The organism is Emticicia aquatica (genome assembly GCF_923079645.1).
Lineage (GTDB): Bacteria > Bacteroidota > Bacteroidia > Cytophagales > Spirosomataceae > Emticicia > Emticicia aquatica.
This window is the reverse complement of sequence record NZ_CAKLPY010000005.1, coordinates 57,672-115,342: the sequence shown is the minus strand read 5'-3', so window position 1 is coordinate 115,342 and position 57,671 is coordinate 57,672. Positions and strand designations below refer to the sequence as shown.

The 57,671-nt window shown below is 35.6% G+C and carries 36 protein-coding genes (1 of these 36 only partly in view); 33 read left to right on the top strand and 3 right to left on the bottom strand.

The window, feature by feature from the left end; genetic code table 11:
- The first annotated feature begins 20 nt into the window (after positions 1-20).
- From MJQ71_RS19230 to MJQ71_RS19205, 6 genes are all read left to right on the top strand, one after another.
- Positions 21-581: a hypothetical protein gene (locus MJQ71_RS19230; protein ID WP_238808565.1), complete on the top strand. Its 561-nt coding sequence runs from the start codon at positions 21-23 to the stop codon at positions 579-581.
- A gap of 43 nt (positions 582-624) precedes the next feature.
- Positions 625-1,479: a hypothetical protein gene (locus MJQ71_RS19225; RefSeq protein ID WP_238808564.1), complete on the top strand. Its 855-nt coding sequence runs from the start codon at positions 625-627 to the stop codon at positions 1,477-1,479.
- A gap of 4 nt (positions 1,480-1,483) precedes the next feature.
- Positions 1,484-2,329, top strand: a complete 846-nt coding sequence (locus MJQ71_RS19220) for a hypothetical protein (RefSeq protein ID WP_238808563.1) — start codon at positions 1,484-1,486, stop codon at positions 2,327-2,329.
- Between the two features lie 258 nt (positions 2,330-2,587).
- Complete coding sequence (locus MJQ71_RS19215; RefSeq protein WP_238808562.1) at positions 2,588-7,192, top strand: T9SS type B sorting domain-containing protein; 4,605 nt, start codon at positions 2,588-2,590, stop codon at positions 7,190-7,192.
- Positions 7,193-7,221: 29 nt separating this feature from the next.
- Positions 7,222-9,321: a T9SS type B sorting domain-containing protein gene (locus MJQ71_RS19210; protein ID WP_238808561.1), complete on the top strand. Its 2,100-nt coding sequence runs from the start codon at positions 7,222-7,224 to the stop codon at positions 9,319-9,321.
- Positions 9,322-9,611: 290 nt separating this feature from the next.
- Positions 9,612-11,009 carry a c-type cytochrome gene (locus MJQ71_RS19205; RefSeq protein WP_238808560.1) on the top strand — a complete coding sequence of 466 codons (1,398 nt, stop codon included), beginning with the start codon at positions 9,612-9,614 and terminating at the stop codon, positions 11,007-11,009.
- Between the two features lie 25 nt (positions 11,010-11,034).
- On the opposite strand, the gene MJQ71_RS19200 is transcribed toward MJQ71_RS19205, so the two are convergent.
- Positions 11,035-12,066 (bottom strand): LacI family DNA-binding transcriptional regulator, encoded by a 1,032-nt coding sequence (locus MJQ71_RS19200; protein ID WP_238808559.1) that lies wholly within the window; start codon positions 12,064-12,066, stop codon positions 11,035-11,037.
- A 167-nt stretch (positions 12,067-12,233) separates the two neighbouring features.
- Between MJQ71_RS19200 and MJQ71_RS19195 the strand changes: the two genes are divergently transcribed.
- The 10 genes from MJQ71_RS19195 to MJQ71_RS19150 all read left to right on the top strand — a co-directional run bounded on the left by MJQ71_RS19195 (position 12,234) and on the right by MJQ71_RS19150 (position 28,132).
- Entirely contained in the window at positions 12,234-14,939 is a 2,706-nt protein-coding gene (locus MJQ71_RS19195) for a TonB-dependent receptor (protein ID WP_238808558.1), read from the top strand.
- Positions 14,940-15,014: 75 nt separating this feature from the next.
- Positions 15,015-16,358 (top strand): MGH1-like glycoside hydrolase domain-containing protein, encoded by a 1,344-nt coding sequence (locus MJQ71_RS19190; RefSeq protein ID WP_238808557.1) that lies wholly within the window; start codon positions 15,015-15,017, stop codon positions 16,356-16,358.
- A gap of 17 nt (positions 16,359-16,375) precedes the next feature.
- Positions 16,376-17,938, top strand: coding sequence for a sodium:solute symporter family protein (locus tag MJQ71_RS19185; protein WP_238808556.1), 1,563 nt, complete (start codon positions 16,376-16,378; stop codon positions 17,936-17,938).
- A complete protein-coding gene (locus MJQ71_RS19180; protein WP_238808555.1) occupies positions 17,935-19,071 on the top strand; it encodes a glycerate kinase in 1,137 nt (378 codons plus the stop codon). Before MJQ71_RS19185 ends, MJQ71_RS19180 begins: the two co-directional genes overlap by 4 nt.
- Positions 19,068-19,979, top strand: coding sequence for an ROK family protein (locus MJQ71_RS19175; protein WP_238808554.1), 912 nt, complete (start codon positions 19,068-19,070; stop codon positions 19,977-19,979). The genes MJQ71_RS19180 and MJQ71_RS19175 overlap by 4 nt, the downstream gene beginning before the upstream one ends.
- 699 nt (positions 19,980-20,678) lie before the next feature.
- Positions 20,679-22,496 carry a hypothetical protein gene (locus tag MJQ71_RS19170; RefSeq protein WP_238808553.1) on the top strand — a complete coding sequence of 606 codons (1,818 nt, stop codon included), beginning with the start codon at positions 20,679-20,681 and terminating at the stop codon, positions 22,494-22,496.
- A 24-nt stretch (positions 22,497-22,520) separates the two neighbouring features.
- Entirely contained in the window at positions 22,521-24,002 is a 1,482-nt protein-coding gene (locus MJQ71_RS19165; RefSeq protein WP_238808552.1) for a hypothetical protein, read from the top strand.
- Between the two features lie 54 nt (positions 24,003-24,056).
- Positions 24,057-26,351 carry an RICIN domain-containing protein gene (locus MJQ71_RS19160; protein ID WP_238808551.1) on the top strand — a complete coding sequence of 765 codons (2,295 nt, stop codon included), beginning with the start codon at positions 24,057-24,059 and terminating at the stop codon, positions 26,349-26,351.
- A gap of 76 nt (positions 26,352-26,427) precedes the next feature.
- Complete coding sequence (locus MJQ71_RS19155) at positions 26,428-27,150, top strand: hypothetical protein (RefSeq protein ID WP_238808550.1); 723 nt, start codon at positions 26,428-26,430, stop codon at positions 27,148-27,150.
- A 7-nt stretch (positions 27,151-27,157) separates the two neighbouring features.
- Entirely contained in the window at positions 27,158-28,132 is a 975-nt protein-coding gene (locus MJQ71_RS19150) for a DUF6089 family protein (protein ID WP_238808549.1), read from the top strand.
- Positions 28,133-28,225: 93 nt separating this feature from the next.
- On the opposite strand, the gene MJQ71_RS19145 is transcribed toward MJQ71_RS19150, so the two are convergent.
- Both MJQ71_RS19145 and MJQ71_RS19140 read right to left on the bottom strand, forming a co-directional pair.
- On the bottom strand, positions 28,226-30,487 hold the full coding sequence (locus tag MJQ71_RS19145) for an ATP-binding protein (protein WP_238808548.1): 2,262 nt from the start codon (positions 30,485-30,487) through the stop codon (positions 28,226-28,228).
- A gap of 344 nt (positions 30,488-30,831) precedes the next feature.
- On the bottom strand, positions 30,832-33,006 hold the full coding sequence (locus tag MJQ71_RS19140; protein WP_238808547.1) for a 3-coathanger stack domain-containing protein: 2,175 nt from the start codon (positions 33,004-33,006) through the stop codon (positions 30,832-30,834).
- Positions 33,007-33,550: 544 nt separating this feature from the next.
- Here MJQ71_RS19140 and MJQ71_RS19135 point away from each other — a divergent pair.
- From MJQ71_RS19135 to MJQ71_RS19055, 17 genes are all read left to right on the top strand, one after another.
- Positions 33,551-34,357, top strand: coding sequence for a sugar phosphate isomerase/epimerase family protein (locus MJQ71_RS19135; protein WP_238808546.1), 807 nt, complete (start codon positions 33,551-33,553; stop codon positions 34,355-34,357).
- 350 nt (positions 34,358-34,707) lie between these two features.
- Positions 34,708-37,164: a glycoside hydrolase family 95 protein gene (locus MJQ71_RS19130; protein ID WP_238808545.1), complete on the top strand. Its 2,457-nt coding sequence runs from the start codon at positions 34,708-34,710 to the stop codon at positions 37,162-37,164.
- 27 nt (positions 37,165-37,191) lie between these two features.
- The gene (locus tag MJQ71_RS19125; protein ID WP_238808544.1) at positions 37,192-38,865 is read left to right on the top strand and encodes a glycoside hydrolase family 43 protein; all 1,674 of its coding nucleotides are present in this window, start codon (positions 37,192-37,194) and stop codon (positions 38,863-38,865) included.
- A gap of 68 nt (positions 38,866-38,933) precedes the next feature.
- Positions 38,934-40,505: a glycoside hydrolase family 43 protein gene (locus MJQ71_RS19120; protein ID WP_238808543.1), complete on the top strand. Its 1,572-nt coding sequence runs from the start codon at positions 38,934-38,936 to the stop codon at positions 40,503-40,505.
- A gap of 15 nt (positions 40,506-40,520) precedes the next feature.
- A complete protein-coding gene (locus MJQ71_RS19115; RefSeq protein WP_238808542.1) occupies positions 40,521-41,357 on the top strand; it encodes a sialate O-acetylesterase in 837 nt (278 codons plus the stop codon).
- Positions 41,358-41,370: 13 nt separating this feature from the next.
- The gene (locus tag MJQ71_RS19110) at positions 41,371-42,255 is read left to right on the top strand and encodes an alpha/beta hydrolase (protein WP_238808541.1); all 885 of its coding nucleotides are present in this window, start codon (positions 41,371-41,373) and stop codon (positions 42,253-42,255) included.
- Positions 42,256-42,307: 52 nt separating this feature from the next.
- Entirely contained in the window at positions 42,308-44,395 is a 2,088-nt protein-coding gene (locus MJQ71_RS19105) for an alpha-L-fucosidase (RefSeq protein ID WP_238808540.1), read from the top strand.
- A gap of 101 nt (positions 44,396-44,496) precedes the next feature.
- On the top strand, positions 44,497-45,660 hold the full coding sequence (locus MJQ71_RS19100; protein WP_238808539.1) for an esterase: 1,164 nt from the start codon (positions 44,497-44,499) through the stop codon (positions 45,658-45,660).
- Between the two features lie 33 nt (positions 45,661-45,693).
- Complete coding sequence (locus MJQ71_RS19095) at positions 45,694-46,809, top strand: alpha/beta hydrolase-fold protein (protein WP_238808538.1); 1,116 nt, start codon at positions 45,694-45,696, stop codon at positions 46,807-46,809.
- A 23-nt stretch (positions 46,810-46,832) separates the two neighbouring features.
- Positions 46,833-48,755 (top strand): alpha/beta hydrolase-fold protein, encoded by a 1,923-nt coding sequence (locus tag MJQ71_RS19090; protein WP_238808537.1) that lies wholly within the window; start codon positions 46,833-46,835, stop codon positions 48,753-48,755.
- Positions 48,756-48,773: 18 nt separating this feature from the next.
- On the top strand, positions 48,774-50,315 hold the full coding sequence (locus MJQ71_RS19085; RefSeq protein ID WP_238808536.1) for an alpha-N-arabinofuranosidase: 1,542 nt from the start codon (positions 48,774-48,776) through the stop codon (positions 50,313-50,315).
- 203 nt (positions 50,316-50,518) lie between these two features.
- Positions 50,519-51,217, top strand: a complete 699-nt coding sequence (locus MJQ71_RS19080) for an NUDIX hydrolase (RefSeq protein WP_238808535.1) — start codon at positions 50,519-50,521, stop codon at positions 51,215-51,217.
- A gap of 85 nt (positions 51,218-51,302) precedes the next feature.
- Complete coding sequence (locus MJQ71_RS19075; protein ID WP_238808534.1) at positions 51,303-52,940, top strand: ribulokinase; 1,638 nt, start codon at positions 51,303-51,305, stop codon at positions 52,938-52,940.
- On the top strand, positions 52,933-54,423 hold the full coding sequence (gene araA / locus MJQ71_RS19070; protein ID WP_238808533.1) for an L-arabinose isomerase: 1,491 nt from the start codon (positions 52,933-52,935) through the stop codon (positions 54,421-54,423). Before MJQ71_RS19075 ends, araA begins: the two co-directional genes overlap by 8 nt.
- On the top strand, positions 54,420-55,124 hold the full coding sequence (locus MJQ71_RS19065; RefSeq protein ID WP_238808532.1) for an L-ribulose-5-phosphate 4-epimerase: 705 nt from the start codon (positions 54,420-54,422) through the stop codon (positions 55,122-55,124). Before araA ends, MJQ71_RS19065 begins: the two co-directional genes overlap by 4 nt.
- Before the next feature lie 96 nt (positions 55,125-55,220).
- The gene (locus MJQ71_RS19060; RefSeq protein ID WP_238808531.1) at positions 55,221-56,876 is read left to right on the top strand and encodes a sodium/sugar symporter; all 1,656 of its coding nucleotides are present in this window, start codon (positions 55,221-55,223) and stop codon (positions 56,874-56,876) included.
- 165 nt (positions 56,877-57,041) lie between these two features.
- Positions 57,042-57,671, top strand: the 5' portion of a protein-coding gene (locus tag MJQ71_RS19055) for an endo-1,4-beta-xylanase (protein WP_238808530.1). 486 nt of this gene lie beyond the right edge of the window; the window shows 630 of its 1,116 coding nt (coding positions 1-630); it begins with the start codon at positions 57,042-57,044; its stop codon lies beyond the right edge, outside the window.

The following is a 57,671-nucleotide window of genomic DNA, read 5'->3' as shown; positions in this document are numbered from 1 at the left end:
ATATTAAAAACAAACAGTCAATGAAAAAGGTACTTTTAATCGTCTCACTATTTTTACCAATATCTCTTTGTTTTGCTCAACAAAATGGTGTTCAGTTTACTGTAAGATGGAATATTACAAACAACAGATATGAAGTATTTGCGAAACCAAATTTTACATCAAGTACGTTCACTTGGGGGCCATCGCAAGTTGGCTTGGTTTTGCCAGCATTAACACCAAACCAAGCGGTTAATGTAACAAGTGTCAACGCAGGAACTTGGGTGGATAAATCAAGGGTTTACGCACCTTTGGCTGATGTTGCTCATGATTTTCATGGAGTTGTTTCGGATGGAGATATGACAAACCTCACGAGTGGCGTAGAAACACTATTATTTACTTTCACTCTTTCTGATGGACAATGTAGAGCAGGGGTAAGGATTTTTGTAAATGGTTCAGACCCAGCTTCTTCAGCCGCAGGAATGGCTGGCGGTGATTTTAAAAATACCATTTTTTCAGGGGTAGAAGCCTATGGCAGTAATTACAACAATACTGGTACACAATGTAATAATTGTAATATAACGGCTCCAGAACTAATAAAATAACTTCATTGCTCATTGATTGTGCTTGTATAAAGCAAAATTTATTATGAAAATAAAAGGATTTTTCAACACAATTTGTCTTTCGTTATTACTTGTTTTAAATGTGTTTGGTGAAGCAAATGCTAGAAATATTATCGAGGAAAAACAACAAACTTTAGCAACAGATAGTGATGCTGATGGAGTAGATGATATGATAGATTTATGTCCAAATACTCCATCAGGAACTACTGTCAATGCTCATGGTTGCCCTGTTGAAATAGCTAATTGTGATTATACCAGTAATAATGTATCGTTTGGAACATTAAGTACAGAGCCAGTAGGAAAAGAAACGCGATACCTTTTGGTTGATTCGAAAAGCACCAAAATAGTGCAAATATCAACAACTAAAACTTTTACAGGACTCGTCGGCTCAAATACCTATATGATTGTGGCGTTTAGCTACGAAAATGATGGTACCGTAACGGGACTTTTAGTTGGCTCGCTATTAAGCGAAGTCACGGCTTCTTGCAGTGATTTTTCAAGAGCATTATCGGTAAAAATATGCTCACCTTTTGTTGAGAGGAGTCAATGCGATTACTCAACAACCAACATAACATTGAATAAAGCAACGGCTTCGCCAGTTGGATACATTACCAAATATTTACTTGTAAACAAGTTTGGAACAATGGTTCAAGTAAACGACACCCCAAGTTTTACAAATTTATCAGGCATTCAGACTTATAATGCTTATTCGATTAGCTATTCAAACGATGGGAGTATTTCTAATCTCGCTGTTGGAAATAACCTAAGCAATGTAACAGCAAACTGCTATGATTGGTCAAATCCATTTCCAGTGAAGGTTTGTATTTGCAACCCTAATATTTGTTTACCAATAACAATAGTAAAAACTAAATCAAGATAATACTATGAAAACGTCAAATCTTAAAATAAATACTATCAGGTTATGCATCCTTTTATTTACGCTATTGTTGAATTTTGTTGCAGATGCACAACAAAAAATAACACTCAAAATCAAATATAATAGCGAGGAAAATAATTTTGGTGTGTATGCGAAAGCAAATTTCACAAGAAGAAATTTTCTTTGGGGACCGTCACAAATAACGATAACGTTACCCGCATCCTTGCCTAATGAAAAGTTAAGAATCAAGAATCTAGATGGAGGAACATGGGAAGATAATTCATTAATTTTTGCTCCAGAAGTTAATAATACTAGAGATTTTCATGGACTTTCTTCTTCTGGAAATAAAACGGATTTAGTTGAAAATAATGAAATTTTATTGTTTTATTTTTCAATATCTGAAAAAGTTGTAGCCAATGAGGTTCGATTATTTGATAATAATAAAGACCCAAAATCATCGGATAAAGGTATGAATGGCGGCGATTTTCAGAACTCAATAACTGATGACAAAGGGAAAGAACTTTATCAACCTGATGTGATTATTAGTAGTAATGTAGAGAAAAAAGAAGAGCCAGAGAACAAAAAAGAATCAGAAATTGCACTTACACTTTTTCCGAATGTAACGAAGGAAAAATTCAATATTGCTCTAGAAGGTGTTGAAGACAAAACCAATGTAACATTATTGGTTTCGACAGAAAAAGGAATTGTAATTATGCAAGATAGCGGTACAAAAAAGGCATTGGTAGAGAAGACTTTTAAAATTCCTTCTCAAATATCAAGTCAAAGCCTAGTTGTGAGAGTGAAAATAAACGCTACCGTTATTGGAAAGAGATTAATTCTTGAAAGAGAATAAAAAGTATCAAATAGGCGAATTCAAGGATAAACACATTATTTATCCTTGAATTCGCATAAAAATCAAAATACAGAATACTTATCTAGCTTCAATATTTAGGTTTATTCTTCAATGTAATTGAGTGAAAAATATATAACCTTAATGATTTACTTTCGTTTAATTTCCTTTTATTTTACTTTATTCTGTGTTTTTTTTCTTAAAAATACGGCTTATTGTGCTACGCCTCTTATTGAAAATAGCCAGTTAGTTTCTGAGAAAATGTTGACAATAAGTAGCACAAATGATGTCTCTCTTCAACAAAAAGTATCAAGTACTAAAAGTAAAATTGGAGAGATAGTCACGTTTGAAGTTACAGTTTTAAACGATGGCAAATCTGAAGTTAATGGCATTATAGTCAAGAATATACTTCCTCAAGGCTTTTTAGTTAAAGACATTTCAGCAAGTATTGGCACAACTCAAACAACTAATAGCATATTACATTGGAATTTAGGTACACTTACCGCTTCAAAAGAAAAAGAAACGTTGCTTATCAAAGGTGTGGTTCTTGATGCAGGAATTCTTTATAATCTGGCCGAAATAGAATCAATAGTTGGCAGCGATATTGATAGTAATCCCAATAATGAACTGTTTTCGGAAGATGATATTGCAGGTGCAAGTGTAAGTGTTCCTTATATTTATTGTTTTGATGAAACAATCGAGCTAAAAATTTCCGCTCCAACTGGTTTTTCGAGTTATCAATGGTTCAAAGATGGAAAATTAATTCCAAACGCAACCACGAAAGATTATACAATCAATGAGATCGGGATATTTACCTTCTCTGCAACGACAACCGAAGTTGGATTTAATTGTACTACTCAATCATGTTCACCTGTAATTGTAGAAAAAAAACCTCAAATTCAAGTTTCAATAACAGATATAGTAAAACCAAAATGTGGAGAAACAAGCGGTAAAATTAGCTTGAAGGTTGTAAATACTATCGGAAGTTTTACATATAGTAAAGATGGTACAAATTTCGGTGCAGATAATGTTTTCACAAATCTTGCAGCAGGGAGTTATCTATTTTATGCCAAAGATGAAAATGGTTGCGTTGGTTCAATTGCTTTTACGCTGCTTAAAGAGGATTCTCTGCCAACGACTCCGATAATTACAAGCGATAGATTGATTTGTTGTGATAAAGCAAATGCCAATCTTCAGGCATCGGGTTGTAATGGAAAATTAACTTGGAATACAGGTGCAACAACGAGTGCAATTACTGTCAATACCTCTGGAACTTATGTGGCAACTTGCACAAATATCTGCGGTGTTAGTATGCAATCAAAGTCAATAGAAATCAAAACGGCTACTACCTATACACCGATTATCATAACAGATAAAACAACTATTTGTGGCTTAGAAAAAGCAACATTAACGGCGAGTAATTGTAATGGTACTGTAAAATGGAATAATTCAACAACAGGTAATCAGTTGATAGTCAGTGATTCTGGAACGTATTCGGCCGTTTGTGAGAATATTTGTGGCGAAAGTGTAAAATCCAATTTAATCATAATTAATAAAAAAATAGGCTCAAATACCATTGTTATTTCAGGGCCAACGCAACCTGTTTGTGTAGGTTCAGAAATAAGCCTTATTGCAAGTGGATGCAATAGTGAAATAACTTGGTCTAACGGATTGATAGGCACTTCAATCAAAACAATTGTAACCAAAGAAACCATTTATACGGCTATTTGTGGTCGCTCTTGTGATTTTTTTGAAGGCACAGTAACTTTCAATTCTGTTGGTGGGAGCATTGGTAGTGGAATATCAACGAAATATGTATTAACTGATTTAGCAGGAAAAATTTTACAAATTAATTCGTCGCCAACTTTTACTAACCTTTTAGAAGGCAGTTATAATGCCATTGCGGTGGTTTATGAATCTAGCATTTCAGGATTGACAGTTGGAGCTAAAATTGAGAATTTAAAAGCATCGTGTATAGCTTCCAGAGAAAATCTGTTTACGGTATGCAAAAACTCCTTGAATTGTGATGCCGTCGGGTCAATTAAAATAGGAGTAATAGCCTTACCACAAATTGTAATTACAGCCAATCAACAAACAATTTGTGCCAACCAGCCTGCTACATTAACGGCTTCATCGTGTAATGGAACTGTTAGCTGGAATAATAATCAGTCAGGAACAAGTATTACGGTAAGCTCCGTTGGAACATATTCGGCAATTTGTGCAAATTCTTGCAAAAGTTTAACGTCAAATATCATTAATATAGGACTAAAAACGGATTGTGAACCAAGCTGTAATGCGAACGTTCCGATAATTTCGGCGTCTAAGCTAAGTATTTGTAAATCTGAAGAAATTAAACTTTCCGCATCAAATTGTTCGGCAACAGTCAGTTGGTCAACAGGACAAACAGGTTCAAGCATTAGTGTAAAACCAGTCGTCAATTCGATTTATTATGCCGTTTGTAAAACATCGGCAATATGTGTAAGTGCTATTTCCAACAAAATAACTATCAAATTAAACAGCGTTGTAAAACCAACCATTATTTGTCAAGATTCATTGGCTTGTTTGGGACAAAAAGTTGTTTTGAAAGCAGAAGGATGTGAAGGTTTAGTTATTTGGTCAAACGGAAATACAGGAACGTCAATCAATATTGTTGCTGATGGAAAAACAACATATTCGGCTAAATGTAAAAATGATGAATGTGAAAGTTTATTCTCTGATTCAGTATTGATTGCCGTCGGAAAACCCAATAAACCATTTATTTCATGCAAAAACAAAAATGTATGTTATGGACAGAAAAACACTCTGGTGGCTCAAAGTTGTGCGGGAGTTGTGATTTGGTCAAACGGTCAAACAGGAGAAATATTGATTACTGAGCCAAATTCTACAACGCAAACATACTCGGCCATTTGTCAATCAATTTATGGTAGTTGTGCGAGTGAAAAATCCAACGAAATCACATTAGTTACTGCAACCCAAATAGCAAAACCACTTACAATTTCAACCATTACAAACATTTGTCCTTTCAATACTTCAGATTTGAATTCGGCAATTTTGAGTGAACTAACTTCGGTTGATGGACAGTTTGAGTTTCATACTTTACCTTCGCCTAATTCTTTGCTTGTAACAAACCCAAGCCTCGTTTCTGCGGGCAATTATTATGTTTTTGAAAGAAACGGACAAGGCTGTTTTTCAGATTATGCAACAATAAAAGTAAATAAAACGACCTGCGAAGGCGGCGGAATTGAGCCAAGTGTTAAAAATGTTGACATTTCTGTAAATATTTCGGCATCTACGAAGATTGCCCAAATAAATGATTCGGTTCGTTATACAATTAAGATTAAAAACCTAAGTAAAAATAAAGCAACAGGAATAGTTATTAGAAATAGTTTGCCCAACGAATTAGAATTTATCTCAAAATCAACCAATGTTTTTGTTGAAAAAGGCATTATTTCAATCAAAATAGATTCTTTAAATAGGGGAGACAGTACTGTTTTTAGTTATTGGACAAAAGTATTATTTGCTGGCCGAATTACTAATCAAATTGAGTTATTCAAATTAAACGAAATAGATACGTTAAGCAGCAATAATAGCAGTCAAATTATCTTGAATGAACAATCATTATTTGCGGGAATTAGTAAGGTTGCTGGTGAACCAGTTTTAATAAAAGACAAAATATTTGATGTACCGTTTGTTATTTATTTGAATAATTTAACAAATAATACGCTTAATAAAATTCAAGTTGTTGATGACCTCGAACGAACTTTTGGTAAAGGTGCAAAAATTTTAAATGATACAATTAAGATTTTTGCAAGTACTGGTTTGGTTGTAAATAAAAATTATACAGGAAAAGGAAAACAAACCACAATGCTTATTGATTCGCTTAGTTCGATGACAAAAGGACAAGTTTCTCGTTTGACTTTTACTGTGAGAGTCGATTTAAGTGCTGCAACTGATAATCAATTTTATAACCTTGCAGAATTAACGACCAACGGGCAAAAAGATATTTCAACCAATGGAACAAATGTTGATCCCGATGCTGATGGCGACCCAACCAATAATCAAGACCCAACTCCAATAAAATTTAAAATTGAAATAACTCCTAACCAACCAGCCATTGGCTTATCATTGACCTTAGTTGATACCGAAAAACAAGATGAAAAATGTTATAAACTTTCATATTTGGTTTTGGTCAAAAACTTTGGAAACACAAAATTGACGAATGTTTCAATTACTGATTCATTGTCTAAAACTTTTGCCGATAGTGTTTCTTTCGAGCTTGTTGGAAAAGTGATTGCAGGCAAAAATAGTACTTTAGTAATTAATCCAAGTTTTGATGGAAAAACCGATTTTAGACTTACTCGCTCAGATTCTTTGAGTTTTTTGAATATCAATCAGCAGGATTCTCTGTTTTTTACCGTAAAACTATGCACTACAGGAAAACTTGGACCTTTCAAAAATAATGCCTTTGCAAATGCAATTGGGAATAAATCAGAAGTAAAAGACACGTCTAACGATGGATTAGTGATAAAAATTGCGGAATCTACCCCGACCATTTTATTGCTAAATAAACCAGCCAATATTATTATCCCACAAGGGTTTTCGCCCAATAATGATGGAAGTAACGATAATTTTATTATCACACTTACAAACGATATTAAGCTTGAATCTTTTGATGTCTATAATCGCTGGGGAAGTTTGGTTTATACTGATTTAACTGGCTTGGTAACCAAACAAGGTTGGAATGGAGAGGCAAATTCTGGGCTAAGAAATAACAAAGAAAAGCTTCCTTCGGGGACTTATTTTTATGCAATAAAATTAAAAAGTGAACAAGAATTTAAGGTGGGCTTTATAGAATTAGTTCGATAAATTTATCCTTAAAGATTTATAAAAATCAAATGGAACGGAACAATAGAAAATTCTCGAAATGGTTAATTAATACGCTTCTATTCTTAATCAATACTTGTTTTGTGGCTTTTGGCCAGCAAGTTGCGGAGCCGCAAATATGTAGAAATCCATCTTTATTAGGAACAAATTATATTACAGGTGGAGCTTTTGATATAAATAAGTATTCTTGTCTGAGTGAAAACACCGTGAATACCACCCATATAGTTACTTCACCAAGTGGAATAGCGTCAGGGTCTGAATTATATTATTTTAATTTTACCGATGGCTCAAATGTATCAGATGCAATTCCTAATAATTCAAGTTTATTTGGAGGAGCAGGCGTATTTTGGGTATTACAAGAAGGAAAAATCGGAATAAAAAATGCTATTTCTTGTAATTCGATAGAAGTAATACAGACTCATATTCCTGAAATTGAGGTGGTAAGATGCGGAAATTTATCCATAAAAATCACCATTAAAAATACTACTACTAACACTTTTCACAATCAATATTTGGTTGATTGGGGCGATGGCCAACAAGAAAAATTTATTCTAAATGCAGCGTCGTTGCCTTTTAATATTCCTACACACCAATATACTCAAATTCCAACTTCACCGCCTTCTATTATTGGCAAATACGTCCGAGATAATGCCGTTGTTTGTAGTAGTTTAGCTAAGAATATTTCCCTAGAAGATTTTGTATATATCAGCGAATTAAACGGTTTAAATAGCGGAAAAGAAGCCCAAATAGTGATTTTAAAAGGTGAAACCAATAAAGAATATGCTATTCAATATAAAAAAGTAGTAAATAGCACTTGGACGGATTATGGCGAAATCATTAAATATGGCGTCGATAAAGGTGAAATAACTGTAAAAGGATTAGACCCGACCAACGAATATTGCTTTAGGGTTAAAGAAGTGCTAAATACTTGTGGCTTAATTTCTTATACAAATGAGGTTTGTACAATTGTGCCGAGACTCAATTTACTAGCTTCAAATTCTCTAATTGTTGATTGGAATGTGCCTAATGGCGTATCAAATATTCAAGATTATAAAATCAACCTAAAAGATTCGGATAATACAAGTTATGCAACTTTTACTTCAATAAACAACAGTTTTACGCATAGTCCACTTAAATGTAAATTAAAATATACATTTAAAGTGTCAACGGCATATAATTTTAACAAATATGTGGTTTCTATTAAATCGCCTGATTTTTTGGTTGATACCGAAACAGCTAAAAAACTGCCGCCAATTTTAGTTGGTGCTATTAGTATCGAAAAACCTAAGATTTTTGTCAATTTAGCTGTTCCAGATTCTTTTGAACCCGTTTCATATACATTTTATAGAGCTGAAAATAATTCTGAAAATTTTAAAGAAATAGCCAATACCTCAAATAGTTATTTGGTTGAATCGGGTTTAGATTTTACCAAAAATCAATATTGTTATAAAGTTGACTATACAAATACTTGTGGTGTTAAGTCTGAGCTTTCGCCAAGTTTTTGTAGTGTATTTTCTTCTTTGGAAAACACTTCTACCTTACAATGGACACCTATCGAAATAGTACAGATTGACGAATATATCTCTTCTGAAAAAGAATATATTGTACAGATGATTGATAACAGTGGCGGAACTCATGAGATAAGTCGGGTAAAGAAAACCAACTTTAAATTTTCTGATAACGCCTTAATTGAAGAAGAATTGCTGAAATTTGGAAAGGCAAAATTACTCATTGAAGCATCTCAAGATTTGGTGATTGATTATTATGGAACAGTTCAAAATATATATTTTTCAGTACATTCTAATGAAATTGAGGTTTTTAAGCCTATAGCATTTTATCTGCCCAATGCCTTTACTCCCGATAATACTGGTCCTTCAGAAAATGAAGTTTTTATGGCAAAAGGAGAGTTTCTAAACGGAATACAAATGCTAATCTATGATAAATGGGGGAGTGTTATTTTTGAAAGTAATGATTTAAACATCGGTTGGACAGGAAAACAATCGGATGGATTAACGCCATGCCCAATAGGAGAATATAGTTATAAAATAACCTGTGAAGATATTTTTGGGCAGAAATCAACAAAAATTGGTTCAATTGCTCTTTTAAAATAAAAAGGTTACTCCTTTAAACAAACTAATATTGGTAATGAAAAAAGCCGAAAAGCCAATAACTCTTATTGGGTATGTCCAATTTTAACAAATCATCAAGCATTTATTTTGTATTCGAGAGAAAGCTTTTTAGCTTACTCAGTATTAGATAAAATTGAAAGAGAATTCGATATTGATAACCCATTTGCTTATAATTTATATTGATTATAGAAGCACAACAAAATTTCTTTTAATGCAAAGGTATAAAGTTGAAAATAACGAATATATTGCTTTTAAAATCAAAAAAAGCACTAATGAAAATCAGACATTTTATACCTTTTGTTGTTTTAATAAGTGCATGCCAATCTTACAAAGAGTTACCAACTTCAATTGATAATCCGACTTGGAAAACGCAAGATATTGCCGCAACTGTTCAGTCAAAAACAGGAAACCCTGAAATCGGATACAAATACCTGATTGAAGGCGATTATATAGGAAGTGGCATTCCTTATGGGATTATGAAAAATAAAATGCTAAAAACACCAGACACAGTTTTAGCAAGAAACGCAGATAATAGATATACATTTTTTTGGGGAAATGTCTTTAAAACCAACAACGGCACAAAAGTATTTGCAGGAAATTGTTTTACTTGTCATTCATCTGTCTTAAATGGAAAAATGATTTTAGGCTTAGGTAATAGCTTTGCCGATTTCAAGAAAAGTCAAGGACCTACAACAAAGTTTTTGCGATTAGCTGTTAATTTCAAATATAGAAAAGGTTCGCCTGAGCGGCAAGCATTTCAACCCTACGCCAATTCCATTAAAGTATTACCGTCTTATATTATTACCAATAATTTGGGAGTAAATCCAGCTTTTCGACTAGAAGAAGCATGTACTATCTATCGAAATCGGATTGATTTATTGCATGAAAAAAAAGCAAACTTTAAACCCATAAAATATACTTTGGCTTCGGATACTCCACCACTATGGAATATTGCCAAAAAAAATGCTCTGTATTACAATGGTATGGGGCGTGGAAGTATGACCAAATTATTAATGCAAGCGTCGTTACTCGGAATTCCAGACACTACATCTGCCCGAAAAGTACATGACAATTTTGATGATGTGTTAGCGTGGTTAAAAACACTTACTCCTCCAAAATACCCAAAAGAAATTGATAAAACCAAACTGCTGGCTGGAGAAGCCATTTTTGAAAAACATTGTGCTAATTGCCATGGGACTTACGGCCCGAAAAGTAAGTATCCGAACAAACTTGTGGCTCTACATATTGTAAAAACCGACCCACTTTATGCTCAATACTTCAGTCAAAATTCGCATTTAGTTGAATGGTACAATAAGAGTTGGTTTGCAAACTCATTTCCTAAATCATCACTTCAAGCCGAAAATGGCTATATCGCACCACCGCTAGATGGCATTTGGGCATCTGCTCCATACTTACATAATGGTTCAGTACCAACGCTTGAAGATTTGCTCAATAGCTCGCAACGCCCCGTTCGATGGAAAAGAGGTCAATCAAGTTTTGCCTATGATTACCAAAAAGTGGGTTGGGAATATTCAATTCCTGCTAAAAATAAAGAAAAAAATATGTACGATACCCAACTATTAGGATATGGTAACGGAGGTCACACATACGGAGATAAATTAAGCAACGAAGACCGAACCAATTTGATTGAATATTTAAAAAGTTTGTAATGATAGCCTCGAAATTTAAACCTGATTATTTTTTTCGATAAGAAGATTCTCTGACTAAAAGCTTGGTTTTTAGTATTTTTGTGGGAAAATTATCAGCAAATTTTTCTGGATTCTCAATTCGTTGAATAAGCAACTTGGTTGCAGTTCTACCCATTTCTGTTCCAGGTTGATAAACTGTTGTCAGAGATGGACTGACAACTGATGAAATTTGCCAGTTACTAAATCCAACTACACCAAAATCTTCTGGAATTTTTCTACCCAATTTTAAAGCCGCTTGGATTGCTCCAATAGCAATTTCATCTGTAATTCCGAAAATTGCATCAACAAAAGGGTAGGTTCTTAATAATTCTTCGACAGCTTTTCTACTTTCTTCAATTGAAATGGAAGCTAATTCAATAACTAAATCAGGATTCTTTTGTAGGTTATGTTTTTTAAGTGCTGAATAGTATCCTTTAAGGCGTTTTTGTGAACTATGATTAATGAGGTTATCCTGAAGATGAGCAATATGTTTATAGCCTTGCTCAATGAGGTGTTCAACAGCACCTAATGCCCCTGTATAATCATCAACAACGACTTTTGGAGCATCGATACGAGAAATATCTTTATCAAAAAGCACAAACGGGATGTTGTTTTGGCTCAGTTGTTCCAAATGAGAAATGTACTTAGTTTGATTACTGACACAAATCAAAAGCCCATCAACAATACCCGACGAAAACATTTCTATGGCTTTTACCTCTTTTTCATATAAATGCTCACTGACACTAATCATCACTTGATAGTGATGATCGTTGGCTTCTTCTAATATACCACTAATAATAGAAGCCATATATTGGTGGATAATTCTGGGAATAATTACTCCAATTGAAAAGTTCTTTTGAGTTCTGAGATGCGATGCCATAAAATTGGGCTGATAATACATCTCTTTGGCCAATGCTTTCACTTTTCCTCTAAGTTCTTCGCTTATTTCGATTCGATTCCTTAAAGCTCTTGATACTGTTGCAACCGATATATTTAGTCTTTCGGCTATATCTTTTAGTCGAACGCGTTGTTTTTTCATAAATTTTTATTTTATGTAATCGTTTACGTAATCGTTTGCATTATAAAATGCTTATAATCAATTAGTTAAATGTTTGTCAATACTTTTTTTGTGAATTTATTAAATATAGTTTTGCCGTAATATTACAATTAATTCATAATAAAGTCAAATTTAAACAATCTCTAAACATGAAATCAAAGTTTATTTTTGCTATGTTGCTTGGTTGCTTTTTCGCAATTGAAGTGCAAGCTCAAACAATTTTATCGGGAACAATAAAAGACACAAAAGGAGAACCGATGATTGGGGCAACGGTTGCCTTGAAAGGATCTAAAATAGGTACAACAACCAATGCTGAAGGAAAGTATAGTTTGAAATTAGATAATGCTCCGTCTGCACGTATTTCATTGAGTGCGGTTGGTTATAAAACCATTACCGAAAATATTATGCTGAATGGGAATGAACAACAACAAGATTTTGTGTTGAGCGAAGACGTATTTAATTTTGAACAAGTAGTAGTTACTGGTACTAGCACAACTCGTACTCAGAGAGAAATGGCGGGTTCATTAACACAACTTTCTGCCAAACAACTTCAAGCAACTTCTCCCAACTCAATGGCTGATATTTTGCGTTTTATTCCTGGTGTTCACGTTGAAGGTGGCGGCGGCGACGTTGCTTCTAATATTTTTGTTAGAGGGCTTCCTTCGGGCGGACAATACAAATATAATCCAATTGAAGAAGACGGAATGCCTGTACAGTCAACGGGATATTTAACTTCTTCTGCACAAGATGTATATTTTCGTCCAGATTTAGGAATCGCCAATATGGAGTTTGCTCGTGGTGGTTCATCAACATTATTTGGAATGGGAGCTCCACTTGGTGTTTTCAATTATATTTCAAAAAAAGGTGGTGGTGTTGGTGAAACAGAAGTGAAATTGAGTGGTGGTCAATATAATTTATACCGAGTTGATTTTAACACAGGAGGCTCAATTAGCGATAAATGGCAATATAACTTAAGTGGTTTTGCTCGTTATGACGAAGGCCCATTGATTACTGGTTCACCATCTCGAGGATATCAATTAAGAGGTAATATTACTCGTCAGCTTGAAAATGGGTATTTTCGTATATATTTCCGTACGTTGGACGATAACTCGCAATTCTTTTTGCCTTTTCCTCATGTAAAAAACTCAATTGATGCTGCTCTAGGAAATAACGGGAAAGAAATCACAACTTTAAATACACCTTATGGAGGAAATTTTTCTTTGGTTAATCCACTAGGAACGATTACTGGTAGTTTAGGAAATGGTGTTACAGCTAAAGGTAATTCATTTATGTTTGAATTTGCTAAAAGTTTTAATGGTTGGGATTTTCAATCTAAAACTCGTTTGTCCAAATTTGAACACCGCTTTGATTTTTGGTCGCCAGGGAAAACTTTTGAAATTGATGCTTATGCAAAATCAAAAAATCCAACGCAGAAAAGCTATACTTATACCTACGCAGATAACGGCTTGCCATTGACTTTATCAACAGGGGCAAATAATGGTAAAACGTATGTAACAGAAGAAAGCATTACGCTACGTAATCGACCAATGAGTGATTATTCAACAGATTTGAGATTGACAAAAAAGATAGTGAAAGGCACAAGTGAACATAATATCACCATTGGGGCTTTTGGTGCAGTTACAAGACAATTACAAGATGAAGTAGGAACTGGCGTTTTGGTTGAATTGAATGACCAACCACGATTAGTTGACTTGGCATTAGTTGATGCAAATGGACAAACAGTTAAAGTTACAAAAGCAGGTTTCCGTCAAAACATAGCTGGAAGAACGTATAATACTTTTGAGGCAGATAAAGTTGCATTTTATGCTGGTGATGAAATGGTGTTCAATAAACTAAGAGTTGATGCTGGCTTACGTTATGAGGCTCAACAGGGTGTAATTACAGTTGGTGAATCAGCAGCTTATGCCAATCCTTCGGCAACAACGTCGGCTGACGCATCTTATCGTTGGTTGACAGGAAAGACGAATTTCCGTAAAATTTCATTCAATGATTATTCATTCGTTTTAGGTACAAACTACTCACTCAATAAAACAACAAACTTGTATGGCTCATTTACAAAAGGGTTTTATTTTCCTGAATTAAGAACATTCTCGAATATCAGTCGTGATAAAAATGGTAATTTTATTCAAGCCGTTCCAACTCAAAACGAAAGTGTATATCAATTAGAAGGTGGTGCAAAATATGCTTCAGACCGTTTGTCTGGCTCGATAGCTTTATATTATAATACTATTAAAAATCGTTTACAAAATGATATTATTAGTGGTAGCGATGGTGTTTTAAGAGAAATTACTAATGCAGTTGGTTCTACAACAACTTATGGTACTGAAATTTCGGTAGCTTATCGTTTGTCAGCAGGATTAATTATTGATGCCAATACTACATTGCAAAATCACCGATATGATGAATTTTTCAAAACTCTTCCTGGAGCAGATGGTACTTTCGGAACTGCTGATGATTCAAAAGTTGATTATAAAGGAAACTGGATTTTACGTCAACCTAAATTTATGTTAAATGCTGGTTTGAGCTACGACAAAAAGAATTGGGACTTGGGTTTGATGTATAACTACGAAGGAAAACGTTATGCAGACGACCAAAACAACATCGAAATGCCTGCTTATAGTTTAGTAAATATGCGTGCAGCTCGTAGCTTTGAGGTTGGAACGAAACAAACTATAAAAATTGGTTTAAATCTTTATAATACATTTAATAACCGAGGTTTGACAGAAGGTGACCCACGTGTAGCCGATACAAGCACGATAACGAATGACCCTTTCTATAATGCTCGTCCGATTTTACCACGTCGATTGACAGCATCAATTACATTCAAATTCTAAACTGTGTTTGTTTTAAACTTAATTATAATCTTCTTGTGAAAAGTCTTTCTTCACAAGAAGATTAAGTCTTATTTTATGAATAAATTAGCAAATTTGGAAAAAACAACCGATTCAAAAACCTTAATACAGCATTGTAAAGATGTTTTGAATCAAAACTGGAGGGATGGATTTACAGTGCCATCATCTAATCTTTACCCCTTTCAATGGCTGTGGGATTCGGGCTTTATAGCCATGGGTTGGTCTTTTATTGATATGGAAAGGGCTCGTCAAGAAATAAAAACACTTTTGGCGGCTCAGTGGAGTAACGGTTTTTTACCACATATTATTTTTCATGATGATTCTGCCGAAAAACAGTATTTTCCTGGAGCTGATTTTCAAGGAGCATATACCAATGCTTTCGCTCCTAAGCACGTAAAAACCTCGGGTATTACTCAACCACCTGTTTTGGGGTTTGTATTAGAATATCTTTTTGAAAAAGAGTATGATTTAGCACTTCATAAAGAATTTTATGTGAATGCCATCCAATCAATTGTACATTTCCATGAATACCTTTATTTGAATAGAGACCCTTACAACGAAGGATTAGTCTATATTCGTCATAATTGGGAGTCGGGAACCGACAATAGTGCTGCTTGGGACTCAATATGGAAAACATACACGCCACCAACGTATGATGTACAAAGAAAAGATACTTCTCATGTAAATCAAGCCCAACGACCGACCAAAAAAGACTATAATTATTATTTGCACTTGATTGAATTATCAAAACAATGCGAGTATGATGAAAAAAAGATGTTTGAAGAGTTGCCTTTTTTGGTGCAAGACCCGCTTTTTAATAGCTTATTGGTAGCCTCAAACGAAAGTCTTGTAAGAATGGCGATTGAATTAAATATGCCAGAAGTTGCTCAAAAATGTAGTAGTTGGCTCACAAAAACATCACTGAGTATCAATGAAAAATTGTATGACGAAAAATTAGGCCTGTACGGCTATTACGATTTAAAGAATAATCGGTTTATTTCAATAGCGACATCAATGGGTTTTTCACCATTATTTGCGGGAATAGTTCCGCAAGAAAGGGCTTTGAGAATGACCAAAATAATCGAAGGAGTAGATTTTCAAGGAACTGATTTGGATGGATATTTATGTCCAAGTTTGGCTTATACAGATCCAGAATTTGACGCAAAACGCTACTGGCGAGGCCCAGTTTGGTTAAATATCAATTGGCTACTTTATAAAGGATTTACTAATTATGGTTTTAAAAATATTGCCGATAAAATTAAAAATGATTCAATTACATTGGTTGCCCAAAATGGTTTTTACGAATACTTTAGTCCAATACCTACCGAAAATGAACAAAACGGATTTGGTGGTCAGAATTTTTCTTGGACAGCCGCAATGCTGTTAGATATGCTTAACTAACCTCTAAATCTAATTTTATGAATTGGCTCGATTATTCTATAATTATCATATATATTTTGCTGATGCTTTCAATGGGCTATTTCATGCGAGACCAAAGTTCGGGCAAAAGTTACTTTATTGGAGATAAAAATTTTGGGTGGTTTACTTTATTATTATCCACTATGGCCACCCAACTATCGGCAATTAGTTTTATTTCAGCTCCTGCTTTTGTCGGTATGAAAATGGGTGGTGGCATGAAATGGCTCACTTTTGAGTTTGGTGTTCCATTAGCTATGATTTTTTTGTCGTTAGTAATTACACCCTTTTTGTACAAAGCAGGGATTGTAAGTGCCTATGAATTTTTGGAACGTCGGTTTGGTCGTTCTACACGTTTGCTAATTAGTACTGCGTTTTTATTGAGCCGAAGTTTCAGTACTGGAGTTGCCGTATATACAGTAGCGTTATTGCTAGAAAGCGTCTTTAATATTCATTTCTGGCAAACCATTGGCATTATCTGTGTTGTCACAATGCTGTATTCTTTGAAGGGGGGCTTGAAGGTTGTGGTTTATACCGATGTAATTCAGATGTTCATCAAATACTTTGGTATAGTTGTTTGCTTGGGCTTTGCTTTGTACAACATGGGAGGTTGGAGTGTTTTTTTGGAACACCTAGATAAAGAACGCACCCAAGTCGTAAATTTTGATTCATGGGGTTTTAATGGTGATACCTATGGTTTCTTTCCGATGCTTTTTGGAGGATTTGTTCTTTATGCTTCTTATTATGGCTGTGACCAAACACAAGTACAGCGTTCATTAGCGGCAAGTAGTTTAGCCGAAGTGCGAAAAATGTATATGCTTAATGGTATTGTTCGCTTTTTTGTAACGTTTACTTATTGTATCACGGGTTTAGTTATTGGTACGTTTGCACTCGTAACTCCTTCTTTTAAAGCCTTGATTCCGACTACACAACCCGATAAAATGTTGCCTATGTTTATATTGCATTACTTACCAAATGGTATTATTGGATTAGTAATTGTGGCTATTTTTGCCGCTGCAATGTCTTCTTTGAGTACCAACGTGAATGCATTAGCTGCCGTAAGTATGGAGGATTTTGTCACAAAACGTTTCAAATTTTCTGAAAAACAATATTCACTCTATTCGCAAGTTTGTGTAGTATTTTGGGGAGCAGTTTGCGTTTTTACTGCTGCAATTGCGGGAGACATTGCTGAAACTGTCATTGAAGCCATCAACAAAATTGGCTCAGTCTTTTACGGCCCTATTTTAGCTACATTTACTTTGGCTATTTTGACAAAAAACATAAAAGCCAATAATATGAATTTGGGTCTAATAACTGGTGTTTTACTCAATGTATATCTCTGGAAATTTCAGCCCCAAATATTTTGGTTTTGGTGGAATCTATTTGGTTGTATAATGACACTTGGTGTAGCATATTTGTCGTCCTTGTTTAATGCAAAAAAAGTATTGAAACCCTTGGAATCATCATCATTGGCATTTGAATTTTGGAATAAAAGCACCTATTATTTGATTATATTCTTCATTTTTATCATTTTTTTCAGCATAAGTATTCCTTATTGGCTATGAATATTTTGATTGCACCTGACAAATTTAAAGATGCAGCATCGGCAATAGACGTATGTATTGCTTTAAAAAAAGGGATATTAAATACTTTTCCAAGTGCCAAATGCTCACTTTTACCCCTTGCCGATGGCGGCGAGGGGACTCTCGAAAGCATTGCCATGGTTTTGGGTGCTGACTGGAAGTATATCGAAGTATTAGACCCATTGTTTAGGCCTGTAAGTGCGTGCTATCTATATATCCCTGAGAAAAAAATAGCTATCATTGAAATGGCTCGTGCATCAGGAATTGAATTGTTGACTCCCAAAGAACGTAATTGTTTGATTACAAGCAGCTACGGCACAGGAATACTCATCAAAGATGCTATAAAAATAGGTGCTGAAGAAATCGTAATTACTGTTGGAGGTACCGCTACCAACGATGCAGGAATAGGAATTGCGTCTGCTTTAGGTTTTAGATTTTTTGATAAAAATAATCAAGAGTTACCTCCAATTGGAGAAAATCTTATAAAAATTGATAAAATAGATGATAACAATGTACTCGAAAAAATAAAAACGATTAAATTTATCATTGCCACTGATGTAGAAAATCCATTTTATGGCAATAAAGGAGCAGCGTTTGTATTTGCTCGACAAAAAGGAGCAGATGATGCCGCTATTATCGATTTGAACAGCGGATTATTTAGTTTTGCTAAACTTTTAGACAAGTTTTCAAATATAAATCCTCAAGATATTGCAGGAAGTGGGGCAGGGGGGGGCGTTGGTGGTGGTTTGGCATGCTTATTTAACGCCCAAATTATTTCGGCTGCCGAATGGATTTTAACGCTCAACAATGTTTCGGAAGTAATAACAGAAAACCAAATATTGATTACAGGAGAAGGAAAGGTTGATAGCCAAACTTGGGATGGAAAACTCATTTCTAAACTTTTACAAATGGCGGATAATGCTAAAGTTCCAGTGATGATAATATGTGGAACTTTGCAAGATATTGATATTTTAGCCCTTCAGAATAACATAATTTATGCCAATTCGATACTGAATAAACCTATGACTTTGGATGATGCTTTAACGAATACAAATACATTAATTGAACAACAAGGAATATTATTAGGTAAACTTTTATCAACTTTATCATTATGATTGCATGGGGAATTGACCTCGGTGGGACAAAAATAGAATGTGTCGTATTATCTTTAAAACAAACTAAATTTGATGTAATTTGTCGAAAACGCTTACCAACTGAAGCAAATAAAGGCTACCAACACGTATTATCTCAAATCAGTAATTTACTAAAACAAGTATCCGTTCTTACAAAACTTACACCTAAAAGTATCGGTGTTGCTACACCTGGAATTATGGATAGGCAGCAAAAAAAGATTAAGAATGCAAATGTGTTATGTTTAAACGATAAAAACCTAGCCGATGATTTGAGCAAATTAATAAATATTCCCGTTTTTCATGCCAATGATGCGAATTGTTTTGCACTTGCTGAAACTAATTTTGGAGCAGGTCTTACATTGTCATTTAAACCCAAATTATCTTTCGGTATCATTTTAGGCACAGGTGTTGGTGGTGGAATAGTACTAAACGGCCAACTTTATGAAGGTTTGCATGGAATTGCAGGCGAATGGGGGCATTTTTTGTTAGATAAAGATGGCGAATCATGCTATTGTGGAAAAAAGGGATGTGTTGAAGGCTTCATTGCTGGACCCGCACTTGAAAAATATTATTACCAAAAGAGCAAAGAAAACATTAAGCTCAATGAAATATATCAACGATTTGTGGAAGGAAATGACACAATTGCTGATGCCACGATAACTCGATTAATGAGCTATTTCGGCAAAGCACTGGCCAATATCATCAATGTTCTTGACCCAGAATTGATCGTTATTGGAGGTGGTGTCAGCAATTTAGATGTTCTATACAATCAAGCTCCCCAATTTATTCTGCCCAACTTGTTCAATAAAACATTAACTACACCAATCAAAAAAAATCAATTAGGCGATAGTGCTGGTGTGATAGGTGCTGCTCTTCTTACAGTCGAGTAATAAAAAATTAGGGCAACTATCATAAAATCTTCTTTTGATAGCATAAAAATCAAATAAATATTAAAAACTTTGCTTAAAGCCCCCATATTTATGGGGGCTTTGTGTTACTTTATTATTGACTATAAATTGGTTTCATTTGTATATTTGTTCAGTCAAAAAAATATAATATTTTTTAGAACATATATCACTAAAATAATTATTTGTTTTTTTGGTGATAACACAAATAAACCCAAAAACTAAAACGTAATTACACTAGGAAAATTTCTTTCCTAAATAATCATCTGCTCTTTTGGTTTAATTAAAATGTTCTATAAATCTTAAATGATTTTTTAGAATTAGTAAAACTGTTTCATAATATATAATTCTGTTGTATGACTAAGCCCCCAAAATAATTTGGGTTGCCATGCTCTGATATTACTTTAATAATAGCCGAAATATTTATCAAGGACATTGCCTTGGGTTATATGTCTGTGTGCCAGTTTTCAATAAATCAAACAATTAAACCTAACTTAAATGAAAACAAAACTACTGTTCTACAGTCTGATTTTGGCAGTCATTGCACAATAGCAGTTCTTCCGAAGACCTTCACAACATCAGAAATCCGCCGCCAGACCCACTTTCAGTATTTATAAAGTACTGGTTATTGGGCGGTTAAATCACAAACTCACATTAATAATTGCACTTTTAACAATAATTCCAATGAAAAAACAATTTTACTCAGTCAAGCCCCTTAATTGGATAGTCGTTGGGTGTTTTATGGCAACACTAACGCTCTCTTGTTCAGTTGGTTTACACCACCAACAGATGAGTTCAGCCAAAACTAAATCTTATCCCAATTTGGTTGAAATTTATACGGATAAATTGCAACCGATGCCCGATTCGCTACATACCATTGTAGCACTAACGCCCATGACGGGCACCAACGTAGATTCGCTCTTTAAAGGGGGCGATAAATTTGTGATTCAATATCCTACCGACCTCAACCAAGGCTTGCCTGCGGGTATTGATGTGTTGTATCTCAACGCTGACTATGCCACATTAGCACATGGTAATTGCGGCTTGCTGGGATACGCTACCAGTAACAACAATATTAAAATTATGATTGACGGCTCTGTTAAAAATATTGAAAAATTTTGCAAAGCAATCTTCAATATTTACAACCCTCAATCAGCACTGATGGTATATGAAAACATACCGCCAGATAGCTCTGCCGAAGCAGATATCCCCTACGGAGGTTCCACAACTATGGCATTCGGCAAAAAATATAACCCTATCTCTTACGATATGCTCATAGAATCTATCTTTGATTTTTCGGTCAATGACAAACTTACCGTTGAAGATTTTAGAAAAGCATTTGAGTACGAGTATGACCCCAAGTCACCCAAAACCATTGCTGGGATAGCAAAAATGCAAGCACTACGCAAGCAGTATGCTCAAAGCAAGCCCCAGTCAGTCCTGAACCCCATTGAGCTTACTGGTTCACCTTTACTACTTGCCAACAAAACTGATGATATTAGCAGTTTGTTTCCTAACAATGAAACTCCCAAGTTGTCTAATTCTTCGAGTACGTCCTTCACATATGAAGAAGGTCCTTATTGCGATTGGAGTAGATGGAACGAAGGTAGCTTTAATTATCTTTGGAACAATGGTGAGGGCCATAAAATATGGGCAAATAAGGACGAATGTGATACCGATGTGTACAATATGTATTACGGTTATCAGCCAGAGCATGATCTTACACCTAATCGTGTATCTACACACATAAACAATCCAGGAGCAGATATTCCTGACAAGACATTTTATCGAGGTTATTATAAAAATGGCAATGAATATAAGAATGGAGAAAGTGTAATCTGGCCCGTAAGAAGGCTAAATTGTAAAGATGGTGCAGGGACTTTTAGTTGGAGAATAGAAAAAACATGGAGTCCGGGCAGTTATGTAAGTGCTCCAAGAAATGAACTCGTGCTTCCAGGTGTATGGGTAGCATTCAGTACAAAATCAAGCAAATCTGGGTATCTTGACTTTGGCATTAGTCAAAATTATAGCAAAAGTTATGGACTTACTCGGACGGGCGGATTTGGCTATTCAGATGGCGTGGATGTGGTAGGTTATTCGATAGAAACTGCGTTTGAATCAAGTTGGTCAAAAAGTAATTCGCAAGAGGTATCCGTATCAAAAACAGCCAATATCGAATATTGGTTTGGTCCTTGTATGATTAAGGTAGCCAATCCCATTTATGGAAAATTACAAGCATGGACAAAAACTGCTAAGGGTAGTGGTGAGGTGGCAATAAGAATGCGTATGGTGTATGTGGACCAACGTGACACTTGGGATATAAGAGCTTTGCAGTTTGAAATCAAGGATGGAAATATGCCAAAGTATTCAGGAACTCTGAAGTTTACCAAGAACTATTGGTCTAAGGCTTTATGGAAGAAATATCCAGCTAAAACCGCACCATTACTTACGAGTAAAGACTTTGGAAATTGTGGTGTCCCTCAAAAAAGAAAATACTATTAATATTATCATAATCCATTAATCACAATGAAAAAGAAAAGAACAATAAACTCTATAATAGGCACAATACTGATTTTCGGATTTAGTATTTTGATAGCCTCATTTGGTTCGTCAGGGGTAATAAAGCCAAGTGCGAAAGTCAAAAAGGTATTAGCCTCTATTACTACCACCGATACGGTTTCTGTCCAAAAGAAAACCAAAAGGGTAGAACAAGAAGCAAACATAACTGACCAACTACTTGAAAATTCTGATGACTACAAAACGTCGTATTGGATAGGTAGTATACCCGAGTTACTCAAAGACAGCATACATACCGCTGGACTGGTATTTATAGATAGTACAGCATTTAGTAAAGTTGTTCCTGCCAATATTCAAGAAGTATATATCAATGCCGACGGTGTACCAAGTATTGCTCGCTTTGTAGATAGCCCTTTTTTCAAGAGCATGATACAAAACAATATCTCTGCTATTGTTTACAACAATAAAGCAAACGATAAAGACGAACAATTGGTACTTGGTTTAGGGGGTATGTATACTTTTAATGCTGACTTTATGATGATTGTTTATAAAGAAAGTGGTCTATCAGTTATTCCAGTAGGCAACGATTCGATGCAATACAAGCCCAAGCGATTGTCTGTTTTTCAAGCCTCAAATTTTGAAGTAACACCCATCAATGATGAAAAGAATCCCAATGCACGTATAGCAGCCAAATGGTGTTATGATTACCCATATTTATATAACTTAAAACAATTTGCCTATAATCGTCTTCCTAAAAAAATAGAGTCAGTAATGGTTGTTGGGTCGAATAAGAGGAAGTACCATTTCCTTGATGGTAATACTGCAAGTATTTTGTGTGAGAAAACAGATCCTTTAACAACATATAAGCTTAAAAAAAGAGTTACCATAGAACGTGGACAGAACAAAGCACAGGTAACTGGTGGTACAGGACAGGTAACCCAGCGAGAAAATGATGCGTTTTGTAAGGGTACAACGGTTAATAAAGTTTGGGATTGGAAAGTTTCAGTTACATTGGGTTATAAGGCCGAGTTGGAGTTAGCTAAGGGTATAAGTGCAAGTTGGACAAAGAAAGTGAAAGGCACTTATGGGCAATCTGAATCTGAGGGTACCACAGATAATGAATGTATTTCAGTGGGACAAACGTTTTACTCAAACGCCTGTTCCTATGCTTGTTGTGATAGCGAATTAAGTATTGATATTCTTCAAGATACTTATGAAGTTCGTACTGTATATGTGGGAAGTATTTGGATAAATTATTATAATATTGCTTCAAGTTCGAATGATGCAAAAGCTGGAAAATGGACCCGCACTTATCCCTTTCCCATTACATTACGCTTTAAATACTTCCCGTCAAGCCCTTTATACTATACTTGGCAGGAAACTGGGGAGCGGTTTGCGAGCCTGCAAGTGCGTAATATCCAGTGGAACTGTAATCCAAAAAAATGTTACTCCTACACTTCAGGCGAGTGTAATGCAAAAAATGTCAAATAGGCAAGACTCATGTATAACAGTATTTTTTCACTTTACTTTTATCAAAAATATATAATGAAATCTTTTCAACTCATACCCAACAATGTATTGAACCGCATGGCGGTTTTTAATACGCTTATACTGTCTTTGGTCAGTCTAATGACCTTTGCCCAAATAGACAAGACAAATTCTTATGCTGCCGAAGGCAGGTATTTGCTCAGAAACGTAGCCACGGGCAAATATTTAACGATGACTGGTTCAAAATATGAAAATGGTACCGCTATGAGTCAAGCTAATTATAACAAAGACTATAATCAACAGTTTTATGTGTCTCGTGGAGACGATGACCTAAGTGTTCGTATAGGGATGTCGTCTGCTGAAAGTCTTTTGATGAGTGTAAACGAAAGTGCAGCCACTAATGCCAACGGTGCCGCCGTAAAACTATTGGAGGATGTCCGAGACTTACCTCGTATGCAATGGAAATTAGTACCCACAGCTCGGCCACGTGTATTTACCATTTTATCATTGGATGCTAACAGTAAGCGTGCTATTGGGGTTTTGAATAGTACATTTTCCCAAGTAGTACAGTGGAAAATACAAACGGCTGATACCCGCTTTCAATGGGAGTTTATTCCGATAATAGAGGCAGGCTGGTATGCTTTGCAAAATGTAGGTACTGGCTTAGTGATGACTACCAAACAGGCAGCAAAAATCAATGGTACGCCTTTGGTAGTAGCAGAATCGGATACGAGTGACGTAGAAAATAACCCCATCAGCATGAAGTTTGAGTTGATTGAAAATGGGGCAAACGTGTATAACCTCACGCCTGGTCATACCTATGCTAAAAAATGGGTTTCGGCCGCAGCGAGTGGTACAGGCCTAACGATTGCGTCAGAAAATGAATCCTTACAAAACTTTGAGATAAAATATGTAAATGATATTACAAAAGGTTTTAATGACGAAAGATTCACGATTCGTTCTGTTAATAGTCAAAAATTATTAGGAGTAGTAGATGGAAGTAATAACGTGGTGATCCAGGGTACAGGAAGCGAAAATGATGAAGACTATCAATGGCAATTAATCCCACTACAACCAGCCAATTATTTACAAGAAGGCACTTACGTTGTTCAAAATGTAGAAAACAATTTAGTTATGGACGTAGCTGGTGCCAAACTTCAAAATGGTACAAACATTGTGCAGTGGGGAAAAAGTGATGCAGCTAATCAGACTTTTGAGGTGCGTATCAACGATGATTGTAAGTACCAATTATTACCAGTCATTGCCAAAGCTACAAAATATATGGCAGTAACTAACAAAGCAGTTTTAGGCACTGCCGATAATACTACCCTGCTCGATGCTATTTACGCAGGCGAGGGAATAGTTGTAAACAACGAAGATGAAAGTAATATATATGTACTCAAATCTAAGGAGCTTAGTTTGGGTGTGGTAGGAAATTCCAGAGGCTCGTCTGTGATTGCTCAAAATACCCCTAATCTCAGTGATTCATTCAAATGGAGATTTATTCCAGTAGATGCCGATGAGTATTTAGAATCAGGCTTATACACCATTCAAAACGTGAATACAGGCTTAATGATGGACGTGGCTGGAGCTTCAACTACTAATGGCAGTAAGGTAATACAGTATGCACGTAGTAACGCTAACAACCAAAAGTTTGAAGTGTCAATCAACGATAATGGTCAGTACAACATTGCCCCTGTATATGCTGCAACGAAGTGGTTTTCTGTAACGGGCGTAAGCACCACAAACGCCAATGCCAGTGGTACACAATTGTTTATTAACGATGGCGATAAGGCTTATACAAGTGTATCGTGGGGTCTCAATAAAATAGTGGACGAAAATAGTGAAGACCAAAATATCTTTTCTATCATTTCACTTCACCCAGCGAGCAAAAAAGTATTGGGTGTGTATAGTTCTACTGACCGCCGTGTTGTTCAATTAGATGGCGACCCAGAGACCGATAATCGTCTGCAATGGCGGTTTATTCCAACCACAAAATTAACAAGTAACGGGCGTATGTCGGCAGAACTTTTATCCGAGTCGGAACCAGAAAATTTGGGAATAACACCGACTGAATTTAATGAAATTGGAAGTGTTAGTACGCAAATAAATATATTCCCTAACCCTGTTAAAAATGATTTTAATGTAACATTTAATCAATTTGAACTAAACGAAAATCTTAGTGTAAGAATTGTAGATGGAAATGGACTTACTGTATTTCAAAAGGATATTGGTTTAGAAAGAACACAGTCATTCAATGTGCAGCATTTGAAGCTGAAAGATGCTATTTACTATATTGAAGTTACAAACGGTGTGGTTAAGAAAAGTTCGAAAATTGTGTTTGGAGAGTAGCTGGTTGTATTAAATAATTGTGACTAAACGTAGCCCTCGAATAATTTATTTGAGGGCTACTTAATTGAGAATCAAAATGAAATATATAAGTATTACTATTATTCTGCTCTTGTTTGGGTGTAAAAAGCATGAAAACATTAACCCAACATCAAAAGAGTTTATTCTTCTTAAAGCAAAAATAGAATCTACCACTTTGGGGTCGATATCGTACCAAACATACACAGAATATTTTTATGATACTTTAACTAATGAGCCAAAACTTATTAAGGAAATAACTGACAATTTAGTAACGGAATACATGTATCCTTCTGACGATAAAATTATTCTTAATTATCGAAATATTAAAACTAATGAAATTTACTCTACTGTTGAATTAACTATTGACCCAATTACTAAAAATGTTACAAAATACATTGATGAGAATAAAACAACGTATTTGTTTGAGTACGATACTAATGGTTATCTTCTCAAAAACCCATTAGAATCTGATTTCACTTTTGAATACAAAGATGGTAACCTCAAGATTAAAAAATTAAAAACTGGTGATTATTCTGAGGAGTTTAGCTACAATAACGATAAGCATTTAAATACCCTTTTTCCTTACTTTCTTGGTAAACCTAATACCAACCTCTTATCTTCATCTAATTTGTCTATCGTTGATGATGGGGAAGTTATTGACTTAAAAACGTCATATTCGTACATACTTTTGTCGTCGGGTTATATAAAATCTGAAAAAAAAATATTTCCAACGGGTGCAGTTGTTGAAGCTGACTATGAATATTTGACAATTAAAAAATAATATTCTCATGCGTTTTTGGAGCCATAATTATAGCAATTGGTTAATGTATTTTGTCGTATTAAGCTTTAGCTTATTAATAAATCCGTGTTTAGGTCAAACGAATGAAATAATTTCAATTGGGGTTGGAACGGCCAATTATTTAGGCGAACTATCTCCATATAACACACCAATAAAAGCTATTATTAGCCCTGCCATAAGGTGGAACGTTGCGGCAAGTTTCCAGCAACCAATAACCAAACAAATAAGTCTTAGAACGGGGTTTACTTATGCAAGATTATTTGGTGATGATAACCTTTATGAGACTGTTAAAGCGACCAATTATTTACGAAACCTGCATTTTCGAAATGACATTAAGGAATTGTCGATAGATATAACGTATAGTTTTTATAAAAAAAAACAATTTTATCGACACACCCATCGAAAAGTTGAATATTATTTACACGCAGGAATAGGCGTTTTTAGTCATAATCCAATGGCACGAGATATAAGGTTGTCGCAGCAAATAAAAGGTGATTGGGTAAAATTGAGAGAATTAAAAACAGAAGGACAAGTAAAAGAATATTCAAGCTTGGCTTTCTCATTTCCTATTGGACTTGAAATGCAATATAGAATCAATAAATTGTTTGGTATCGGCTTTGAAGTTAAGTATAACTTATCATCAACTGATTATATTGATGACGTTAGTACGACATTTCCAACTATTTCAAATACTATATTTACAAATCGAAGTGCGGAGTTTATAGCTGCGATTAGTGGTAAAGATAGGCTTACTTGGGTGCAAAATTATCTAAACAATAATGGCTACACCAATATAGATGCTATAGATATTGCGAGTACCTTTCCTTCAGGTATTCCCCCTTTTGATACCGCGATTGCCACCCGACAAAGAGGTAATCCAAAAGTAAAAGATGGTTATATTCTAACTAAATTTTCTCTGCTTTATTACTTACCAGAAAAAATAAAATGTCCTAAAATTAAGTAACATTTAGACTCTAGAAAAATAGGTTATGATTAAGGTTTAATAAAGTATTGCTAGCCTTCAATTGAGGGCTAGCTAATCTAATAGTAAAGTTTTTTAAATAGCCGAAGCTGTTTTTTTGAAAGTAACAAAGAAATTTGCTCCACTTTCTCCGTCGGATTGAGCCCAAATTTTTCCTCCAAGTTTGTCAACAATTTGCTTACAAAGAGCCAATCCCATTCCAAATCCTTCATACGACTTTACAGAGCCATGTCTCACGAATGGCGTAAATAACTTTTGACCCAATTCTGAAGGGAAACCGATGCCATTGTCGCTAAATTGGATAGTTATTTCATCGTTGGTTTCTTTATAGGTACTTATATTTATGACACTATTTTCGATTTTTTGGCTATATTTTACTGCATTACTTATAAGATTCCAAATTACTTGTCTAACTAACAAGGCATCACCGTAAATAACACTTAATTTATCAAGATTTATCTGACAAGATGACCTATAAAAAGGGAGTTTTTTCACCTTTTTTATTTCAGATTTTATTAAGTCAGATAAATCTAATTCTTGCAAACATATATCATAGGCTTCGATTTCACCTAATTCGGTATAAGCCTTCACTAAATCATTGGCTTGTTTGAGATAATCTTGAATTTCTATAACGTCAAACTTATCATCTTTTAATCTATTGGCAAGCTGTAATGCCTGATTCAAAGGCTCTTTTAAATCATGTGAAATAGAATAACTAAAGGTTTTTACCTTATTGATACGGGTTTCTAAATCTTCCTTTATATCGTTTAATTGATGTTTTATATCATTGAAAAAGGCTTGTTCTTCGGCATCTAATAAATGCTCCTTTTTAGCAATCGACTCGGAATTCAACAAAATTGCTTCAAATGTATTTTCGCCCAACAAACTGATTTCTGAAGCAGACTTTCTAAAGGATTTTGCAATCACATTTTGGAAAGATATTAAATCTTGCTGCATATTAGCTAACAAAACCGACACTTTTTGTCGATTTCGATTGCGGATATATATAACCGTAAATAGAAGAAACATCGCAATTGCAACAACTGACAAGATTAATATTTTCAAATTATTGATTTTACCTACTTCTTTTGCTAGTTCAAGTTCTTGCGATAGAATTTTATTGTCCTTTTGTTCACTTTCAAATTGAGCTAATAATGTAACTGCCTTCTTGCGGTTTTGAGAAGAAAGCAAACTATCATTTGACATTTTATACTGCTCTGTATAATATAGAGCTAGTTCGTATTTCTTTTGTTTTTTATATATTGAACTTAATAACTTATTGCTTTCTGCAAGATTGACATAATCATTAGCTTCTTTTGAGTATTTTACTGCTTTTTTCAAGGTTTCTACAGCTAATTCATCTTTTCCTAATTTTGCGTATATTTCTCCAAGCAGCGTATTGGAAATTACTAAAACAGGGAGAAAATTCGTTTCATTTGCAATTTTTACTGCTTCTTCAGCATATTTTAGTGCAGGGCCTAATTTATTTAATGACAAATAACTGGTGGCTAAAATATTGTTACTATACACTTGCCCTTTTTTATCATTATATTTTGTGTCAATGTCAAGAGCTTTTTGTGCATACTTTATTGCTCCGTAGTAATCCTTTTGTTTAGCAAGAATTTGTGAATATGATTGATTAAAACCGTCAAATTGCTTTATTGGAGCAAAGTTTGTTTTTAATTGAATGCCTATACACTCTAAAATGTATTTTTTTGCTTTATCGAGTTGACCTTCAACCATATAATAGTCGCCAATAGCATAAAGAGCATAAATAATATCAGTACTGTCTCCTTTTTTTACAAATTCTTCGTAGGCATTTTTTATGCATAAAAGTTGATTAAAAGAATCTCCTTTCTCCTTATAAAAATATGATAGATTATTATAAAAGTCGCCACTGTTGATTTGATTTTTTTTTGACAATTCAATACCCTTTTTTGCATAAAAAATAGCACTATCTATTGAATTTTGAATAGTAAAAACATAACTAGTGAAATTATAGACCTTTAAAGTTTGTTTAACATCAGCTTTTTTTAAATCAATCTTAGCGAGATACTTGCGAAAGTTGTCATAATCTCCCATTCTACGATAGACAGTGGCTTCTAAAAGTAGCATATTTATTTTATTGTAATCATTAGGTGATTTGGCTAACGATTGTTCTAATTTCAATAGGCCCTCTTTTGTTTTTTGTTCTTCAATGAGCTTCTTTGCACTTTCATAGTTTGCATTATCTTGAATGTCTTTATCAGTCTGTTTGCGTATTTCTTCTTGTGCATGAGAAAAAATTAAAGTAAAAAATAAAAAAAAAGTTAGTGGTAGAATTTTAATGCAATTCATTTTTATAGCAGGTTTGGTTAAAAAGCAATTTTTGGGTCAATTATTAGCTACACTTGTATTCATAAATATGCTAACTAATTTATGGTACAAACTTAACAAACAATGCAGGATAATTGTTTAACATTTAAATAAATAACTTTTTGCGAAGTTATTCAAGTCGTTTAAATTTTGTAAAATATTAGTAAATATCTGTATACTTTTAAATAATTGGTTATTCATTTTTTTTAAAATCAACGTGATACGGATTCATTTTTAATGATAAAAAAAATACGATGAAAAGAATAGGTCTCCTTTTCATCGTATAACGTACAATAAATATTTTGGTTTAACAGAGTACTTTTTATTTAATCTTTTACTGGTCTAAATTCAACCCGTGATGCTCCGTGACAAGGGCGAGAACCATCGGGTAACGAACTAGGTTGAGCTTGAATATGTGCTGGGAAATACGAAATTTTTCCGATAAAATATTTCTGATTGGGGTCATTATTTATTTCTGATACACCCTCATTATACCAATTTAAGGTTTGTCCAGGTAGCAATGTTCCTGTCCAAGTTGCTCTGAATGTTTCACCAATTTGATAATATTCTTTATCTAGTAAAACAGTATTATTATTTTCTGGGCAATTGATTGGAGCATTGTCATGTTCACAAGTGCTGGTATAACTTTGATAGATGAAGTCGTCAAATCCATCTTTTGAAACAGTCAGTGTGAAATAGGCCGTTCGAGGGTTAGGTTGATTATTTTTAGTTATTAATATATTACCCGAAAAATCATATTCTACACCTGGACTATTATTTTGAATCGACATACGGTACTGTGATAAATCAGTATTTGGTGTAAATGGCATAAATTTAAACTTCATTCCTCCTTCACGGCATTCATTGTTTATTTTTATCTGAATCGGTTGATTTGATTTTGATTCACTAGGTTGACAACCTTCAAGATTTAGCAATACGTTTGAACCAACACCTGTGTCAAAACCTGGCTCAATGTCAATGCTTTTTCCTGCTCCATAACTAATGGAAGATTGGCCTAAGATTTTATCTTTTGTTTTAATTGTTTGTGCTGCCTGAAATTTTTTATTAATACCTGTCCTTCTATCATCAAGTAGTAATGTATTTTCGCATGGATAACGATATTTTGATAGCCAAATGTCTCGATTATCTTGTGGACTATAATGATTTCCCTTAACATCACCGTCAAAAGATTGAGTTGTTCCGAGTACGATGAAACCATCATCATTTGTTTCGATAACGCCATTTCCTTCATCATCCGATGAGCCACCAGCAGTACGCTCCCAAGTTAAATCTAATTCATTAGATATTTTCATTAATAGAACATCAAACCTATCATTGTTATTGTTTGGAATTCTGTTTCTGTCTTGTATATCGCCATTATTTGATTTGGTTGACCCAATAACTATTAAATCTTTATCTTTTGAAAGGATAATATTAGCCAATAAATCTCGATTTGCTCCGCCAAATTTATTTTTTTTAAGTATTACGCCATCTGAACTAAGGTTTAATAGCCAAATAGTTTCTTCATAATTATACGGAAAATCGGCAGTAGCCGTAAATTGGAAATCATTGTTATAGGAGTTTGAATTTATTCCTAATATAATTTCTGAGTTATCTTTTATTAACACACATCGAGCTTCATCTTTCTGTGTTCCACCCAATGTTTTTTGCCAAATAATGTTACCAGAATCGTCAGTTTTAATAATAAAAGCATCTTTGTCACCTTTATTTGGCCCTATTATGGCATCATCCGAATTTGTTGACCCAACAATGATAAATTTCCCATCGGGTGTTTTTTTCATGTCGAAACCAAAATCATCTTTATCGCCACCGATACATTTTTTTGAAATAATACTTCCATCAATATCAAGCTTTGCAAACCATAAATCTTGGTTATATCCAACCGTATTTTTGCCTGAATTTGCCATATCTCCATCGCCCGAACCTGTATGTGTCAGCAGAATATATTTGTTATCGTTACTTTCCAATATTTTTACTGGAACGTCTTGTCCCGAGCCGCCGAAAGTTTTAAACCAAGTCATTTGCCCTTCACTATTTAATTTTACGACAATCACATCATAATTTCCCTTTTGTGGAATAACAGTTGAATATTGACCAATGGTGTAATTAAAGAAAACTTCATTGTAATTGGCAATTTGAGCTAGTAAAACGTAACTTCCATCAGACTTTTGAATCATATCAATGGCTTTAAATCCATTGTAGGCTGTACGGTCGAATAAGGATGTTTCCCAAAGAATTTCTCCTTTTTGATTCATTTTAGATACCCAAACAATTTCATTTCCACCTTCGGTTTTCTTCCCGATTGCAGCAAAATTATTTCCTTGAAGTGGCACAATTTTTAACCCTTCGTCACCGTACCAACTGTCATTTCCCAAACATTTTTGCCATTCTATGTTTGGTGCTTGGCTTTGTACACTAATTTCAAAACTTAAAATAATAATAAATACAAGTAGTGTGGTGTAGCGGATTTTCTTAATCATTGCAACAGTGTTTATAATTTTTAAAAATTGTATGGATTTCCCGCAGGAAAGACAATAAGTGATTCCATTGAAACAATTCTAATAATTGTCACAATAAAATATTTCTGATTTTTATTGAGGATAAAAAATTCCTTTTGTCTTTTGGGTTACAAAGTTTGTTTGATGCGTGTGCTGAAAATCTTAACCGTTAATTTTGATATTATTTTGAATCAAATTGACTTAGCTGATTTAGCACTGAAGTGTTGTGTAAATAGTATTATGGTATAAAATATCAAGTTAAAAAAGTTGATGTTTTATTTTTTGCACACTACAAATTTAACCAATTTTGAACTTTAGATGATAACATTAATGTGCTTGTTGGTAACATCAATATGTCACTAACAACTCACTTTTTTGATACAGATATATAATTTTTATTTACTTATTATTATAACGTAATAATACTGTTATAATAATAAGTAAATTATTTACGATATTTTCAATTAAAGTAATATTATAAATTTAGTACATTTATTCTCTGTACATTAACATGTTTTATAAAGCAATGAAAATTAAATTTTATGCTCCATTATGGGGAAATACACTTCCTTTCGATGCGTTTTGTCAAAACGTAAAAGCGGCAGGATATGATGGCATTGAAATGGCAACTTCTTTTGATACAGATGAAACTCAGACAATTTTAAATACATTAGCAAAGTATAATTTGGAATTGATAGCTCAATATTGGCAATCATACGAGCAGGATTTTGAGGAACATATAATCAATTATGAAAAATACCTAAGAAATTTGGCCAAAGCAAAGCCTATTTTTATCAATTGTCAAACTGGGAAAGATTATTTCAACTTTCACCAAAATCAATTATTATTTGACTTAGCTAGTCGCATCGCTGCAGAAACTGGAATAAAAATTATTCACGAAACCCATCGTGGCAAAAGCCTATTTGCAGCTCATATAACACATGAGTATCTGATGAAAATTCCAGATTTACGTATCACATTAGATATTTCACATTGGTACAATGTACATGAATCGTTATTAGACGACCAACAAGAGGCCATAGATTTAGCTATTCTGCACACCGACCATATTCACAGTAGAGTAGGACATCCAGAAGGGCCACAAGTGAATGAACCACAAGCTCCCGAATGGAAAAGTGTTTTGGAAGCTCATCTAAGTTGGTGGGATAAAGTTGTTGAAACGCATCAGCGAAACAATACAACTTTAACAGTTACTACAGAGTTTGGACCATATCCTTATATGCCTGTTTTACCACTAACGCAAATGCCGCTCGGAAATCAATGGGAAATCAATGTTTTCATGATGAATTTATTCAAAAAAAGATACCTATAATTACTTGTGTCTTTTTGGGGGAAATATTGATGTTGCATAATTTTGTAAGTCTATATTAATATTACTCAGAAAATGATATTATTTATCGAGATTATTGGGATATAAAACAGTTTATTTAACATAATATATTTTATATAACATATTGATTTCTACTAATTGAACATCGTTTCAAAAAAACACAAACACCTAAATTCAACTATTCAGATTAGAAATACAAAACAAAATCTTTTTTTTTTGCAATTTATTTGGCTTAGATTTAAAAAGAATTAAATTTGTGTTAATTTGACACATTGTATTTATTCAAAATTAAATATAACTGATTTCAATCTTTTAATCCTAACCAGAAATCAATGAAAAAAAAGATTTTCTTTCTGTTTTTTGTTTTAACAATAACGTTCGTTCAAGCCCAAACTCCTTTAAAACTTTGGTATAAACAGCCTTCTGGAAGTGCTTGGGAAAATGCTTTGCCGATTGGAAATGGGCGTTTGGGGGCAATGATTTATGGTAATGTAGAAAACGAAATAATTCAACTAAACGAACATACGGTTTGGAGTGGAAGCCCTAACCGAAATGATAATCAATTGGCTCTTGAAAAATTGGCTGAAATCAGAAAATTGATTTTTGAAGGAAATCATAAAGAAGCTGAAAAAATGGCCAATCAAGCCATTATCACAAAAACTTCGCACGGACAAAAATTTGAACCAGTCGGGAGTCTCAACTTAGTTTTCGATGGTCATGAAAACTACAACAATTATTACCGTGAATTAGATATTGAGAAAGCCATCTCAAAAACCACTTATAAGGTTGGCGACGTAGTTTATACGCGTGAAGCTTTCGCTTCATTGGCTGATAGGGTAATTGTGATGAAAATTTCTGCCAGCAAAGCAGGAAATATATCATTTAATGCCAATATTTCCTCGCCACAAAAAAGCAAAACAATTGCAACAACTAATTCCAAAGATTTGACAATTTCGGGTATAACAAGCGACCACGAAACTGTAAAAGGTATGGTGCAGTTTAAGGGGATTGTACGCATAAAATTAGAAGGAGGCAGCCTTCAATCTAACGATACATCTTTGGTGATAAAAGGAGCAAATGCAGCAACGATTTTTATATCAATTGCTACTAATTTCAATAATTATCAAAATTTGAGTGGTGACGAAAACAAACGTGCCGCCGATTATTTAAACAAAGCCTATCCTAAAACATTCACTACATTACTGAATTCCCAGATCTTGGCTTATCAAAAATTATTTAAAAGGGTAAAAATAGATTTAGGAGAAACCGATGCCGTAAAACTTCCTACTGACGAACGCCTACGAAATTTTAGCAATACCAACGACCCACAAATGGTAGCTCTATATTACCAGTTTGGGCGGTATTTATTGATATCATCGTCGCAGCCTGGTGGGCAACCAGCTAATCTTCAAGGCATTTGGAATCATCGAATTAATCCACCTTGGGATAGTAAATATACCATCAATATCAACGCCGAAATGAATTATTGGCCAGCCGAAAAAACAAATCTTTCGGAATTGCACGAACCGTTTTTAAAAATGGTGCAAGAACTTTCGGTTACTGGCCAGAAAACAGCCAAAGATATGTATGGGGCAAGGGGCTGGATGGCTCATCATAATACTGATATTTGGCGAGCAACGGGTGCAATTGATGGTGCTTTTTGGGGGATGTGGACGGCTGGCGGCGGTTGGGTTAGTCAACATTTGTGGGAGCATTATTTATACACAGGCGATAAAGCGTTTTTGGCATCTGTATATCCTGCATTAAAAGGGGCGGCACAGTTTTATGTAGATTTTTTGGTAGAACACCCGCAAAAAAACAATTGGTTGGTCGTAAATCCAGGTAATTCACCTGAAAACGCCCCTGCTGCACATGATGGTTCGTCGCTTGATGCAGGCGTAACGATGGACAATCAAATTGTATTCGATGTTTTCAGCAAGGCGATTAGTGCCGCTCAAATTCTTAAAAAAGATGTTTCGTTTGTTGATTCTCTCAAAAAATTAAGAGATAAATTACCACCGATGCACATCGGACAGCACAATCAATTACAAGAATGGCTCGATGATATTGACGACCCCAAAGATACGCACCGCCATATTTCGCATTTATATGGATTATATCCATCCAATCAAATTTCAGCTTATCGTACCCCTGAACTTTTTGAAGCATCTAAAAACTCCTTAATTTATCGTGGTGATGTCTCTACAGGTTGGAGCATGGGTTGGAAAGTAAATTGGTGGGCGAAATTGCAAGATGGCAATCATGCATATAAATTGATTCAAAATCAACTAACACCAATAGGCAATGAGCGAGGTGCTGGAGGCACTTATAATAATCTTTTTGATGCTCATCCACCATTTCAGATTGACGGGAATTTTGGTTGCACTTCGGGTATTACAGAAATGCTCATGCAAAGTTCAGATGGTGCAGTTCACTTACTTCCTGCTCTACCTGATGTTTGGCCTTCGGGTAAAATTTCGGGGTTAAAAGCAATCGGAGGTTTTGAAATAGTTAAGATGCTATGGAAAGATACCAAATTGGTAAAATTGGTTATAAAATCGAACTTGGGAGGAAATCTTAGACTTCGCACACCTAATGAATTGAAGCAAAGTAATGGTGCAAAACTAAAAGAGGCAATTGGCAAAAACGCCAACCCATTTTATAGTTTAGATGAAACAGCCAAACCTATTATTTCTGAGAAAGCAAACATAAAATTACCAACTTTGGCAGCAACAAAACTTTATGATATTTCTACACAAAAAGGACAAATCATCATCTTATCACGCTAAGAAATAACGAATTAAATAAAAAATACAATGTTAAAAACACTATCAAAAATTTGTTGCATTATAGTATTGGTTTGTTGCGTAAAAATAGCAGCGGCACAGGTAACTCTTACCAATCCGATTTTGACAGGCTTTTACCCAGACCCCAGCATTGTAAAAGTAGGAGTAGATTATTATTCTGTGCATTCGACATTCTCCTATTTTCCAGGGTTACCCATCATGCACAGCCGTGATTTGAAAAACTGGAAACAAATCGGAAATGTTATCAACCGCCCTTCTCAAATGGAATTTATGGGCGAGCGTATGACCCGTGGACTTTTTGCCCCAGCCATTACCTACTATAAAGGCACTTATTATGTTACTTGTACTGATATTGACAATGATGGAAACTTTGTTGTAACATCCAAAAACCCTGCGGGGCCTTACAGCGATCCTGTGAAAATTCCGCAAGTAAAAGGCATCGACCCTTCTATTTATTTTGATGAAGCTACTGATAAAGCCTATATCATTTACAACAGCGATGCCCCCGACAAAAAACCACTTTATTCAGGTCACCGCACTATTAGAATGTATGAATTTGATTACCAAAATCTGAAAGTAGTTGGCGAAGAAAAGCAGTTGGTAAACGGTGGTGTTGATTTATCAAAAAAACCAGTTTGGATTGAAGGTTCGCACATTTTAAAACGTAACGATTGGTATATTTTATACGCAGCCGAAGGCGGAACTTCTGTAAATCACTCACAAGTGGCATTGCGTAGTAAAGATATTTGGGGGCCTTATGTGCCATTTGAAGGAAATCCAGTTTTGACTCAAAGAGGTTTGCCTGCCGACCGTCCGAATCCAATTACTTCGGCAGGTCACGCTCAATTTATCGAAGGGCCAGATGGAAATTGGTACTCAATTTTCTTGGCCGTTCGCCCTTACGAAGGAGATTATTACAATACTGGTCGTGAAATGTTTATTGCTCCACTTACTTGGGTGAACGATTGGCCGATGATTGAACATGGTGAAAAAGCCATCGAATACAAATACAAAACCAATATAAAAGAAGTAAAACAGAAGGGTGTTTTGCCACAAAACGGAAATTTTGCTTACACAATGACTTTCGATAAAGGACTCGACCTTTCGATGTTGTTTTTGAGAACGGTAGATAGCAGTTCGTTCAAAACTTCAAAAAATGGTTTAACGCTTAAACTCAAACCCGAAACGATTTCAGAAAATGGAAATCCATCTTTTGTTGGAAAACGTCAACAACATTTAACCAGTTCGGCTGAAACAGAAGTAGTTTTTTCACCAAAAACAACCAATGAAAAAGCTGGATTAGTGATTTTTCAAGATGAACGTCATTATTATTTCGCTGCTAAATCAAAAAATGCGGATGGCAAAGATGTTATTCAGCTTTTCAAAAGTAAAGATAAAACCACAGAACTAGTTACCGAAGAAATATTGGCTACATCTGCAGCAAAATTAAATTTCAAAATACAATCAGCGGGTGCATTGTATAGCTTTCATTATTCGACCGATGGAAAAAAATGGCATATTCTGAAAGACCAAATAGATGGTAAATTCTTGAGTACCAAAGTCGCCAATAGTTTTATTGGCTGTACTTATGGTTTATATGCTACTTCGTTAGGAGAAAAATCTGAGAACTCGGCCTCTTTTAAATTCTTGAAATATAGTGGCAATGATGCTGTTTTGAAGTAATTACTATTCTTTTTACCTATCTAATGATTTTTATCACTATATCAGTAACGTTAATATTTAAGAGAATAATGAAAAGTAAATTATTGGGCATCATAACAATTATTATTCTTTTTTGGGGAAACGAAAATTTTGCCCAAAAGCAGTCGGCCGTTAATCCTATCATTCATGCCGATGTACCAGACTTATCAATGATTCGTGTGGGTGATACATACTACATGAGTAGCACAACCATGCACATGAGTCCAGGTTTGCCCATAATGAGTTCAAAAGACTTAGTAAATTGGAAACTGGAAAGTTATTGCTATGATAAATTGGTAGAAAACGATGCGATGAGCCTCAATAATGGCCAAAATACCTACGGAAAAGGCTCTTGGGCAAGTTGTATTCGTTATCAGAACGGCTTATTTTATGTGAGTACGTTTGCTGCTACTTCGGGCAAAACGCATATTTTCACCTCAAAAAATATCAAAGGCCCTTGGGAAGAAAAAACATTCAAACCTGCTTACCACGACCACACCATATTTTTTGATGAAGATGGCAAAGTTTACATGATTTATGGGGTAGGAAGACTTAAAATTTTGGAATTAAAATCAGATTTGAGTGGACCAGTAGAAGATGTTGAAGAAAAAGTGTTGATAGAGAACGCTTCTGCTCCTGCAGGTGATAAAATCATGTTAGGGGCGGAAGGTTCGCAATTATTTAAAATTAAAGGCAAATATTATCTTTTCAATATCTGTTGGCCACGAGGTGGTATGCGAACTGTAATTATTCACAGAGCCGATAAAATATCTGGACCTTGGGAAGGAAAAGTCGGATTACAAGATTTAGGCGTAGCACAAGGTGGTTTAATTGACATGCCCGATGGGCGTTGGTTTGCCTATCTTTTTCGTGATAATGGAGGTGTTGGGCGTATTCCATATTTAGTGCCTGTCGAGTGGAAAGATGGTTGGCCTGTTTTGGGTGAAAATGGAAAAGTGCCAATGACTTTAAATCTGCCAGCCAACAAAAACTTGATACCAAACCTTGTAAATTCTGATGAATTTTCTCGAAAAAAGGGAGAAAAAGCATTGCCATTAGTTTGGCAATGGAATCATAACCCAGATAATAATCTTTGGTCAATTACTGCACGAAAAGGTTTTCTACGCCTGAAAACGGGTAGAATTGATACCTCTTTTGTCTCTGCAAAAAATACACTCACGCAGCGTACCATTGGGCCAGAAAGTACGGGCTCTATTTCTTTAGATGTATCAAATATGAAAGATGGCGATTTTGCTGGACTAGGTTTACTCCAAAAAAATTATGGAGTAGTCGGTGTAAAAATCGAACACGGCACAAAATCTATCATCATGGTCAGCACCAAAGCAAGCAAAGCTGTTGAAATTGAAAAAGTTCAGATTCCACAAAACACCGTTTTTTTCAAAGCCGAATGCAATTTCAAAGACAGAGCCGACATTGCTCATTTCTTTTACAGTCTTGACGGAAAATCATGGATTAAAATAGGAGACCCTTTAAAAATGCCATATACACTCCCGCATTTTATGGGCTATAGATTTAGCCTTTTCAATTATGCTACCAAAGAAGTAGACGGTTTTGCTGATTTCGATTATTTCAGAATAGAAGATAAAATTTCAAAAGAATAACCTCTAACCAAAACAATGAAAAAAATATTTGCAACAATTTGCTTTACTCTTACGATTGGGAGTGTATTTGCTCAAGACCCTAATTTTCACATATATCTCTGTATTGGTCAGTCAAATATGGAAGGGGCGGCACGCATCGAAGCACAAGATACCGTAAATATTGATGCTCGGTTCAAAATTTTGGAAGCACTGGATTGTCCAAAACTCGACCGTCAAAAAGGGCACTGGTATAATGCCAAACCGCCGCTTTGCCGTTGTGATACTCGCCTCTCTCCAGCCGATTATTTTGGACGTACAATGCTTGAAAACATGCCTCAAAACCAATCTCTTGGCTTGGTTCATGTAGCCGTTGCAGGAAGTAAAATTGAAATATTTGACAAAAAAAAGTACAAAGCCTATCTTGATTCTTCGGCCAAAGAAAAACCGTGGATGATTAAAATGGCAGATTCTTATGGTGGAAGTCCTTACGAGAGATTGATTGAAATAGCAAGAATTGCTCAAAAATCAGGAGTTATCAAAGGCATTTTACTTCATCAAGGCGAATCAAACACTGGTGATAAAACTTGGCCAACGCAAGTAAAAAAGATTTACGATGATATTTTAGCCGATTTAAACATTGCCCCAAATTCCATTCCACTCATAGCTGGCGAAGTTGTCGGTGCCGACCAAGGTGGCAAATGTGCTAGTCATAATGAAATTATTGCCACGCTGCCGCAAACGATACCAAATGCAGTGGTGGTTTCTTCAAAAGGATTAGCTGCTGCTCCAGACAAATTGCATTTTAATAGCGAAGGAGTCCGTGAATTTGGCAAACGCTATGCAGAAACCTTAATACAGTATTCAAAAAAATAAACATTTCTCTTGAATGAAAAGTAAATTTCTTTTAATAATCGTTCTTTTCTGTGGTTTTTCTGCTTTTTCACAGCAGATTATCAATCTATACCCAAATGGTGTACCAAATTCTAAAGCCTCAAATATTAAAGAATCAGGTGCTGACCGTGGTCTATATAAAGGAATTACGAACCCAACTCTTGAATATATTAAACCCGAAAAACCTAATGGTACGGCCATAATCGTGATAGCTGGCGGTGGTTATGGCGTAATTGTTTATAACGGAGAAGGTTTAGGAACAGCCAAAAGCCTTGCCGAAAAGGGAATCTCTGCGTTTGTCTTGAAATATCGCTTACCAAGTGACGAAATCATGCTGGACAAGAAAATTGGTCCTTTACAAGATGTCCAGCAATCAATAAAATATTTGCGTGAAAACGCTGACAAATATAGCATTGATAGCAATAAAATTGGTGTAATTGGTTTTAGTGCAGGTGGGCATTTGGCAAGTACTGCTGCCACCCATTTTGAAAAATCGTATATAGAAAACCCTCAAAATATTAATCTCCGTCCAGATTTTCAAATACTCGTTTACCCTGTGATTACGATGCAAGATGCACTTACACACGGAGGTTCACGTGATAATTTACTTGGCAAAAACCCATCAAAGGAAGATAAAGACTTGTTTTCTAATGAATTACAAATAAAATCCAATACGCCAATCACATGGCTAACTCATGCCGCCGACGATAAAGTGGTTGATGTAGATAATAGTATTTTCTATTTTGAGCAATTACGTAAAAACAAAGTTGAAGCTGAAATGCACATTTTCCCGAAAGGCGACCACGGTTTTATTTACCATTATAAAAACTGGATGAATCCACTTTTTGATTGGATGGAACGAAATAATCTGATAAAATAAAGGCATTTTAATAATTACATTCTCGTACAGAACATTGATTTTGGGTTACAATATGAAAAAAAATTGGTTGATAATTTGTAGTTTCATCGCTCTATCAAGGGCGGTTTTGGCTCAAGATGCAGCACCGAAGCCGTTCGGTCCAATTCCGTCAGCAAATCAATTGCGTTGGCAGAAAATGGAATATTATGCCTTCATCCACTTTTCTGTCAATACTTATACCGACATGGCTTGGGGCTTTGGAAACGAAGACCCGAAGATTTTTAACCCCGAAAAATTAGATTGTAGGCAATGGGCAAGAATCTGCAAAGAAGCTGGCATGAAAGGCATTATTTTCACTGCCAAACACCACAGTGGTTTTTGCTTATGGCCATCAAAATATACTGATTATTCGGTTGAAAAAGCACCGTGGAAAAATGGCAAAGGAGATATTGTTAGAGAAATGGCCGATGCTTGTAAAGAATTTGGGCTAAAATTTGGAGTTTATTTATCGCCTTGGGATAGAAATCATCCCGATTATGGAAAACCAGAATACATTACTTATTTCAGAAATCAATTAACAGAGTTGCTAACAAACTATGGTGAAATTTTTGAAGTTTGGTTTGATGGTGCAAACGGTGGAAATGGTTACTATGGTGGAGCAAACGAAACCCGAAAAATTGATGCAAAAACCTATTACGACTGGCAAAACACGTATAAACTTGTACGAAAACTGCAACCAAATATTGTAATCTGGAATGATGGCGGAGATAGAGCTGATTTGCGATGGGTAGGAACTGAAGCTGGTTATGTAGGCGAAACCAATTGGAGTTTGTTGAATGCCACTGGCGATGTGCCAGAAAATATGCTAAGACATGGTGTAGAAAATGGCAATGCGTGGGTGCCTGGCGAGGTAAATACTTCTATTCGTCCCGAATGGTTTTATCATGAACGTGAAGACAGAAAAGTAAAAACCTTGCCTCAATTACTTGATATTTATTACCATTCGGTAGGTAGAAATGCTACGATGCTACTTAATTTTCCGATTATGCCAAATGGATTAATTCATGAAAAAGATGAAAAGGCTGTTCAGGATTTAACCAAAACTTTGAAAGAAACTTTTGCAAATAATTTGGCAAAAAAAGCGATAGTTTCGGCCAATCTTACAAGAGGAAGTAAAACAATTTTTGGAGCAAATAAAGTAATTGATAATGATGTAAACACTTTTTGGGCTACCAATGATGATGAAAAAACGGCATCAATTACTTTGGATTTTGGCAAATCAACGTCATTTAATCGTTTTTTGGTACAAGAGCCAATCCAATTTGGTCAACGAGTAAAAGCATTTACTTTAGAAGCATTCGTAAACAAAAAATGGGTCGAAATCGCTAAAGAAACGACCATTGGTTACAAACGAATCCTTAGATTTCCGACTGTGGAAGCAACTAAGTTAAGATTCAATATTTTGGATGCCAAAAGTTGTCCGCTCATCTCAAATATTGAAGTTTATAAAGCTCCAATCGTACTGACTCCTCCAAGCATCCTGCGAAATAAAGAAGGTATGGTACAATTTGTTTCGGGAGATAAAGAATCAGAAATATACTACACACTTGATGGAAGCCAGCCGACGGCCAAATCAGAAAAGTATACTTCAACAGTCAAAACCACAGATGAAAAGGTCGAAATAAAGGCTATTTCCTATAATCCATTTACCAAACAATCAAGCATTGTAAGTGAAGAGTACTTCGATATTTCTCGCAAGAATTGGAAAATCATAAGCACAGAAGAGGTAGCAGCCAATAATCTTTTGGATGGAAATCCCAACACTTCTTGGCATCAGAAAGGAAACCAAGCTTTACCTGCCGCCTTGGTAATTGATTTAGGCAAGGCAGAAAATTTACAAGGATTTCGGTACTTACCTGCACAAAATTGGTGGGAAGAAGGAAGCATTATTACGCATTATAAATTCGAAATTTCTGAGGATGGAAAAGCTTGGCAATCAATTAGTGAGGGTGAATTTTCAAATATAAAAAACAACCCTTTTTGGCAAATAAAAACATTCAAGCCAATTTTTGCTAAATATGTCAAGTTTACAGCATTAAAAAATGCTCAGGAAGGTTCAGCATCGGGCTATGCCGAATTGGATATAATTACAACTAAATAACTAACTCATTGCTAAAAATGATTAGCAGTAAATTAAAACCAAAATAAGTCTTTTTATTCAACCAAAAAAACAATAAAAATTATTACTTAACACTATTCAATATGAAACTCAAAACATTTTTTCCGTTATTTGGATTTGTCGCACTACTGGCTATATCTCATCTATCCATTGCACAAGCTCCACGGCCACCGTATGTGGTTTCACCAAAAGTAAACCCAGATAAGACTGTAACTTTCTCTTATTTAGCTCCAAATGCAACAACAGTTTTACTTGACGGTAATCAATTTGGTTCGGCGAATGTACCCATGACAAAAGGCGAAAATGGAGTTTGGTCGATAACAGTTGGTCCCGTTAAGCCCGATATCTATCCTTATGGATTTAAAGTAGATGGTACTACTATAAACGACCCATCAAATACCTATTTATTTCCAAATGAGCGTTTCAAAGCAAGTTTAGTAGAAATTCCGGCAGATTCTCCTGCAATTTATGCTCTTCAAAATGTTCCTCATGGTTCTGTTTCTTATCAATATTATCCATCCGTTGAAGGTTCTACGGGTACGGTGGTGGTTTACACGCCAGCAGGTTATACCAAAGAAACGGCAAAAAAATATCCTGTGTATTACCTAATCAGTGGTACAACTGATACAGAAGAAACATTTTGGAAAGTAGGAAAAGTAAATTTGATGCTCGATAATATGATTGCTCAAGGCAAAGCTAAAGCAATGATTGTAGTTATGCCTTACGGAAATCCATTGGCAAGAATTGCCGAACAAACAGGCAAAGACAAACCATCCGATGTAATGAGCCGAGATGGTGAAGATGCCCTCAAACGCATAAAATTATTTGAAACCGACCTCATAACAAATGTAATACCTTACATAGAGAAAAACTATCGCACCATCAATAACCGTGATAACCGTGCCATTGGTGGTTTTTCTCGTGGTGGTGGTCAAACGCTCAGAACGGCTTTCAATAATGTAGATAAATTTGCTTATGTATGTAGCTACGCATCGTATATTTCTCCAGCTGAAATGGACAAAAGTTTTACCAATATCACTTCAAATCCTGACAAAACAAACAAGGATTTCAAATTGCTTTTTTCAGGAATTGGCACAGAAGATTTCTTGTATAAAGGCACAACCGAATGGGAAAACTATTTGAAAGACAAGAAAATTAATTTCAAAAGCTACGTAACCGACGGCGGACATACTTGGATGAACGTGAAGAAATACCTAAATGAAACATTGCCAGTTTTGTTTAAATAAAAATTTGACATTTAATATTCAACCCATAAAAAAATGAAAAACTTTCTCAAAATCACTTTGCTTGCTACCGCAATACTGAGTAGCATCAATTTTTCACAAGCCCAACAATCAACTATAAAAGAAGATTTCAAGCCTTCGGTGCTTAACCAACCACAGCAGGAATACCCAATGGTAAACTCACAAGGATATGCACGTTTTAAAATCGTAGCACCTGCAGCTGATAGCGTAAGAGTAAGTTTGGGTCTTGGTGGTCGTGGCGGCACTAAACTTGCAAAGACAGAAGATGGCTCTTGGATGGGAACAACCGAAGGCCCGCTGGACGAAGGTTTTCATTATTATAATGTTAGAATTGATGGTGGAAAATTTAATGACCCAGGTACATTAAATTATTATGGTTCAGTTCGTTGGGAAAGCGGTATTGAGATTCCTGCCCAAGACGAAGATTTCTACGCTCTTAAAAATGTTCCTCACGGAAATGTTCAACAAATTCTGTTTCCATCGCCAAGTACTGGCACTTCTCGCCGAGCATTCGTTTATACGCCTCCTGGCTACGAAAAAGGTAAAGGAAAATATCCAGTTTTGTACTTACAACACGGCTGGGGCGAAGACGAAACCGCTTGGATGAGCCAAGGTAGAGCCAATTTGATTATAGATAACCTCATTGCCGAAGGTAAAATCAAGCCTTTTATTATAGTAAATACCTATGGAATGACAAACGAAGTGAAATGGGGAAAAATCAGAGAATTCAAAATTGAGCCTTTCCAAACAGTTTTAGTTGATGAGTTAATTCCGTTTGTTGATGCCAATTTTAGAACAATCGCCAAAAAAGAACAACGTGCAATGGCTGGTCTCTCGATGGGTGGCATGGAAACAAAAACCATCACTCTCAACAAACCAGATGTGTTTGCTTACTATGGTTTATTGAGCGGTGGAACGTATGCATCAACCGACTTCAAAGACAAACCACAACCAAAACTTATCTTTTTGAGCTGCGGAAGCAAAGAACGCCCTGATGGGGTTCGCAAAGCAGGTGAAGAATTAAAAACCACTGGTTTCAATGCCGTAAGTTATGTTTCAGAAGGCACAGCACACGAATTCCAAACTTGGAGACGTAGCTTATTACAAATGGCCCCGTTACTTTTTAAATAACTATCTTTAAAATTTACAATTTTATGAAAAGTTTAATAGTTGTTTTCCTTGTGTTGTGCAGTTTTATGACTTTCGCACAAAAAATGGAAAAAGAAATGCCAAAAGGCTACGAAAATGCCAGAAATGACATTGCCAAAGGCAAAATTGACACAGTACTTTACGACTCTAAAACAGTTGGCAACAAGCGTAAAACGTTAGTTTACACGCCGCCAAACTACGATAAAAAGAAAAAATATCCTGTGTTTTATCTCCTTCACGGTATCGGTGGCGACCATCTCGAATGGTTTAAAGGAGCAAATCCACAGAATATTTTGGATAATCTTTTTGCCGAAGGAAAAATCCAGCCAATGATTGTTGTAATGCCAAATGGTCGTGCCATGAAAGACGACCGAGCAATTGGAAATATCTTTGAAAAAGACAAAGTAGAAGCATTTGCAACTTTTGAAAAAGATTTATTGAATGACCTGATTCCGTATATCGAAAAAAACTACGCAGCTCTAACTGACCGTGAAAATCGTGCGATTGCAGGGCTTTCGATGGGAGGCGGACAATCGTTGAATTTCGGTTTAGGAAATCTTGATAAATTTGCTTGGGTTGGTGGATTTTCTTCTGCCCCAAATACCAAGGTTCCAAAGGATTTATTGCCAAACCCCGAAGAAGCTAAAAATAAATTAAAGTTGCTGTTTATTTCTTGTGGCGATGCCGATGGATTAATTACTTTTAGCAAGCGTACGCACGAATATATGTACGAAAACGACGTGCCACATATCTATTATTTAGAAGCAGGTGGACACGATTTCAAGGTTTGGAAAAACGGACTTTATATGTTTTCACAGTTTTTGTTTAAACCTACAAATCCAAGCAATTTTACCAAATATTCTGTACTTGGTACTCCTGCGGCAAGCAATATCCGTAATGCAAAATACCCACAAATTTTGCCCGATAATCGAGTAATATTCAAAGTAAAAGCCCCAGAAGCTCAAAAAGTGCAAATAGATTTGGGCAAAAAATACGACTTGGTAAAAGACACCAGCGGTTTTTGGAATGTAACAACCGATTCAATCAGCCGAGGGTTTCATTATTATTCGCTTTTAATTGATGGCGTAGCCGTTGCCGACCCCGCCAGCGAAACTTTCTACGGTATGAGCCGCATGGCAAGTGGCATTGAAATTCCGTACAAAGAAGGTGGTTTTTATGCTTTGAAAGATGTCCCTCATGGCGATATTCGCATCAAAAAGTATTTCTCAAAAGCTACAAATTCTTGGCGTGAAGTATATATTTATGCTCCTCCAGGTTATGATAATTCTACCGAAAAATACCCTGCATTATATATACTTCACGGGGGTGGCGAAGACCAACGTGGTTGGGCAACTCAAGGCAAAACAGATTTAATTTTAGATAATCTGATTGCCGAAAACAAAGCAAAACCAATGCTAATAGTAATGGTTGATGGCAATTTCTATGGTGGTGGCGGTGGAGTTGCTGGTTTTGGGATGCAGCAATTGAATCAATTTGAAAATGAACTAAAAAATGCCGTAATTCCGTTTGTAGAATCAAATTACCGCGTGCTAACCGATGCTAAAAATCGTGCATTAGCAGGGCTTTCGATGGGAGGTTTGCAAACGCTTCATGCAGGTGTTCGCAATTCCGATTTATTTAATTATTTAGGTGTTTTCAGTTCTGGGTGGTGGTCAAATAATACCAAACTTTCCGACCCACAGTATGAGTTTATGAATACAAATAAAGATAAAATCAATGCCAACATCAAAGAATTTTGGATTTCGCAAGGTGGCAAAGAAGACATTGCTCATGCCAACTGTCAAATTATGATGAAGAAATTTGATGAAATGGGTATCAAATACAAGTATAGCGAATATGCGGGCGGACATACTTGGCCTGTTTGGCGACACGATATATATCTATTCTCGCAGTTATTGTTTAAGTAAAACCAATGTCAATATAAAGTGAAAAAACTAATTTTATCATTCATCGCAGGCTGTATTGCCCTAACTGTAACAGCCCAAACCAAAATCACGTTAAATACGGATTTGGCAAAAACTAAAATAAATAAACACATCTACGGCCATTTTGCCGAACACCTCGGACGATGTATTTACGGTGGTATGTACGTGGGCGAAAATAACACGAAGATTCCGAATACAGCGGGTGTAAGAAACGATGTCATTCAAGCACTAAAAGAGCTAAAAGTGCCAAATCTTCGTTGGCCAGGTGGTTGTTTTGCCGATGCTTACCAATGGAAAGACGGTATCGGACCAAAAGAAAAACGTCCTAAAATGGTGAATGTTTGGTGGGGTGGAGTAACGGAAGATAATAGTTTCGGGACGCACGATTTTCTTGACCTGTGTGAAAGAATCGGAGCTGAACCCTATTTGGCAGGAAATGTTGGAAGTGGAACAGTTCAAGATTTGGCCGATTGGGTAAGCTATGTAAATCAGCCAACAGGTAGCCCAATGTCAGACCTTCGTATTCAAAATGGACGTAAACAGCCTTGGAACGTCAAAATTTGGGGTGTAGGTAATGAAGCTTGGGGCTGTGGTGGAAACATGACTCCCGAATATTACGCCAATATTTATCGTCAATATGCTACGTTTATGAAAGACATAACGCCAGAATCTAAACTGTACAAAGTAGCTTCGGGTGCAAGTAGCGATGATTTTGCGTGGACAGAAACTTTGATGAAAAACATCCCGCATAATATGATGTCGGCATTGGCATTGCACCATTATTCGGTTTTGAGTTGGAAAGACACCAAAGGGCCATCTGTCGGTTTTACCGAAGCACAATATTTCAAAACAATGGATGAAGCTTGGAAAATGGAAGAATTCGTAACCAAGCACAGCACCATCATGGACAAATATGACCCCGAAAAAAAAATCGATTTAATTGTTGACGAATGGGGTGGTTGGTACGAAACCGATGCCGAAGGCAAAGGGGCTTTATACCAACAAAATACCATGCGTGATGCCATGATTGCTGGTCTTACACTCAATATTTTCAATAATCACGCCGACCGTGTTCGTGGGGCAAACTTGGCTCAAATCGTAAATGTATTGCAAGCGGTTATTCTTACTAACGAAGAAAAAATGTTGCTTACGCCTACTTTTCATGTCATGAAAATGTATAATGTGCATCAAGACGCTACGCTTGTACCGATGAGCATTGATTCGCCAACTTACGAATTCAACGGTAAAAAACTAACAGCCGTTTCTTCGTCTGCATCAAAAGATGCTTCGGGTGCATTGAATATTTCATTGACTAACATTGATTTCCGCAAATCGCACGAAGTTACAATCAATCTAAGAGGTGAAGATTTTTCAAAAGTTTCAGGACAAATCTTAGCATCTACAAACATCAGCGACCATAATACATTCGAGCAACCAAATAAAGTATCGGTTAAAGATTTTTCGGGTGCAAAATTGGAAAAAGGAGTTTTGAAACTGACAATTCCCGCGTATTCGGTAATAACATTGAAGGTTTCAAAGTAATTTTTGATTAAATTAATTCTTCGTTTTTTTTAATTTAAAATAATCGTGTTAAATTTACACAATTTGTAAATGCACTCAGTTTTGAAATTTAATGTTAGGTTAAAGATAGTTTTATTCGAGAAAATCAATGGTTTTCTCGAATAAAACTCAATAAAAAAATAGTAAATGTAATATTTGCACAAATTTGTGTAAAACATTGGAAAATGAATAAATACCCTCATTCAACCCGAATACTTGTAGCTCTCGATTGTATCGTTTTCGGCTTCGATGGCGAAGATCTTAAACTACTTTTAGTTAAAAGAAATTTCGAACCAGAGCAGGGTAAATGGTCTCTAATGGGTGGTTTTTTGGAACAAAACGAAGACCTAGAAGTTGCAACAAATCGTATATTATATGATTTGACAGGTTTGAAAGATATTTATTTTGAAGAAATAAAAACCTTTGGCAAAGTTGATAGAGACCCTGTTGAACGTACACTTTCGATTTGTTTTTTTGCCTTGATTAATATACATGCACACAACCAAGATTCGGCCAAAGCTCAAAATGCTTATTGGATTGACCTAAAAAATAGACCAAATTTGATTTTTGACCACAATAAAATGGTTGATTTGGCATTGCAAGAGCTACAATATAAAGCGGCTTTGCATCCAATTGGTTTTGAACTTTTACCCGAAAAATTTACAATTCCGCAACTACAAAAACTTTACGAAGCTATTTACGATTCACCACTTGATAGAAGAAATTTTAGTCGAAAAATTCTGTCAACCAATCTTTTGATAGATACAGGTGAAAAAAATCAGAACTCAACAACCAAAAAGGCAATCCTTTATCAACTAGATAAAGAAAAATATCAAAGTCAATTTAAGGCCTTTCATTATTTTATTTCTGATTCAATGAGATAAAAAATAATTAGAAAAGATGCATTCTTGAAGCTTTTCTAAGAATAATAAGTCATAAAACAAAATGTGTTATTTTGACACAATTAAAATGAAAACAACATATACAATAGGTGTAGATTTTGGAACAGATTCGGTGCGAGCGTTGGTAGTAAACAACCAAACTGGCGAAAACATCGGTACTGCCGTACATTATTATGAGCGTTGGAAACAGGGACTTTATTGTAATCCATCAATTTCTCAGTTCAGACAACATCCGCTCGATTATCTCGAAGGACTTGAAGGGTCAATCATAGGTGCATTGCAACATATTTCGGAAGAAGTAAAGCAAAAAATTGTCGGAATTTCAGTTGATACAACTGGTTCAACTCCAGTGGCTGTTGATGCCAACGGAACGCCGTTGTCATTGCTTCCAGAATTTTCCGAAAACCCAAATGGGATGTTTATTCTTTGGAAAGACCACACCGCTAATGCTGAAGCCGAAGAAATAAATCGGTTGGCTCATAGTTGGGAGATAGATTTTACAAAATATGTAGGCGGAATTTATTCTTCCGAATGGTTTTGGGCAAAAATTCTCCGCACACTTCGGGTCGATGAAACTGTGCGATTAAACGCTTTTTCGTGGGTAGAGCATTGCGACTGGATTTCAGCGGTATTGACAGGAAATACGAATCCTTTGCGTATGAAACGTTCTCGCTGTGCGGCAGGCCATAAGGCGATGTGGCACGAAGAATTTGACGGGCTTCCATCGGAAGAGTTTTTCACAACACTTGACCCACTTTTAAAAGGTTTACGAGAACGACTTTTCAGAAATACATATACTTCGGATGAGTCAATGGGTAAAATTGCAGCAGATTGGGCGAAGAAATTAGGGCTCTCTACAAATGTTGAAATCGGAGTTGGAGCTTTTGATTGCCACATGGGTGCAGTTGGAGCGGAAATAGAACCTTATGATTTTGTGCGAGTGATGGGAACTTCAACTTGCGATATGCTCATTGCACCAACCCAAGAAATTGGTCATTTGCTCATCAAAGGAATTTGTGGGCAAGTGGATGGTTCTATTATTCCGAATATGCTTGGTATGGAAGCTGGACAATCGGCTTATGGAGACTATTATGCTTGGTTTCAGCGAGTTATTACTGAGCCTGTGCGTGAACTTTTAGGCGAAAAAGCCGCCGAAGAATTATCACAAAAGCTCATTCCTTATTTATCAGAAAAGGCTTCGCTCCTACCCGTTTCAGAAAATGACCCAGTAGCTACCGATTGGATTAATGGCCGAAGAACCCCCGATGCTAATCACGAACTTAAAGCGGCATTCATGGGACTAAATTTAGGGACGGACGCCATCAAAATATTCAAAATGATTGTAGAAGCAACTGCTTTCGGCTCGAAAGCAATTGTAAATAGATTCATTGAAGAAGGTGTGCCGATCAAACAAGTAATTGCCATTGGTGGCGTTGCAAAAAAATCGCCTTTTGTAATGCAAACGCTGTCTGATGTGCTAAATATGCCAATAAAAGTGGCAAGTTCAGACCAAGCCTGTGCTTTGGGTGCAGCAATGAATGCTTCAGTTGCAGCAGGAGTTCATGCAAATTTATTTGATGCACAAAAAGCGATGGGTTCGGGCTTCGATGCTCACTACGAACCAAGGCCAACATACGTTGAGGTTTACAAGAAATTATATGAAAAATATCAAAAATTAGGAAAACACACCGAAAACAATGCTTGATTTAAAACAATTTGAAGTTTGGTTCGTAACTGGTAGCCAACATTTGTACGGAGAAGAGACGCTCCGTCAGGTTGATGAACATTCCAAAGTTATTGCCAATTTCTTCAATAATTCGCCCCAAATACCAGTAAGAGTTGTTTTTAAACCTGTTGTAAAAACGCCAAATGAAATCCTGACGATTTGTAGAGAAGCTAATATCGCTTCAAACTGTGTCGGTATCATTACTTGGATGCACACTTTTTCGCCAGCAAAAATGTGGATTCGTGGTCTAAATGCCCTACAAATACCAATTTTACACTTACATACCCAATTCAATCGTGATATTCCATACAATGATATTGACATGGATTTCATGAACCTTAATCAGTCAGCTCATGGCGACCGTGAATTTGGGCATATTATGACAAAGATGCGAATGAACCGCAAAGTGGTCGTTGGGCATTGGGAATCGGGTTCGGTTCATGAAAAAATCAATGTTTGGACACGTGTGGCGGTTGCAAAACACAAAATACAAACTATGAAAGTAGCCCGTTTTGGCGATAACATGCGTCAAGTGGCTGTAACTGATGGCGATAAAGTTTCGGCAGAAATGAAGTTTGGATTTTCGGTAAATACTTTTGCCGTTGGCGATTTGGTGCAGGTAATTCATCAAATTTCGGATGCTGAGATTGGAAAACTCATGCAAGAATATGAAGACACTTACAGTTTAATGCCATCTCTGACTAAAAATGGAGAAAAAAGAAGTTCATTATACGAAGCTGCCCGCATTGAATTGGGCATGAAAGCCTTCTTGGAAGATGGTGGTTTTTCGGCTTACACAAATACATTTGAAGACCTTTACGGAATGCGTCAACTTCCTGGAATTGGTTCGCAACGAATGATGGCTGCGGGTTATGGCTATGGTGGAGAGGGCGATTGGAAAACGTCGGCGATGGTGCATATTATGAAAGTGATGGCAAGCGGCATGAAAGGTGGAAACTCATTTATGGAAGATTATACTTATCATTTCGACCCTGCAAATTCGATGGTTTTGGGTTCGCACATGCTTGAAATTTGCCCAACTATTGCCTCAAATCATGTAAAATGTGAAGTCCACCCGCTTGGAATTGGCGGAAAAGAAGACCCCGTTCGTTTGGTGTTTAATGCTTCGGCGGGAGCTGCGTTGAATGTTTCATTAGTCGATTTAGGAAATCGTTTCCGCCTGATAGTCAATGAAGTAGAAGCCGTTGAAGTAACCGAATCTTTCCCGAAACTACCAACAGCTCGTGCATTATGGAAACCACAACCAAGCATGGAAATTGGTTTGCAAGCATGGATTTTGGCAGGTGGAGCCCACCACACTGTTTACAGTCAAAATCTTACAACTGAATATATTGAGGATTTAGCCGAATTACTCGATATAGAATTGGTAATTATTGATAAAGATACCACTATTCGTGGTTTGAAAAATGACCTTAGATTGAATGAAATTTACTACAAATGAGCCAATATAAAACACTTCAAGAAGAGTGCTTTGAAGCCAATATGATGCTTCCAAAACTCGGTTTGGTATTATTTACCTTCGGAAATGTAAGTACAGTTGATAGAAATAAAGCTGTTTTTGCAATCAAACCAAGCGGTGTGCCTTACGAAATCCTAAAACCGGCCGACATGGTAATTATGGATTATGATGCCAATGTTGCCGAGGGAAAAATGCGACCGTCTTCCGACACCAAAACTCATGCTCAGTTGTACAAAAATTGGGAAGATATTGGCGGTATCACACACACACACAGCACTTATGCCGTTGCTTGGGCTCAAGCTGGTATGGATATTCCTATTTTCGGCACAACTCATGCCGACCATACGCACCAAGATATTCCGTGTGCGACGGTTCTAACAGATGCAATGATTAATGGTGATTATGAATTTGAAACTGGAAATCAAATTTTTGAATGTTTTGCCGAAAAAAAGCTTTCTCACAAAGAAGTAGAAATGGTTTTACTGCAAAATCATGGGCCATTTACTTGGGGGAAAAATGCTGAAAAATCGGTTTATAATGCAGCCGTATTAGAAGAAGTGGCCAAAATGGCGATGTTGACCCTTCAAATAAATCCAAATACGCTAAGAATAAAGGATACGCTACGAATGAAGCATTATGAGCGTAAACATGGCAAAAATGCCTATTATGGACAAGGCTGTTAAAAATTAATTAAAAAAAGTATGATTTTTTTTATGGATACAGCTAATTTAGCAAGAATAAATTTATAACATACCCTAAATATTTAAACTAAAACTCAAATGACACTTGGATTAGAAAGGCTTGATTATGCTATTTTCTTTGTTTATTTTGTTATCGTATCTTCCTACGGTTATTGGATTTACAAAAATAAAGGCAAGCAATCAGCTGATAGTAAAGATTTTTTTTTGGCTGAAGGTTCACTTACATGGTGGGCAATTGGAGCCTCAATAATTGCTTCAAATATTTCAGCCGAACAATTTATTGGTATGAGTGGACAGGCCTTTCAATTAGGTATTGCCATTTCAGTTTATGAGTTATTGGGTGGTGTTTCTTTATTGATTGTGGCGGTTTATTTCTTGCCAATGTATCTTAACAATAAGATTTTCACGATGCCACAATTTCTTGCCAAACGCTACGATGGGCGATTAGCTACTATTATGGCTATCTTTTGGCTTTTTCTATATATTTTCGTGAACCTTACTTCTATTATTTATCTTGGAGGTTTGAGTTTAGAAAAAATGACAGGTTTTAGCTTTATGACCTGTGCTATTTTCTTGACAATCTTTGCAGTAATTATCACCTTGGGAGGCATGAAAGTAATTGGTTACACTGATGTTATTCAGGTGGTTTGTTTAATTTTTGGAGGTTTAGCCACAACTTATTTGGCTCTCGATTTACTTTCTAATAAAGTAGGAACTGGCTCAGGAGTTTTTGAAGGTTTAAACCTAATTGCAGAAAAAGCAGATAGCCATTTACACATGATTTTCAAGCCAAACCAATATCAAGTTCATGATGGAAAGGGTGGATTTATAGATGCCTATAAGCAATTGCCAGGTATTATGATGTTTATTATTGGCGGCCAGTGGGTCAATAATCTTAATTACTTCGGGTGTAATCAGTATATGACTCAACGTGCTTTAGGTGCAGATATTACGACTGCTCGACGAGGTGTTTTGTTTGCCGCTTTCATGAAAATGTTAATGCCATTTATTGTGGTTCTACCAGGTTTGGCTGCTTATGTAATTTTCCAAGAAAATGCTGATGCTTCTATCGTAAATGGAATCACTCAAAATGGAATTGTAAGACCTGATAATGCTTATCCAGTATTGCTTAATCTTTTACCCGTTGGCTTGAAAGGCTTGGCGTTTGCGGCACTTACGGCTGCAATCGTTGCCTCATTGGCAGGAAAAGCCAATAGTATTTCAACGATTTATGTGTTAGATATTCATCAAAAATTTTTCAATAAAAACCTTTCTGAAAAACAAACCGTTTGGACTGGTCGAGTGGCTATCGTCATTGCATTTATTATTGCGTTGATTGTAAGTCCACTTTTAGCTAATTTCGGTCAGGCATTCGAATACATCCAAGTTTATACAGGTTATATTTCACCAGGTATTTTGAGTATTTTCTTGCTTGGATTTTTCTGGAAAAAAGCAACCGCCAATGGAGCGTTGGCTGCCGCCGTATTAAGTATCGTGCTTTCTGCAATCATCGCTAATGTATATCCTGATTTCCCTTTTATGAATCGTATGGGTGTTGTTTTTTGGATCTGTTCTTTGGTTCACATCATACTCAGCTTGATTGAAGGCAAGGGCAAAGACCAACCAAATGCTTTTGAGGTTGATAAGAAATGGTTTAAAGTTGATACTACATTTGCCATTGGAGCATTAGTTGTGTGTGCCATTTTTATTGTGATATATACGATTTTTTGGTAAAAGTCACTTTTGAGTTACGTCAATCATATTATTAAGTGGAAATAAAAGAATTTGGCCGTCAATTACATTTAATTGACGGCCAAATGTTTTTTACTTTTTACAAAATACAACTAAACTGTGATAAATTTTGTACAAGTTAAATACTAAATAAAACCCTGAAATATTATGAAAAAGTATTATTTGTTAATGAAAACCATCTGTGCCGCTTTTCTTTTTTCAAACTTTAATGTTTTGAATCAATCAGTTGAAAACCAAGAAATTCCTTCTTTAAAAAAGGCGTTCAAAAAAGCTTTTAATATTGGTACTGCCCTAAATACTGCACAAATCGAAGAAAAAGACCCTGCTCAAACTGCATTTATTACGCATCAATTTAATATGGCGACCCCTGAAAACGTCATGAAGTCAGCCATTTTACAACCTAAATGGGGCGAATATAATTTTGAGATAGCTGATAAACTAATTGAATATGGAAAAAAACATTCTATGAAAATCAATGGGCATACGCTCATCTGGCATAGTCAATTGCCGAGCTTTATGCGAAATATTCATAGCAAAGATTCTGTAAATACCTTTTTTACAAATCATATCAAAACGGTTGCAGGAAGATATAAAGGAAAAGTGTTTTCGTGGGATGTTGTAAATGAAGCACTAAACGAAGATGGCTCAATGCGTAAATCTGTTTTTCTTACTTATCTCGGCGAAGATTTTGTAACAGAAGCATTTCGTTTAACGCAAGAAGCAAGTCCAAATACTGAATTATACTACAACGATTATAACAACGAACAACCCGCCAAA

Bases quoted from the DNA above. Each gene is read 5' to 3' on its own strand.
- MJQ71_RS19210 (WP_238808561.1), top strand. From the start codon at position 7,222: ATGGAACGGAACAATAGAAAATTCTCGAAATGGTTAATTAATACGCTT.
- MJQ71_RS19195 (WP_238808558.1), top strand. From the start codon at position 12,234: ATGAAATCAAAGTTTATTTTTGCTATGTTGCTTGGTTGCTTTTTCGCA.
- MJQ71_RS19175 (WP_238808554.1), top strand. From the start codon at position 19,068: ATGATTGCATGGGGAATTGACCTCGGTGGGACAAAAATAGAATGTGTC.
- MJQ71_RS19180 (WP_238808555.1), top strand. From the start codon at position 17,935: ATGAATATTTTGATTGCACCTGACAAATTTAAAGATGCAGCATCGGCA.
- MJQ71_RS19220 (WP_238808563.1), top strand. From the start codon at position 1,484: ATGAAAACGTCAAATCTTAAAATAAATACTATCAGGTTATGCATCCTT.
- MJQ71_RS19185 (WP_238808556.1), top strand. From the start codon at position 16,376: ATGAATTGGCTCGATTATTCTATAATTATCATATATATTTTGCTGATG.
- MJQ71_RS19150 (WP_238808549.1), top strand. From the start codon at position 27,158: ATGCGTTTTTGGAGCCATAATTATAGCAATTGGTTAATGTATTTTGTC.
- MJQ71_RS19065 (WP_238808532.1), top strand. From the start codon at position 54,420: ATGAGCCAATATAAAACACTTCAAGAAGAGTGCTTTGAAGCCAATATG.
- MJQ71_RS19230 (WP_238808565.1), top strand. From the start codon at position 21: ATGAAAAAGGTACTTTTAATCGTCTCACTATTTTTACCAATATCTCTT.
- MJQ71_RS19215 (WP_238808562.1), top strand. From the start codon at position 2,588: ATGTTGACAATAAGTAGCACAAATGATGTCTCTCTTCAACAAAAAGTA.
- MJQ71_RS19225 (WP_238808564.1), top strand. From the start codon at position 625: ATGAAAATAAAAGGATTTTTCAACACAATTTGTCTTTCGTTATTACTT.
- MJQ71_RS19105 (WP_238808540.1), top strand. From the start codon at position 42,308: ATGAAAAAAAATTGGTTGATAATTTGTAGTTTCATCGCTCTATCAAGG.
- araA (WP_238808533.1), top strand. From the start codon at position 52,933: ATGCTTGATTTAAAACAATTTGAAGTTTGGTTCGTAACTGGTAGCCAA.
- MJQ71_RS19060 (WP_238808531.1), top strand. From the start codon at position 55,221: ATGACACTTGGATTAGAAAGGCTTGATTATGCTATTTTCTTTGTTTAT.
- MJQ71_RS19115 (WP_238808542.1), top strand. From the start codon at position 40,521: ATGAAAAAAATATTTGCAACAATTTGCTTTACTCTTACGATTGGGAGT.
- MJQ71_RS19080 (WP_238808535.1), top strand. From the start codon at position 50,519: ATGAATAAATACCCTCATTCAACCCGAATACTTGTAGCTCTCGATTGT.
- MJQ71_RS19200 (WP_238808559.1), bottom strand. From the start codon at position 12,066: ATGAAAAAACAACGCGTTCGACTAAAAGATATAGCCGAAAGACTAAAT.
- MJQ71_RS19155 (WP_238808550.1), top strand. From the start codon at position 26,428: ATGAAATATATAAGTATTACTATTATTCTGCTCTTGTTTGGGTGTAAA.
- MJQ71_RS19170 (WP_238808553.1), top strand. From the start codon at position 20,679: ATGAAAAAACAATTTTACTCAGTCAAGCCCCTTAATTGGATAGTCGTT.
- MJQ71_RS19165 (WP_238808552.1), top strand. From the start codon at position 22,521: ATGAAAAAGAAAAGAACAATAAACTCTATAATAGGCACAATACTGATT.
- MJQ71_RS19145 (WP_238808548.1), bottom strand. From the start codon at position 30,487: ATGAATTGCATTAAAATTCTACCACTAACTTTTTTTTTATTTTTTACT.
- MJQ71_RS19135 (WP_238808546.1), top strand. From the start codon at position 33,551: ATGAAAATTAAATTTTATGCTCCATTATGGGGAAATACACTTCCTTTC.
- MJQ71_RS19125 (WP_238808544.1), top strand. From the start codon at position 37,192: ATGTTAAAAACACTATCAAAAATTTGTTGCATTATAGTATTGGTTTGT.
- MJQ71_RS19095 (WP_238808538.1), top strand. From the start codon at position 45,694: ATGAAAAACTTTCTCAAAATCACTTTGCTTGCTACCGCAATACTGAGT.
- MJQ71_RS19075 (WP_238808534.1), top strand. From the start codon at position 51,303: ATGAAAACAACATATACAATAGGTGTAGATTTTGGAACAGATTCGGTG.
- MJQ71_RS19090 (WP_238808537.1), top strand. From the start codon at position 46,833: ATGAAAAGTTTAATAGTTGTTTTCCTTGTGTTGTGCAGTTTTATGACT.
- MJQ71_RS19110 (WP_238808541.1), top strand. From the start codon at position 41,371: ATGAAAAGTAAATTTCTTTTAATAATCGTTCTTTTCTGTGGTTTTTCT.
- MJQ71_RS19100 (WP_238808539.1), top strand. From the start codon at position 44,497: ATGAAACTCAAAACATTTTTTCCGTTATTTGGATTTGTCGCACTACTG.
- MJQ71_RS19190 (WP_238808557.1), top strand. From the start codon at position 15,015: ATGAATAAATTAGCAAATTTGGAAAAAACAACCGATTCAAAAACCTTA.
- MJQ71_RS19130 (WP_238808545.1), top strand. From the start codon at position 34,708: ATGAAAAAAAAGATTTTCTTTCTGTTTTTTGTTTTAACAATAACGTTC.
- MJQ71_RS19205 (WP_238808560.1), top strand. From the start codon at position 9,612: ATGAAAATCAGACATTTTATACCTTTTGTTGTTTTAATAAGTGCATGC.
- MJQ71_RS19160 (WP_238808551.1), top strand. From the start codon at position 24,057: ATGAAATCTTTTCAACTCATACCCAACAATGTATTGAACCGCATGGCG.
- MJQ71_RS19120 (WP_238808543.1), top strand. From the start codon at position 38,934: ATGAAAAGTAAATTATTGGGCATCATAACAATTATTATTCTTTTTTGG.
- MJQ71_RS19140 (WP_238808547.1), bottom strand. From the start codon at position 33,006: ATGATTAAGAAAATCCGCTACACCACACTACTTGTATTTATTATTATT.